Here is a 57671-nt window from a genome sequence, read left to right on the forward strand (position 1 = left end):
AAATCATCAAAAAAAAACATCTAAAAAATAAAAATCAAGATAATATAGATGAAAACTAAAAAAATGAAAAAAAATTATAATCCACATAAAATTGAAAAAAAAATACAAACAAAATGGATAAAAAAAAAAAAATTTCAAGTGTTTGAAAATAATAAAAAAAAAAAATATTACTGTGTACCAATGTTACCTTACCCATCTGGAAATTTACATATGGGACATGTAAGGAATTATACTATTAGTGATGTAATATCTAGATACCATAGTATGTTGGGAAAAAATGTTTTACAACCAATAGGATGGGATTCTTTTGGATTACCAGCAGAAGAGGCAGCAATAAAAAATAAAAAAAATCCAAAAGAATGGACACGAAAAAACATTAAATATATGAAAAAACAACTCAAATCTTTAGGTTTTAGTTATGATTGGAATAGAGAAATTTCTACATGTGATCCAAATTATTATAAATGGGAACAATGGTTTTTTATTAAATTATATAAAAAAAAATTGGTATATAAAAAAACTTCTTTAGTCAAATGGTGTACATACGATAAAACAGTATTAGCTAATGAACAAGTTATTAAAGGAAAATGTTGGAGATGTGATACAAAGGTTATATTAAAAAAAATTCCTCAATGGTTTTTAAAAATTAGAAATTATGCAGAAGAATTATATCAAGGAATAAAAACATTAAAAGGATGGCCAGAAAAAGTTAAAAATATGCAAAAAAATTGGATTGGACGATCAAAAGGAATAGAAATAAATTTAAAAATAAAAAACTCTAAAAAAAATATAAAAGTATATACAAAAAAAATACATAGTATATTAGATGCAGAGTATATTGCTGTTTCTGTAAATAATAAAATTTTAAAAAAATTGATAAAAAATGATAAAAATATAAGAAATTTTATAAAAAAACAACAAAAAAATTTAATCTCAACGGAAAATTTCAAAAATATTCAAAATATTGGAATGAATACGAATATTTTTGCCATTCATCCTTTTAATCAAAAAAAACTACCTATTTGGATTGCAAATTTTGTTTCCATAAAATATGGAAATAACATTATTATTGCTTCTCCTAAACATAGTATATCTGAATTAAATTTTTGTAAAAAAAATAATATTCTTAATTTTAAGGAAAAATACAAAAAAAATTTTATAAAAAAAAATATAAATAAAACAAAAAGTTTAGTACAAAAAATATTACAGAAAATTAAAAAAAAAAAAATCGGTATAGAAACTAAAAAATACAAAATACAAGATTGGAATATTTCTCGACAAAGATATTGGGGTACTCCAATACCAATCGCTGTAAATAAAAAAGGTCAAGAAGCTGTTATTTCTAAAAATAAATTACCTGTAATTTTTCCTGAATTACTAGATTTTCAAAATAAAAAAAAGATGAAAAAATGGAGAAAAATTACTATTAATGGTAAAAAATTTATTCGAGAAAAAGATACTTTTGATACATTCTTCGAATCTTCATGGTATTATGCGAGATATACATGTCCAAAATTTAAAGATTCTATGATTGATCCTATTTCTTCAAAATATTGGTTACCTATTGATCAATATATAGGAGGCATTGAACATGCTACTATGCACTTAATATATTTTAGATTTTTTCATAAACTATTAAGAGATTTTAAATTAGTAAAAACCAATGAACCAGCAAAAAATTTATTATGCCAAGGAATGGTTTTATCACATGCATATTATTTTAAAAAAAATAAAAAACGTATCTGGATTAATAAAAAAGACGTTCAATTAAAAAAAAATAAAAAAGGTAAAATTATTGCACAATCATCATTAACAAATCAAAAAATCATTTCTGCAGGAATGATCAAAATGTCAAAATCAAAAAACAATGGCATTGATCCAAACGAAATGATTAAAAAATATGGAGCAGACTCAGTTAGACTATTCATTATGTTTTCTGCTCCTGTAGAATCTGATTTATATTGGAACGAACAAGGTTTACGAGGCATGTATAGATTTCTCAATAAACTTTGGAATTTTTGTTATTCTTATATCTCTCAATATAAAAAAAATAATAAAAAAAATTCTCTTACAAAATATAATGCAAAAAATGAAATTTTATTAAAATTAAATAAAACAATATATCAAGTTTCACAAGACATTGAAATAAAAAAATCTTTTAATACAGCTATTGCAAAAATTATGAAATTTTTTAAATATTTTAAAAAAAATGTATGTAAAATCGATAAAAATAATTTTTTAATAATAAAAACACTCATTACGATAATTAAATTACTAAGTCCATTTACTCCCCATTATAGTTATAAAATTTTATCAAAATTAAAAAAAATTAAATATTTTAAGATAAATAAATGGCCTAAAATGAATAAGAAATTAATTTTAAATAAAACCTGTAAGATAATTATTCAAATTAACGGAAAATTCTGTTGTGTTTTGATAACAAAAAAAAATTTATCTAAAAAAGAAATTTTTTCTCAAATTATAAAAAAAAAAGAAATTACTAAAAAAATTCATAACAAAAAAATTATAAAAAAATTTTTTATTCCCAAAAAAATTTTAAACTTAATTACTGAAGTCTAATAAATAAAAAATGAATTATTTTAATCTAAAAAAGATAGTTATGGATCTTAAAAAAAAAACTAGATCATGTTACATGATATATGGAACAGAAAATATTCTCATAGAAAAATTTCAAGAAATAATATTACAACAATTACAAATAAAAGGAACAAAAAACTATAAAAAAATTGATATTAATAACAAAAAATTGTGGAATAATTTTTTTTATGAAATTCGTAAAAAAGATTTTTTCTTTCAAAAAAAAATTATTATTTTACAAATAAATTTAAATAATATTGAAAAAAAAATTCTCAAAAAAATACAAGAAAATAAAAAATATTTTAAAAAACATACTATAATAATAATTTTCAATAAATTAAACTATAAAAAAATTTTAAACATTAAATTTAAAAAAAACTTTACCAGTGATCAAATCTTAATTTCTTGTTTTCCATTAAAAAAAAAACATTACTTTGATTGGATAAAAAATTATTCTTTAGACAATAAAATAAATTATGAAGCACAAAAATATTTATATAAAAAATTTAAAACAGATCTTTTATATTTAAACAAAAATTTAGATCTTTTATTATTAACTTTTCCTAATAAAAAAATTACAATAAAAAAAATAAAAAAAACAATTTTTCAAAAAAATAAAAAAAATATTTTTCAATGGATCAATTATTTACTACTAGGAAAAAAAAAAAAATCTATTTTATCTTTATATTCTTTATATAAAAAAAACGTTTCTCCTTTATCTTTGATTCGTTATTTAGAAACACAAATCAATATTTTAATTTTATTAAAAAAAGAAAAAAAAAATAATAAAAAAAATTTTTTATATAAACAAAAAGTTTGGCAATTCAATCACAAAAATTATATTCAAGCAAGTGAAAAAAACAGTTATAAAAATTTTTTAAAAATAATTAAATATTTAATTTGGGTTGAAATATCTATAAAAAAAATAAAAAAAGAAAATATTTGGATAGTTTTAAAAAAAATCGCAATAATGTTCAACTAAAATAAAAAATTTTTTAACTAAACACTCAAAGATTTTTATACAACATAAAATTAAAATATGAAAATAAATAAAAAAATAATAAATTTAAAAGGTTTAAGATGTCCAGATACGATGCTTTTTTTAAGAAAAAAATTACGATCAATAAAAATCGGAGAATTAATTTTAATAATCTCCGATGATATAACAATGAAAAGAGAAATTCATCTTTTATGTAATTTTTCTAACTATATTTTAATAAATTCAAATACCATGAAAATTCCATATTTATATTATTTAAAAAAAATATTAAAATTAAAGTAAAAATCTTAAAACTCGTCTTAATGGTTCAGCTGCTCCCCATAATAATTGATCTCCAATTGAAAAAGCAGATAAATATTTATCTCCTATACTTGACTTTCTTAATCTACCTATAGGAATCTTTAAAGTTCCAGATACAGATAAAGGAGTTAATCTATGAAGACTTTCATATTTTTCATTTGGAACAACAGAAACCCATTCGTTATCATGAGATATGACTTCCTCGATTGATTTTAAATCAATATTTTTTTTTAACTTAATTAAAAATGATTGACTATGACATCTTAAAGATCCAACTCTTACACATGTTCCATCAATTTTAATTTCTTGAGATTTTTTTCTAGAAAGAATTTTATTAGTTTCTTTCTCCATTTTCCACTCTTCTCGACTTTGTCCATTTTGCATTTTTGAATCAATCCATGGAATTAAATTTAAAATAAGAGGGGCAAGCGAACTTCTTTGTGGAAAATTTTTATTTTTAGTTATTTTTGTTATTTTTTTTTCAATTTTTAATATTGAAGTAGATAAATTTAAATTTTTAGATAAATATTTATTTAAAAAAGAAATTTGTTTCAATAAATCCATTATATAACCTGAACCACCTCCAGAAGCAGCTTGATACGTCGAAAAAGAAATCCATTCAATCAAATCATTTCTGAAAAGACCTCCTAAAGCTAACATCATTAAACTAACAGTACAATTACCTCCAATAAACGTTTTAACTCCATTTTCAAGTGATTTTTTAATATTTTTATAATTTATTGGATCTAAAACAATTAAAGAACTTTTTTTCATTCTTAAATCTGATGCTGCATCTATCCAATATCCCATCCATCCTGAAGATCGTAATAAAGAATAAATTTTATTAGTATAAAAACTTCCTTGACATGTAATAATAATATCTAATTCCCTTAATTCATCTAAATTATATGCATCTTTTAAAAAACCTTTTGAAATTTCTTTATTTAGAGAAGGGTTTTTTACACCAACTTGAGAAGTAGAAAAGAAAATAAAATTAAATTTGTCAAAATCATTTTCTTCTAACATTCGTTTTAATAAAACAGATCCAACCATTCCTCTCCAACCAATAAAACCAACAGTTTTTTTCATAATATTAAATATGATTTTATATTTTTAAAATATTTTAAAAAAAATAATAATCATCCTCTTTTAAAAGATATTAATGCTAAAAATTAAAAATTAATATATATACAAATTAAAAATTTATATAAAAAAAAATTTTATATTCTATAAATTCTTAAGCAAATAAAATTATAATTGATAACATTAATAATATATAATTAAAAATATCAATAATTTCATTTATTAAATTTTTTTTAAAAAATAGGAAAATTCATGAAAAAAATAATTTCTACTACAACGTTACTCATTTTAATTATGGATCCATTAGGAAACCTTCCTATATTTATCGCTATTCTAAAGAATATTAATTCGAAAAGAAGACGTTTAATATTAATTAGAGAAATGCTTGTAGCACTTTTTATTATGGTAATTTTTTTATTTTCTGGAGAAAATATTCTTAAATTGCTAAATTTAAAAACAGAAACAGTTTCTATTGCAGGTGGAATTATCTTATTCTTTATTGCTATAAAAATGATTTTTCCTGATAAAAAAAAAAACAATAACCCCAAATTACCACAAGAAGAACCATTTCTTGTCCCATTAGCAATACCTTTAGTAGCAGGACCTTCTGTTTTAGCAACTTTAATGTTATTATCTCATCAAAATCCTCAAACAATCAACTCATTATTTTTATCATTATTAATTTCTTGGATCGTTACTTTAATTATATTATTAATGTCTGAAATATTTTTAAATTTCTTTGGAGAAAAATTTATTAATGTTTTGGAAAAATTAATGGGATTAATTTTAATTATGATGTCAACACAAATGTGTTTAGATGGTATGAAAATATGGTTAAAAAACTAATTTTATTATTTATAAATATATAAAAAATTTTTTTCTAAAAAAAACCATCTAATCTTAAAAAAAATTTTTTAAAATAAAAATAGAAAATGTTATTATTTAAAATAATTAACTGAATTTAAATAAATCACAATGATATAATCATATAAAAATATTACACGAGATTAACATGTTAATAAATGAAATGAAAAAAATTAATATTAAAAAAAAAAAAATATTAATGAGATTAGACTTAAATGTACCTATAAAAAAAAATAAAATAACATCGTATGCACGTATTAATTCTTCTTTACCTACAATTAAATTTGCTTTAAAACAAAACGCAAAAATTATTATTTTATCTCATTTAGGACGTCCTCAAGAAGGAAAATATGAAAAAAAATATTCACTTCTTCCAATAGTAAAATATTTAAAAAAAAAATTACAAAATACAGTTATTCATTTTTCTAATAAAATAAAAAATAATATACAAATAAAATATGGAGAAATATTAGTTTTAGAAAATGTGCGTTTCAATAAAGGAGAAAAAAAAAACTGTAAAAAATTATCAAAGCAATATGCTAATCTTTGTGATATCTTTGTAATGGATGCTTTTGGAACATCTCATAGAATAGAAGCATCAACATATGGTGTTGGAATGTTCGCAAAAATATCATGCGCTGGACCATTGTTAATCTCTGAAATTAAATCTCTGAAAAAAGCAATTAAAAATCCAAAAAAACCTGTAGTAACTATTTTAGGTGGATCAAAAATATCTACTAAATTTAATATTTTGAAAAATCTCGCAAAAATATCAGATTTTGTCATAGTTGGAGGGGGTATTGCTAATACATTTTTAGCAATTAATTACTATGTTGGAAATTCAATTTTTGAAAAAAACTTTATACACTCTGCAAAAATATTAAAAGAAAAATATAATATTTTTATACCTATAGATTGCAAAGTAAAAAATAAAAAAAATGAATGTATTACAAAACCTTCACATAAAATTTTAAATAATGAAGAAATAATGGATATAGGGGAAAAAAGTATAAAAAAAATTCAAAAAATAATTAAAAATGCTAAAACTATAATTTGGAATGGACCAATAGGTGTATTTGAATTACAAGATTTCCGTTTAGGAACAGAAAAAATTTCGCATGCTATAGCAAATAATAAAGAAGCTTTCTCAATAGCTGGTGGAGGAGATACATTAGCTGTAATAGAAATGTTTAACATAAAAAAAAAAATTTCATATATCTCTACTGGAGGAGGTGCGTTTCTAGAATTTATTGAAAAAAAAACACTTCCTGCAATACAAATGTTACAATTAAAATATTTGCAAAAAAAGAGTATTTAAAACATTTAGGGAATCAATTATGAAAAAGATTTTAAAAAATTTTAAATCAGGAATTTTAAATGGTAAAGAAACAAGAAAAATATTTGAATTAGCTAAAAAAAATAATTTTGCCATTCCTTCTATAAACTGTATTAATACAGATTCTATCAATATGATTTTAGAAGCAGCTCAAAAAATTAAATCTCCTGTAATTATACAATTTTCATATGGAGGATCTTTATTTTTCTCTGGAAAAATTAATAAAAATAATAATTTTAGAAAAGCAATAGATGGAGCGATATCTGGAGCTCAACATATACATTTAATGTCAAAATATTATAAAATACCAATTATAATACATACAGATCATTGTGATAAAAAAAATTTACCGTGGATCAATGGACTAATTAAATATGGAAAAAAATATTTTATTCAAAAAGGTAAACCATTATTTTCTTCACATATGTTAGATTTATCTCATGAAACTTTAAAAAAAAATATTAAAATTTGTTCAAAATATTTTAAAAAAATGAAAAAAATAAATATGCTTCTTGAAATAGAATTAGGATGTACAGGAGGAGAAGAAGATGGAATTGATAATACAACTTTAAATAAAAAATATTTATACACTAAACCACAAGAAGTAAATTATGCTTATAAAAAACTCTCTTTAATTAGTAAAAATTTTTCTATTGCTGCATCTTTTGGAAATGTACATGGAGTCTATAAAGTGGGAAACGTTGATTTAAAACCAAAAATTTTAAAATTTTCTCAAAAATATGTAATGGATAAAAATAATATCTCTCAAAAAAATCCATTAAATTTTGTCTTTCATGGAGGTTCAGGATCTTCGTTAAAAGATATTATAAAATCAATTAAATATGGTGTAGTTAAAATAAATTTTGATACTGATATACAATGGTATACTTGGAAAGGAGTTTTAAATTTTTATAAAAAAAATAAAAATTATTTAAAACAACAACTAGGGAATCCAGAAGGGAAAAATAAACCTAATAAGAAATATTACGATCCTCGAACTTGGATTCAAGAATATAAAAATTATGTATCTTTAAAATTAAAAAAAATTTTTCAAAATTTAAATACAACAAATTTATTGTAAAAAATTTTTTTCTAAAAAAAATTTAATACATTAATTGTATTAATATTTATATAAAAAATAGAATGCATTATGTTAAATCAAAAATTTTTCAAATAAAAATATCTGTTTGAAAAAAATAATTTATATAAAAATTATTATTAAGAATAATTTTAAATATATAATATAAAATATAAAAATTTAAAATTTTTCTTATATAAAATAAAACATCTCTTTTTTGTTCATTATTTTACGCAAAAAATATTTTTTTTTAAAAAATAAAATTTACGGATTTTTTAAAAATGTTTAAATACTCATTAATCACAATTACAATTATAATATTATTAAGCCATTTAAGTGATTTACAACCAACATTTGTTCTCGCTCTACTAGGAACCTTAGGAATGGCTATTGGATTAACTCTTCAAAGTACAATATCTAATTTTACTGCAGGAATTTTAATAAAAATTTTTAGACAACTAGAAAAAGGTGAATATATTGGAATAGGAAAAATTTCAGGAACTATATTAAACGTAGATATATTTTACACAATTTTAAGTACAATAGATGGGAAAATAGTTGTTATACCTAATATAAAAATAATTTCTAAGAGTATTATTAATTATACGAGATCTCCAATTCGTAGAAATGAATTTTTTATTAGTTTATCTCATAATATTAATATTGATGAAGTGAAAACAATCTTAAGAAAAATTTTATATGAAGAAGATCGTGTATTAAAAAATAAAGACATAACAATTGAATTAAATGAATTTTCAGATTATTCATTAAAGTTTGTAATTAGATGTTGGAGTAAAACAAAAGATTTACAAATGGTTTATTGGGATTTAATGCATAAATTTAAAAAAAAATTAGATGAGAAAAAAATAGCAATGCCATTTGCAAAACATTCTTTTGCATTAGAAAATAAAAAAAATATCTCGTCTTAAATTATTTAATTAAAAAATTTATTTTAACATTGAATAAGAATTTTATTTAATTATTTTAATGTTACATTTATTAAATGTATTTAAATAAATCATGATAAAAATTTACACATCAAATAATTTTAATTATTTAATAAAAAAAATATGTAAAAAAATATATGAAAAAAAAACAAATAATATATTTGTAAAAGAAATTTTAGTAATAGAAAATTCTAGAAATTCTGAATTTCTGAAACAAAAAATTTCTAAAATCTTAGGAATTTCTAGTAATATAAATTTTTTTACACAGAAACAATTTATATTTTATATATTAAAACAATTTACATACAAAAAAAAAATTATAAATTTTAATCAATCTATGATTTTTTGGAAACTAATTAATTTATCCAAAAATAATAAAAAAAAATTATACCAAATAAAAAAAAATGAATTAGAAGAATTTGAATATTTTAAAAATTTATCAAAAATTTTTGAAGAATACTTATTTCATCGATCAAATTGGATTATTAAATGGGAATATAAAAAAAAAGACAAAAAAAAATATAATAAAATATATTATATTCAAAAAAAAATATGGAAAAAAATTACAAAAAATAATAAAAAAAAAAATATATATCATTATATAAATTTATATAAAGAATACTTTAAAAAAAATTTAAAAAAAAAATATATATATAAAAAATTTCCATCTAAAATTTTTATAATCAATCCATTTAATTTTCCAAATTTTTTTTTAAAAATATTAAAAAAAATTAGCAAAAAAATTAAAATTTATATATTTCTTTGTACTCCATTCGATATTAGAGAAAAAACAACAAAAAAAAATTGGGAAAAATATTCTATCTTATCGCTTTGGACAAAAAATCATTTAAATAAAATAAAATTTTTACAATCTTTAACTAATAAAAAAAAATTTTTTTATATAAAACACAAAAATAATAGTTTACTCAATAAAATTAAAAACAACTTTTTATTACTACGAGATTTAATAAATATAGATAAAAAAAAAATAATAAAAAAAATAGATAAATCAATTACAATACATGAATGCAATAATTACTTGAGAGAAATTGAAATATTACATGAAAATATATCTAAACTATTAATGCAAAATAAAAATATACAACCAAAAGATATCATTATTAAATCAGAAAAAATAAAAAATTATATCCCATATATAAAATCAGTTTTTAAAACTAAAGTTAAAGAAAATAATATACCATATAATATTCATACACCATTATTTGAAAAAAATTCTATTCTATATATTTTTAATAAAATTTTACTATTACCAAAAAATAAATTTAAAAATGAAAATATTCTAGATTTTTTATATTTTAAATGTATTGCAAAAAAATTTTCTATTTCACAAAAAGAAATAAAAAGAATAAAAGAATGGATAAAAAACACAAATATTAGGTGGGGTATTAATGCAAATCATAAAAAAAAAATAGGAATTTACCCTACATCTCAAAATACCTGGGAATATGGAATAAAAAAAATTATTTTAGGCTACGGAATTAAAGAAAATATAAAAAAATGGAAAAAAATACAACCATATAATATATATGAAAAAGATCAAATTGAACTATTTGAGAAACTAGTATTATTTATTAAAACTTGTATAAAATGGCAAAAAAAATTACAAAAAAAAAATAAAAATACAAAATGGATAAAAATATATAAAAAAATCATAAAAGATTTTTTTTATTTAAATAAAAAAAATAAAAAAAAAATAAAAATAATAACAAAAAACTGGATACAAATAATTCAAGAAATTCAAAACATTTCGTATAAAAAAAAAATTTCTATAAACATTTTACAATATACATTAAACGATAAACTAAAAAAAATATATTATAATAAAAAAATAAATAATAACTGTATAAATTTCACAGATTTTAATTTTCTACGAACAAAAAATTTCAAAATTACATATTGCTTAGGAATGAATGAAAATATATTTCCTCAAAAAATAATAAAAAATCATGAAAATCTAATATATAAATATAAAAAACCTTATGATTTCAAAAAACATCAAGACATTTTTTTTATATTTTTTGAATTATTATCTTTTACTGAAAAAAAAATTTATATTAGTTATATAAATAATTCTCCTAGTCAAATAGAAAAAAATGAAATATCCAACGTCATTCAAAAATTAAAAAAATATTTAGAAAATAATTTTTTTTTTAAAGAAAAAATATTTAAAAAAAATTTTTTTGTTCATCCTGCAACAAATTTTGAAAAAAAAAAAATATTTAATCAAATAAATTATAGTCAACATCAATCACTTTGGTTGTTAAAAAAAAAAAATTTTTTAAAAAAAAATTTTGTTAAAAAAATTCCTTTATCATCTAAAATAAAAAAAATAAACATTAAAAAACTAATTTCATTTTGGAAAAACCCAATTAATTATTTTTTTAACAAAATATTAAAAATCTATTATAGAAATAATAAATTTGTAGATTACAATCAAGAACCTTTTATGATTGATATCAAAACTAACTATTTATTACAAAAAAAAATTTTAAAGTATATGATTTTAAAAAAAAATTATAAAAAATTGTTTAATAAAATAAAATCTATAGGAGTACTTCCTCATAAAAATTTTGGAAAAATACATTTTGATAATCAAATCTTAAAAGTAAAAAAAGTCTATTTAAAAATCCAAAAAAAAAAAACTAAATTTCTAAAAAAGAAATTTTCATTAAAAATAAAAAAATTTCATATTTATGGAAAATTAAAAAATATTTCAAAAAATGAACTTATACGTTGGAAAGTTTCTCCTTTAAATTATTATGATACCATTACATTATGGCTAGAACATCTTATACACTGCATACTTGGAGGAAAAAAAAGTACCTATTTAGGAATTAATAAAAATATTTCCTTTAAAAAAATATCTCGTACACAAGCTAAAAAAAATCTTTTAAAATATATTTTAGGATATATTCAAGGATTACAAAAACCTATTATATTAACAAAAACTGGATTAAATTGGTTTCATTTGATATTTGATCATAAAGAAAAAAAAATTTCAAAAAAATTTGAAAAAATTCAATCTAGTGAAAAAAAAATATTTTCTATTTGGCATGGAAACAAATATTCTTTAGGAGAAAAAAAAAATTTATACTTAAAAAAAATTATTCCCTTATTAAATAATAAAATTATTCAAAAGATAAAAAGAATTACTAAATATTGGATGCTTCCAATATACAAAAATCTAATATAGAGATATTCAAACAAAATATTTTTATAAAATATAAAAATGAACAAAAAAAATAAAATACTTGATATTTTTTCAATAAAATTAAATGGAATTAAAATGATTGAAGCATCTGCTGGAACCGGAAAAACTTTTACAACAATATTATTATATTTACGTATTTTACTAGGAATTAATCAAGATGAAAAAGAAAAATATTCAATGAAAAACATCTTAATTATTACTTATACTAAAAATGCTGTAAAAGAAATTAAAAAAAGATTAGAAAAAAACATTTACAATTTATACTTAGCTTGCTTATCAAAAAAAACAAATGATAAAAATCATATAAAAATTTTAAAAAAAATAAAAAACTTTAATCAAGCTATTCAAATATTAAAAAAAGCATATATTAATATTCATGACGCATCAATTTATACTATACATGGATTCTGTAAACATATTTTAAAAAAAAAAAATTATAATTTTCAATATTTAATTAAAAACAAAAAGAAAGTATATGATGAAAATTTTTTATATAAAAAAGCAACATATATTTTTTGGAGAAATTTTTTTTACCCATATAATAAAGAAATTTCTCAAATAATTTTTCAATCTTGGAAAAATCCTGAAGAATTATTCACAACAATTCAACATTGGATAAATATTAAATCAAAATTTTTTTTATATACAAAAAATAAAAAAGATAAAATTACTGACAGACATAAAAAAAATATAACAACCATTCAAAAATTTAAAAAAAAATGGAAAGTCATAAATTTTAATCTAAAAAAAATATTTTATAAAAATAAATTAAATAAAAGAATTTATCATAAAAAAAATTTTTATCGATGGACAAAAAAAATAAAAATATGGTCTAAAGAAAAAACAAAAAACTATATTATTCCACAAGAATTAACACATTTTTCTAAAAAAAAAATAGAAAAAAATATTTCTACAAAAAAAAAATACATTTTTCTAAAAATCATTGATAAATTTTTAAAAAAAAAATTTTGTCTAAAAGAAGTAATTTTAATGCATGCAATTAAAAAAATTTCTGAAATTTGCAAAAAAATTAAAAAAAAAAATTTTTCTTATGATAATTTAATTGAATCTTTGCTAAAACTATTAAAAAATGAAAAAAATCTCTCCGCATACATTAAAAAAAAATTTCCAATCGCTGTTATCGATGAATTTCAAGATACAAATATGCAACAATATAAAATATTTCAAAAAATATATCAGAAAAAAAATTTTACATTAATTCTAATAGGTGATCCAAAACAATCTATTTATAATTTTCGTGGAGCTGATATATTTTTTTATTTAAAAGTCAAATCAAAAATAAAAAAAATATATACTCTAAATACGAATTGGAGATCCTCAAAAAAACTTATCGAATGTATAAATTTCTTATTTACTAGAATAAAAAATAGTTTTTTATTTAAACAAATCAATTTTACTTCTTTAATTACTCCAAAAAAATCTGAAAAAAAAAAATATTTTATTAAAAAAATAGAACAACCATCAATAAAATTATGGTTACAATCAAAAACCATAAAAACATCTGAAGAGTATAATAATTGGATAGCAAAAAAATGCTCTCAAGATATATATTTTTTATTAAAAAAAATAAAAAAATCACAAGCTATTCTAGAAAATCAAGAAAACAAAAAAAAATTAAAAATACAAGATATTTGTATCTTAGTAAAGAATTATGACGAATACAAAATAATGAAAAAAGAATTATTAAAATTTAGTATTTCTTCATACTATACTTCATATAATAAATCAATTTTTCAAACAAACGAAATACAAGAAATGTATTTTATATTAAAATCTATTGCATATCCTTCAAATGATAATTATTTTAATAAAGCGATTTCTACTGAAATAATATCAAAAAATTCTTATTTAATTCATAAAATTAAAAAAAAATATTCTTTATGGTCAAAGTTGAAAGAAAAATTTTTAAAATACAAACATACATGGAAAGATGAAGGAATATTAAATCTAATAAAAAAAATTATTTCTCAAAGTTATTTATATGAAAATTATTTCTTTCGAGATAAATGTCAAAATAAAATATCTAACATAATTCATTTAGGAAAAATTTTAGAAAAAAAATCATCTTTAAGAAGAGAAATCTCTTCTATATTATCTTGGATAAAAAAAAAAATTTATCGCATAGAAAATAAAAAAAAATATCAACAAAAATTATATAACAATAAAAATGTTATCAATATAACAACTATATACAAATCTAAAGGATTAGAATATCCAATTGTATGGGTTCCTTTCATTTCTAATTTTAATATTTCAAAAAAATATATTTTTCATGATAGAAAAAGATACAATACATTTATTAATTTATGTCAATCTAAAAAAAAGATAAAACTAGAAAAAGAAGAAAAATTATCTGAAGAAATAAGATTATTGTATGTCGCTCTTACTAGAGCAATTTTTCAATGCAATTTAGGAATTAGTCCGATATGTATAAATAAGAAAAATAAAAAAACAAGTTTTCATAACAGTGGTTTAGGATATATTTTACAAAAAGGAGAAAAAATGAATGCAAAAAAATTATATCAAGAAATTAATAAAATTACAAAAAATCAATCAATTAAATTAATTTTTAAAAAAGAAAAAATTCCAAATAAAAAAATTCAAAAAAAAATAAAAAAAAGAAAAAAAAATTATATATTTTTAAAATTTGATAGAATTTTTGAAAAAAATATTAATACTAGTTATACAAAAATATTAAAATTATCTTCTATAAAAAAAAAATTCTCTGATAAATTCAATAAATTAATGTGTAATCAAAAAACATACGAAAAAAAAATAAATTTAAAAAACTTTCCAAAAGGGAAAAAAATTGGGAAAATGTTACATAAAATATTAGAAAAAATTTCTTTTCATAAAAAAATAAATAAAAAATTTATTCAACAAGAAATAAAAAAAAATAAACTAAAAAAAAATTGGACTATCATTCTTAAAAAGTGGATTCAAGATATTCTTATACACCCTTTATCTATTAGAATAAATTTATTAATTTTAAAAAACAAATGCATTAAAGAAATGGAATTTTATCTACCTCTAAAAAAAGAAATTAACTTTGTTTCTATAAATTCAATACTTGAAGAAAAAAAAAAATCAATTAATCAAATCAATACAGGATTTCTAAAAGGATTTATTGATTTAATATTTAAATTTAAAAATAAATATTATTTCGTTGATTATAAATCAAATTTTCTTGGAAAGAAAAAAAGTGATTATAAAGAAAAAAAATTGAAAAAATATTTTTTTAAAAAAAAATACAATATACAATTTTATCTATATTCTATAGCATTACATAGATTTCTGCAAAAAAAAATTCATAATTATAATTTTAAAAAAAATTTTGGAGGAGGATACTATTTATTTTTACGAGGAATGGATGGAAAAAACATTAATCAAGGAGTATTTTTTTTGGTTCCTCAATATAAATTAATGAAAAAAATTGAACACACTTTTCTAAAACAATCTAAATATTGATAAAAAAATGATAAAATTATTAAAAAAACTTATAAAAAAAAAAAAAATTCGTATAATAGATTATATTTTTGCAAAAGAAATTTCTCAAAATTCAAATACACTAATATTAGTTATTTCTGTTTATATGAGTATTATAAATAGAATAGGAAATACATGTATTTCATTAAAAAATATTTTACAAAAAAAGTTTTTTTCTAAAAAAATTCTTAAAAAAATTCATTTTAAAAAAAATATAGAAAAAGAATTATTAAAATATAAAAATATTGCTAGTAATAAAAATACAAATGTGCCTTTAATAATAGAAAATAATCATTTACATTTACATAAAATATGGCATATAGAAAATAAAATATATAAATTTTTCACTAAACCATATCAAACAAAAAAATATTCAAATATTATATGGAATAAAATAATCAATGATAAAGTTTTTATAAACTTAAATATAGAAAAAAAAATAGTAATTTTATTATGTTTCTTGAAGAAATTTTTATTTATTATAGGAAGTCCTGGAACAGGAAAAACAACTTTAGCTGCAAAAATAATTTACTTTTATATTCATATTTTAAAGAAAAAAAATATTATCTTATCTGCACCTACAGGAAAAGCGAGTTATCACTTACTAGAATCTATTAAAAAAAATTTATTTTTTTTATTTAAAAAAAATAAATATAAAAAATATGTTCCGAATACTTCATTTACTATTCATAGATTATTCAAAATGTATCACACCCAAAATATTTTTTTGAATCAAAAAAAAAAAAATATCGACTTATTAATCATAGATGAATCATCTATGATAGATATTTTCATGTTAGAAAAAATCATTGATAATATTTCTAGAAAAACACAAATAATATTTCTAGGAGATAATTACCAATTACCCTCAATTAATCCCGGATCAATAATTCATGATTTTTTATTTTTTTATCAAAAAGAAAATCTTAAAAAATTATATAACAAATTAATTTATGAGTGTAACAATCAAAATTTAAAAAAAAAAAATACACTAAAAAACAACATTTTTATATTAAAAAAAAAATATCGATTTAAAACAAATTCAGATATTGATCAATGTGCAAAAATTATAAAAACTGGAAATATAAAGAATATTAAAAATATATTTAAAAATAGATTCAAAAAAATTCATTTTTTTAAGATAAAAAATACATATCATTCATATAAAAATATGATCAAAAAAATATTTTCATTTTTTAAAAAATTTTTTACAATGATTAAAAATAAAGATCCTATTAAAAAAATATTAAAATATTTTAATGATAAAAGAATTTTATGCATTCAGAAAAAAGGTTTTTTAGGCATTCGAGGAATTAATGAATTTTTTGAAAAATTAATTAAAAAAAAATACTCAAAAAATTTTTTTAAAATTAACGAAAAAAAATGGTATATAGGAAAACCAATAATCATTTTAAAAAACATTAAAAATATGAAATTATTTAATGGAATTACAGGAATAACTTTATTAGATGAAAATCAAGAAAAAAAAATTTTTTTTTTAATGCCTGACCATTCAATTAAAATAATTCCAATAAATTTAATCAAACACTACAAAACAACTTGGGCGATTACGGTTCATAAATCTCAAGGATCAGAATTTTCAAAAATACATTTAATTCTTCCATTATCAAATGTAAAAATTATGACAAGAGAAATAATTTACACTGCAATAACGCGTGCAAAAAAAAAAGTATACATATACTCTAAAAAAAAAATATTTATAAAATCTATTAAAAAAAATATTTGTAGAAAAAGCGGACTTTACCAAAAATTTAAAAAGTTAAATATTAAAATTAATTAAAATTTTTTTTATTGCGGGAGTTGGATTTGAACCAACGACCTTCGGGTTATGAGCCCGACGAGCTACCAAACTGCTCCACCCCGCGATATGTTTATTATAATATAACTTCTATCATAAAGATGCAACATTTTTTTTAAAAAATATAATTTTAAAAAGAATATATGTTAAAATACTTTTCAAAAAATTCTTAAAAATTTTTTAAAAATATAATTTTAAATATTAACTCTAAAATATATCATCATTATATGAGAAAAAAATGAAAATTGATTTACGGAAAAATGCTAGAACTTGCGTTGTTCAAGCGTTATATGCATGGAAAATATCGAAAAATGATTTTAATGAAATAAAAATTTTTTTTATTAAAAAAAATGAAAAAAAAATTGATATTAATTATTTTGAAGATATTTTTATAGGTATTGTAATAAATAAAAAAAAAATAGACTCTTTAATTCAACCATATATTTTAAAAAACATCAATCGAATAGGAAAAATTGAAAAATCTATATTACGTATGTCTTTCTATGAACTATTAAAAAGAAAAGATATACCTTATAAAGTTGTTATCAATGAAGCAATCGAACTTTCAAAAATTTTTTGTTCACATAATAGTCATAAGATAATTAATGGAGTTTTAGATAAAGCAGCTTATAAAATACGTTTACAACGATAATATATTTTTTAATGAAATTAATTTAACTCAATCTGTTTATATAAATAAAAAATTTTTTTTATTATTTTTTAAAAAAAATAATTTCATTATTATTCTAAAAAAAACTTAAACAAAATATAATATTTATTTTAAATATGTAATTTCTCAAAGTATTTTAAATAATAATATATAAAATTTAATAGGAAACTGAAATGAATAAAGATATCAAAAAAAAATGGAACACAGAATATGCAAAAAAAATTGCAAAAATAGAAGGCATAAAAATGAATAAAAATCATTGGAAAATAATTAATTTTACAAGAAATTTTTATATTCAATTTAAAATAATACCTTCTATTAGAATTTTACTTACTGCAATAAATCAAAACTGGAAACACAAAATAGATAGTCTCACTTTAATAAATTTATTTTCTACAAACCCTATTCTTAAAATTAGTAAAATTTCAGGAATACCATACCCAAAAAAATGTATTTAAAAAATAAATCGATTAAAGATAATAAAAAAATCTAAACATAAAACATAAAAAATAGAAATTTTAAAAATCTTAAATGACCACTCGGTTTTTTTTAAATATTCTAAATAACCTTGATTAATGCTATATAACCAAAAAAAACCTAATGAAAAAAATATTACATAATAAAAATAACTAAAAAGATTTATTAAACCGAAAAAAATAGTTAACATCATTAATAAATTAACATAAAAATACATATTCTCAATAGTTTCTTTTAATTCACTTACTGCAGGAAAAACTGGAATTTTAGCTTTTTTATAATCTTTTAAATGTAATAAAGAAATAGAATAAGAATGAGGTATTTGCCAAACATAAAATATGCAAAATAAAACTAAACCTCTAATACTATAATAATTGTTATTAGCTAAATATCCTATTAAAATAGGACAAGCTCCGGATATAGACCCAAATATAATCGAATACTTAGATCTTCTTTTTAATATTAAAGTATATACAATAACATAAACAAACGAAGCAAAAAGAGCTGCTAAATATACTATCAAATCACAATGCGATAATAAAAAAAACGTCCCACATGCAAATAAAAAAAAAGCATATATATAAGCATGAATTACTGATATATTACCTTTTACTAAAGCTCTATTTTTTGTTCTTGACATCTTTGCATCGATTTCTTTATCAAGAATATTATTTAAAACGCAACTACCAGAAATTATAAAAAATAAACCTATTGTTAAGAAAAAAAATTTTATCAACTCAAAATACTCGTCAAAAGAAAAAAAATATCCTACTGTTGTTGATAATAAATTAGCAAAAATTATATTTGGTTTAATTAACTCTATATAAGAATCAAAAATTATTTTAATATTTCTAAGAAAATATAACATAGTGATTTAAATTCCGCATAATCCAAATAGACCCACTGACAATGATTGTAATAACCAAAAAAGTAAAAATTATAGAAAAAACATTCCAATAATTTTTATTAAAATCGTTCAAATGTAAAAAAAATAAAATATGTATAAAAACCTGTAAAAAACAACAAAAAATAACAAAAAAATATAAGAAATTTTTAGAAAAAGTCTTCTTTATAACAAAATAAAATGGCAAAAAAGATAATAATAACGAGATTAAAAAAACAATTATATAAAAAAATAAAGAAGTTTTCATAAATATAATTATTCTGTTATTTAAATTCATGAAATTACTCCAAATAAATAAATAAAAGTGAATACAAAAATCCATATAATATCAAGAAAATGCCAAAATATACTTAAACATATTACTCTTGTAGTAATCACTTTATTTATTCCAAAAACAACAATCTGAGAATAAATTAATATAATCCATATTAATCCAAAAATCACATGGAATCCATGTAACCATAAAATGGTATAAAAAGATGACAAAAAACCACTTCTATTAGGAAGATAGTTTTTTTTAAATAAATTTAAAAATTCATATCCTTCTAAAAAAATAAAAATTAAACCGAATATAAAAACTAAAGATAAAAAAGTACAAACCATTAAAACATTTTTTTTTTTTAAAAAATCAACAACTATACTAAAAAATAACGAACTTAATAATAAAATACAAGTTTCTAAAAAAACAAACTTTAAGTTAAAAAATTCTTTTCCAGAAGGTCCATCAGAAATATTATGAACAAGTATAAAATATACTGCAAAAAGAGTAGCAAATATAATACAATCACTCATAATATAAATCCAAAAACCAAAAATACTTTTTTTATCTATCTTAAAATTTTCAGAAGATATTTTTTTTTGTAGAAAAAATATTTTTTTAAAAAAATTATACATCATAATATGAACTCTGTTTAATGAAAATTTTTATAACGCAGATTCTCTATTTTTTTTATCTCTTTTTTACTAATAAAAATTTTTTCATCTTTTTGAAAACTTTTATAACAAATAAGAAAAATTATACATAAAAAAGAAAAATAAAATAACCATAAAATACGCCAAACAGCAGAAAATCCTAAAAATAACAAAAAAATACTAATAAAAAAACCATAAGAGGTATTTTGAGGAATATATAAATCTTTATAAGAAATATCATTTTTACATAAATCAAATTTTTTCTCTTGATTTTTTTTTATTGTCCAAAAAAAATCTCGACTATCAACTTGAAAAATAAAAGGAAAATTATAACTTGGAACAGGTGATGGAGTATTCCATTCTAAAGTTCTACCATCCCATGGATCTCCAGTAGAATCTAAATTTAACTCTCTATTTTTAATAGAGATAAAAAATTGAACAATTTGAGATATAACTCCTAAAAAAATTAAAAAAACACCAAAAAAAGCTATTGATAACATAAAGTGAAAACTATAATCTATATTTTGACTTAATCTTCTTGTCATTCCCATAAAACCTAAAAAATATAAAGGAATAAAAGCAAAAAAAAATCCAAAAATCCAAAAGAAAAAAGAAATTTTTCCCCATTTTTCATCTAATTTAAAACCAAATGCTTTCGGAAACCAATATGTAATACCTGCAAAACAACCAAAAACAACACCTCCAATAATAACGTTATGAAAATGAGCAACTAAAAATAAACTATTATGTAAAACAAAATCTGCAGGTGGAAGAGATAAAAGTACTCCAGACATGCCTCCGATAGAAAATGTAATCAAAAACCCAATTGTCCATAACATACATGAATGAAAATAAATTCTCCCTTGATACATTGTAAACAACCAATTAAATATTTTTACACCAGTAGGAATAGCAATAATCATAGTTGCGATACCAAAAAATGCATTTACATTTGCTCCTGCTCCCATGGTAAAAAAATGATGTAACCAAACTATGAAAGATAAAATCGTTATTGATAAAGTAGCCCAAACTAACGAAACATATCCAAATAAAGATTTTTTAGAAAAAGTCGATACTATTTCTGAAAAAATTCCAAACGCAGGTAAAATTAATATATATACTTCAGGATGACCCCAAATCCAAATCAAATTTGTATACATCATCATGTTTCCACCCATATCATGGGTAAAAAAATGAAAATTAAAATATCTATCTAAAGTTAATAAAAATAAAGTTACTGTTAGCACAGGAAAAGCTGTAATAATTAATATATTTGAACACAATACTGTCCATGTAAAAACAGGCATTTTAAACATACTCATTCCAGGTGCACGCATGTTCAAAATAGTAACTAAAAAATTAATAGCAGTTAAAGTTGTTCCTATTCCTGCAATTTGTAAACACCAAATCCAATAATCTACCCCTACTCCTGGGCTAAATTCTATTTCAGATAAAGGAGGATAAGCTAACCAACCTGTTCTAGCAAATTCTCCAATTCCTAAAGATAAATTAATTAAAACAACTGCACTAACTGTAATCCAAAAACTTAAATTATTTAAAAAAGGAAAAGCTAAATCACGCGCACCAATTTGTAAAGGAACAACAAAATTCATTAAACCAATTACTAAAGGCATAGCAACAAAAAAAATCATAATCACGCCATGCGCAGTAAATATTTGATCATAATGATGAGCAGGTAAAAAACTATGAGGATGTTTTAACGAAGCAAAATACTGTTGAGTACGCATCATAACAGCATCTACAAAACCTCTAAATAACATTATAAAAGATAAAATTACATACATAATAGCAATTTTTTTATGATCTACTGAAGTAAACCATTCATTCCATAAATACTTCCATTTTTTATAATATGTAATGGTTAATCCAATTGAAATAGCAGACAAAAAAATTAAAATATATGTAAAAACAATTATCGGTTCATGAAAAGGAATGTCATTCCATGATAATTTACCAAACATAAATGCTCCTCAACATATTAAAAAAAATAAAAATAAAAAAAATTAATTATGCATAAAAAAATTTTTAATTAATTGACCATCTGTAAAGTAAAGATACTTTACATGATTATTTTTATAAAGATCATTTAAATCTTTAGAATTTAAAATTTTTTTCCCAACTTTTTTTACTTTATTCACCCACGCATAATAAAAATTTTGATTATCTGATACAATAGCATTAAATTTCATATCAGAAAAACCTTCTCCACTATAATTCGCAGAAAATCCTTTATAAAATCCTGAAATATTCGCAATTAAATGTAATTTCGTAGTCATTCCTGGCATAGAATATATTTGACTACCTAAAGATGGTATAAAAAAAGAATTCATAACAGAAGTAGAAGTAATATTAAAATTTATCGGAATATTTTTGGGTAAAAAAACTTCATTTAAAACGATTATTTTTTCTTTTGGATATATAAATATCCATTTCCAATTTGCAGAAATTACATTAATTTTCATTAAATCTTTTTTTTGAGATAAAGGTTTTGACGGATCTAAAGAATGAGTTTTTTTCCAAGATAAAATACCAAGAAAAAAAATAATTAAAATTGGAATACCCCATGTTAAACCTTCAATTTTATACGAATGATCCCAAGTAGGATTATATTCTTTATTTTTAAAAACGTGATAATATCTATAAGAAAAAAAAATAGTCATCACTATTACAGGAACTACAATAATCAACATAATTGCAAATGAAAGAAAAATTAAATTTCTTTCTTCCAACGCAATCGCACCTCCAGGAGAAAAAAGACCACCATGAAACCCACTAAAAGATAACATTAAAAAAAATAATAAAAAAAATTTTTTCATTCTATTAAAATTCATAATAAACCTCAAAAATTTTAAAAAAATTTTTATAATTAAATAAGAAATTTAAAAAAAAAAAATAAAAATATATTTTTAAAATCTTTTAAAGATAAAAACTTGTAAAAACTTTTTTACAAAAATTTATTGTATTGAAAGAATAAAAAATTTATATAATAAAATATAACTAAAAAAAAAATTTAAAATAAATAAACTTTAATGAAAAAAAAATGATTTTAAAAATAATTCAAAATAAAATAAAAAATAAAATAAATACCAAATATATTAAAATTACAAATACAAGTTTTATGCATAAATCTTTTAATAAAAACTCTCATTTTCAAATAATTATCGTAAGTAAAGATTTTGCAAAAATAAACATATTAAGAAGACATCAAATAATTTATAATATTTTATCTCAAGAAATAAAAAAAATCATACATGGAATAGAAATTTTTGCTTATTCTATTAAAGAATGGAAAATAAAAAAAAAAAAAATATTTCGTCCAATAAAATGCGTAAATTTAAAAAACAAGTAAAAAATCTTGAATATTAAATAAAAAATATTTAAAAAAAAATTTTATGATCTAATGTCATTTATTTTTTTCTTTACAGAAGTTAAAAATTTACTTTTTAATCAATAAATAGAGAAGACATGAACACTACATTAATAAAAAAAAAAATAGAAATAAAAAATACTATTCCTTCAAAAAAAATTGAAAAAAAAATTCGGAAAAAACTATCTATTTTAAAAAAAACAGTTTTTATTAATGGATTTCGCCAAGGAAAAACTCCAAATAAAATCATTGAAACAAACTTTAGAAATGATGTATTAAATAATGTTTTAAAAAAAATTCTAAAAAAAAGATTTAAAAAAATAATAAAACAAAAAAAAATAAAAAAATATTCTAATGTAAAATACTTTTTTGAAAAATATGAAAAAGGAAATGATTTTAATTATACATTAAAATTTGATGTTATTTCTAATAAATTAATAAAAAAATTAAAACTAATAAAAATCTATAAACCAAAAATAAAAATTAAAAAATCCGATGTGAAAACAACTATTTTAAATTTACAAAGAAATATAGTACCTTGGACAACAAGTAATAAACTTATTAAAAAAAATGATAAAATAAACATTAAATATAAAATACTTTCAATCAATAAAAAAATTATTTTACAAAAAAAAAATTTTTCTATGTTTATCAATAAAAATTTTTTATGTAAAAAAATCTATAAAAATATCTTAAAAAAAGCAAAAAATGAAAAATTTAAAATAAAATATAAATTTTGCAAATATCATCCAGAAAAAAAAATTTCTGGAAAAACAGTGATATTAAATATAACAATAAATAAAATTAAAGAAAAAAAAATTAAAGACATAAATTTTAAAATTATAAAAAATTTTGGAATTCAAGAACAAAATTTAAAAGCACTAAAAAAAAATATTTATAAAATATTAAAAAAAGAAAGAAAAAAAATTTCTCAAGAATATTTAAAAAAGCAATTTATAAAAAAATGGATTAAATTATATACTAAAAAAATTCCTAAAAAACAAATCAAAGAAGAAATACAAAAAATATATAAAGAAAATTTATTAGATTACAAAAATGATAAAAATATATTCAAAAAAAAATACCAAGAAGATCTTAAAAAAAAATGTCACAATAAATTAACTATCCAAATTTTATTTAACAAAATTATCTCAACAGAATCATTATCTATTAGTCAAAAATTAATTAAAAAAATTTTTCAAGAAACAAAAAAAAATCTTCCAAAAAATGGTTTTTCCAAAAAGAAAAAAATATACAAAAAAAATATTCTCAATAACATAAAAAATTATTTATTGATTGAAAAAACTTTTAATTTCATTTTTAAAAATGTATCTTTAAAAGAAAAAAAAATAAAATTTAAAAAAATTTTAAAACAAATAAAAAATAATTATCAAATCTAAATTTAGAATAAGTTACACTTTATAACACGAGGAAACACATGATATATAGTAATTTTATAAAAAATAATCAAAATGTCATACCAATTGTAATTGAAAAAAATTATTTAGGAGAAAGATCTTTTGATATTTATTCTAGATTATTAAGAGAAAGAATAATATTTTTAACTGGAACAATAAATGATGACTTATCGAATCTAATTATTTCTCAACTTCTCTTTCTAGAATCAGAAAATAAGAAAAAAGATATTTTTTTATACATTAATTCTCCAGGTGGAATAGTTTCTTCTGGATTATCGATATATGATACTATAAAATTTATTACACCTGAAGTAAACACTGTTTGTGTTGGACAAGCTTCTTCTATGGCTGCATTAATATTATCTTGCGGAACAAAGGGAAAAAGATTTAGCTTACCAAACTCACGAATTATGATACATCAACCATTAGGAGGATACCAAGGCCAAGCATCAGATATTAAAATCCATGCTTTAGAAATTTATAAAATCAAAAAAAAAATCAATAAAATATTAGCATATCATACTAAACAAAAGATTCAAAAAATTGAAAAAGATACAGAAAGAGATTATTTTTTATCTGCAAAAGAAGCATTAAAATATGGACTAATAGATGAAATTTTACAAACAAAAAAATAATGCTTTTATGATTTAAATTATTGAAATGTAAACAATTTTTTTACTTATAATCAAGAGGTAATTATGACAGAAAAAAATAGTCATAATAATTTGTATTGTTCGTTTTGTAAAAAAAACCAAAATGAAGTAAAAAAGATTATTGCAGGATCCAAAGCATATATTTGTGATCAATGTATATATCTATGTAATAATATTATTTTTGAAGACAAGAAAAAAAAAAATATATATTTAAAACTACTAACACCAAAACAAATAAAAAAAAAATTAGATGATTATGTTATAGGACAAAACAAAGTAAAAAAAATATTATCTGTAGCTGTATACAACCATTATAAAAAATTAAAATATCAATCAAACATTGAAAAAGAAAAAATTGAAATTGGGAAAAGTAATATACTTTTAATAGGACCAACAGGAAGTGGAAAAACTTTGTTAGCAGAAACATTAGCAAAAATACTTAATGTACCATTCGCTATAGCCGATGCTACATCATTAACAGAAGCAGGATATGTTGGAGAAGATGTTGAAAACATTGTACAAAAATTACTTCAAAAATGTAATTTTGATATTCAAAAAGCGCAATCTGGAATTATTTATATAGATGAAATAGATAAAATTTCAAAAAAATCTAGTAATCCTTCAATAACAAGAGACGTTTCTGGTGAAGGAGTACAACAATCGCTTTTAAAAATTATAGAAGGAACAATAGCTTCCATCCCTCAACAAGGAGGAAGAAAACATCCGCAACAAGAATTTATACAAATTGATACATCAAAAATTTTATTTATATGTGGAGGAACATTTTTAGGAATAAATAACATTCTTGAACAAAAAATAAATAAAAAATCAAAAATAGGATTTTATAAAAAAACTAAAAAAAATCAAAAAAATATAAAAAAAAATAAAATCAAACCAGAAGATTTAATAAAATTTGGTTTAATTCCTGAATTTGTAGGAAGATTTCCTATCATAGCAGAATTAAAAGATTTAAATAAAAAAGATCTTATAAAAATTCTACAAAAACCAAAAAATGCTTTAATAAAACAATATAAAGAGTTATTTAAAATTGAAGGTATTCAACTAAAATTTTGTAAAAAATCTATAAAAAAAATCGCAGAAAAATCTATTCTAAGAAAATCAGGAGCTCGAGGATTAAGAGCTATTCTAGAAAAAATTTTACTTAAAACAATGTATAAAGTTCCATCAATAAAAAATATTGAAAAAATAATAATAAATAAAAATACAATAACAAAAAACATAGATCCAAAAATTTTATTTAAAGAAGATCAAAAAAAATAAGAAATAATCAAATTATTAAAATGAGAAAAATGTATGAAATCAAAAATTTGTAAAATAATTAAAATGCATATTCTTCCATTAAGAGATATTGTTATATATCCTTATATGGTAATTCCATTATTTGTTGGGCGAAAAAATTCTATTAAATGTATTGAAAAAGCTTTAAAAAAAGATAAAAAAATAATGCTTATTACACAAAAAAAAAACTCTATTAATGATCCAAAAAAAGAAGATTTATTCAAAATCGGAATAATCGCATCTATTTTACAGATATTAAAACTACCTGATGGAACAGTTAAAATACTTGTAGAAGGAAAAAAAAGAGCAAAAATCATCAATTTTTATTTGGAAAAAAAAATATATTTAGGAGAAATAAAAATAATTTCTTCTAAAAAGATACAAAAAAAAGAAAATTTAATTCTAAAAAGAACTTTGTTAAATCAATTTGAAAAATATTCACAATTGAATAAAAAAATATCATTAGATATCATGACATCATTACAAAAAATTAAAAGTATTGAACAATTAACAGATACAATTGCAATACATATTGTATCTAATTTAATTGATAAACAAAAAATATTAGAAACGATTGATATCAAAAAAAGATTAGATCATTTAATGACTATGTTAGAATCTGAAATTAAAATTTTTAAAATTGAAAAAAAAATACGAAACAGAATTAAAAAACAAATGGAAAAAAATCAAAAAGAATATTATTTAAATGAACAAATGAAAGCTATTCAAATAGAACTAGGAAAAGAAGATCCTGATATTTATGAATATTCTGAGTTAAAAAAAAAAATATTATCTTCTGATATGCCAAAAAACATTGAAAAAATAGTCATAAAAGAATTAAAAAGATTAAAACTTATGCCATATATGTCTTCTGAAACAACAGTTGTAAGAAATTATATTGATTGGATGATAAAAATCCCATGGAATAAACGTACACAAATAAAAAAAAATTTAACTCATGCATTATTAAAATTAAATACTGATCATTATGGTATTAAAAAAGTGAAAGATCGCATATTAGAACATTTAGCGGTACAAAATAGAAAAAATAAAATAAAAGGTCCCATTTTATGTTTAATAGGCCCTCCAGGAGTTGGAAAAACATCTCTAGGAAAATCAATAGCAGATGCAACAGGAAGAAAATATATTAGAATGTCATTAGGAGGAATAAAAGACGAAGCAGAAATTCGAGGACATCGAAGAACATATATTGGATCAATGCCAGGAAAAATTATACAAAATATATCTAAAACAAAAGTTAAAAATCCATTATTTTTATTAGATGAAATTGATAAAATGTCTTATGAATCAAGATCTGATGCATCTTCGGCTTTATTAGAAGTATTAGATCCAGAACAAAATTTTTCATTTAATGATCATTATCTAGAAGTAGATTATGATTTATCTGAAGTGATGTTTGTTGCTACAGCAAACTCTTTTAATATTCCTATTCCTTTGCTTGAAAGAATGGAAATTATCCAATTATATGGATATACAGAAGATGAAAAAATACATATATATGAATCTTATTTAAAACCCAAAAAAATTAAAGAAAATGGATTAAAAGAAACAGAAATATCAATTACAAAACCAGCACTTATAGATATAATACGTTATTATACAAAAGAAGCGGGAGTTCGAAATTTAGAAAAAAAAATCTCAAAAATATATAGAAAAGCTGTAAAAGAAATATTACTAAATAAAAAAATTAAAAAAATACATATAAATAGAAAAAATTTAGAAAAATATTTGGGTATTAAGAAAATAAATCCAAAAAAAATAAATAAAAAAAATCAAATAGGACAAGTTACAGGTTTAGCATGGACATCTTGTGGAGGTGAAACGCTTGAAATACAAACTGCATGTGTTTTCGGAAAAGGAAAATTATCTTTCACAGGATGTTTAGGAAAAGTAATGAAAGAATCAATTCAAACTGCTTTAACAGTAATAAGAACACAAGCAAAAAAATTAAATATCCCTTTAAATTTTTATGAAAAAAATGATATACACGTACATATTCCAGAAGGATCGACTCCAAAAGATGGACCAAGCGCTGGAATTTCTATATGCACATCTCTTACATCATCTTTAACAAAAAATCCAGTAAAATCAAACTTTGCTATGACTGGAGAAATTACTTTAAATGGAAATATTTTATCTATTGGAGGTTTAAAAGAAAAAATTTTAGCTGCACATAGAGAAGGAATTAAAAATATTATTATACCTAAAGAAAATCAAAAAAATCTTAAAGAAATACCAAGAAAAATACTTTCAAATATAAAAATATATTTAGTTAAAAATATTCAAGAAGTTTTAAAATTATCTTTAACAAAGAATCCATATAAATAATTTTGCACTAAAAATTTATTTATAAATAAAAATAACTTTTTAACAATATAATTAATAGGAATAAAAAATGAATTCAAATATTTTCCAAAAATTACAAAAAAATTTTTTCATAAAAATTCTATTTATACTTATAAGTATCATTTGCATAGCCAATATCCCTGCTGTAAAAAAATATCTTAGTAAAGAATATAAAAATTTTTTCTCTGCAAGCAATGTTGAAAAAATTATTAAAAACGAAGTAAATAAAACACCAGACCACAAAAAACCAAATCAAAAAACACCAGAACATAAAACACCAGACCATCACCAACCAGAACATAAAACACCAGACCATCACCAACCAGAACATAAAACACCAGACCATCACCAACCAGAACATAAAACACCAGACCATCACCAACCAGAACATAAAACACCAGACCATCACCAACCAGAACATAAAACACCAGACCATCACCAACCAGAACATAAAACACCAGACCATCACCAACCAAAACATAAAACACCAGACCATCACCACCCAGAACATAAAACACCAGACCATCACCACCACACATCAAATAAAAATAAAAAACAAAAAAAATCACATAAAAAACACTCTGAACATAAAAAATTGTTAACTTATTCTTCTAATTTTTTATATGGAAATAAAAAATGTCATTTTATTTATAATGTTTTAATTAAAAATAAAAAAAAAAAAACATTAATTAAGATAAATAACACATCACAAATTATTCCAAAAAATTTTTTCATAAAAAAAAAAAAAAATAAATTAATAAAAAAAAATTTAGATTCTAGTAATAATTTTTCTTTAAAAAATTTTTTTTTTAATAAAATATTCTTATTAAAACTTTTATGCAAAAACGAAACACACAAAATTATTAAAACTTATTCAAAAAAATTTTTATGTCGAATATCCAAAATTAGTATAAAAAAAATATTTTCACAACAACATGTAATAAAAAGAGACATACAAAATTTTTATATAAAAAATAAAAAATTGTTTGATAAAAATAAAATATTTAAAATTAAATTTATAAAAATATTTCTTACAAAAAAAAAAAAATTTACAGAAGAACCATTTAATCAAAATTATTTCAAAAAAAAAAAAATATCAAAAAGATAAAAAAAACAATACTTTCAATTACAATATAAAAAAAAAAATGATTGTTTTACAAACGAGGTATCTAAATAAAAAAAAAAAAAATAAAAAAATTTGTAAAAAAAATTTTTTATCTATAAATCAAAAAAACTATTCTTGTTTAACAAAACAAGAATGTAATGTAAAAAATCAAAAAACACAAAAGTTCTTAATCAATGATATTCCTCAAATATTAAATAAAAAGAATATAAAAAAATTTTTAGTAAAGCAAAAAAAAAATATAGTAAATAAAAAAAAAAAAATTAATTATCTTATTTTAGATAATAAAAATAAATATATGATACAAATAAAAAAATTGACGCAATCAATACCTCAACCATTAAAAATGGTTGAAAAAAAAATAATTTATTTGATGAAAATAAATCAATCCAAAATAATTTCATTAAAAAAATTAAAAAAAATAAAACCAAAAATACAAAAAAAATCATCTAATATGCTTAATCAAAAAAATATTAGATTTAAACAAAAAAAATATATTTTGCATCAAAATAAAAATTTTTATTTAAAAAGATACACCGTAAAAAAAATAATTAAAATAAAACCAATTTATATGAGAATCACAAATTATAAAAATAAATGGATTATTTTAAAAATATATAAAAAATTTTATACACAACTATCTAATAAAAAAAAATATATTTTATATACAACATGTACTTTATATCTAAAAAAAATATTTTTAAAACTAAAATTAGAGAATGAAAATTTCTTTTAAAAATTATGAATAAAAAGTAAAGAAACAAATAGTGCGACATACTTAAAATTTTTTTAAATATATATCGAATTAATTAAACACATGTAATTAATATTTAAAATTAGGATTTTCTTGTGAGATTATTTAAGCAACTAGGTTGGTATTTTATAAAAGAATGGAAAAGATATTTAGGATCTGTACTAATATTAATTATAATTTCATTCATGCAAATTATTCCTCCTAAAATAGTAGGAATTTTAGTTGACTCAATCATAAAAAAAAATGCTTCTTTTCAGGAATCCATTAAATGGATTTATATAATGATATTTATAGCATTCTCAATATACGTTTTAAGATATATATGGAGAATATTACTTTTTGGAGCATCATATAAATTAGCAATTAAATTAAGAGCTTTATTTTATAAAGCAATTATTAAACAAAACTCAGATTTCTACTTACAAAATAGAACTGGAGATCTAATTACACGTGTTAGTAACGATATTGAAAGAATTGTTTTTGCAGCAGGAGAAGGTGTATTAACATTAGTTGACTCAACAGTAATGGGACTTTCTGTTTTAATAGTAATGTGTACACAAATCAGCTATAAATTAACATTATTTACATTAATTCCTATGCCAATTATGACAATTTTTATTAAAAAATATGGAAAAGAGCTACATAGAAAATTTTTTGAATATCAAAAATCTTTTTCTATCGTTAATAATAAAACTCAAGAAATTCTTACAAGTATCAGAATGGTTAGAGCATTTGGATTAGAAAAAATACAACTAGATGAATTTTTAAAATTAATAAAAAAATCTAGTAAAAAAAATATTGAAGTAGCAAAAGTAGATGCAAAATTTGATCCAGTAATATATTTGTCTATTGCTCTATCCAATCTTCTAGCTGTTTCTAGTGGAAGCTGGTTAGTTTGGAATAAAGTAATTACATTAGGTCAATTAACAAGTTTTATTATGTATCTTGGTTTAATGATTTGGCCTATGTTAGCATTAGCATGGATGTTTAATATTGTTGAAAGAGGAAGTTCAGCATGGAACAGAATACAAAAAATAATAAATTTTCCTATTTCTGTTACCAGTGGAAATAAAAATATTCCAAAAAAACCAAAAAATATAACAATAAAAATTAAAAAATTTTTTTATAAAAAAAATAAAAAACCATCATTAAAAAATATATTTATATCTATCAAAAATGGAAACACATTAGGAGTATGTGGACCTACAGGATCTGGAAAAAGTACTTTATTTCAACTTATACAAAGAAATTTTGACACTTCTTCTGGAAAAATTTTATATGGAAATACACCATTATATAAATATAAACTAAAACAATGGAAAAAAAAAATTGCAGTAGTAAATCAAGAAACATTTTTATTTTCTGATACCATTTTAAATAATATTACTTTTGGAAAAAATAATATAACTTACAAAAAAGTACAAAAATATCTTGATATAGTAAATATGAATAAAGAAATTTTAAAATTAAAAAATCAATATAATACTTTAATAGGAGAAAATGGAATCTTACTCTCAGGAGGCCAAAAACAGAGAATAGCTATTGCTCGTGCTTTAATTTTAGAACCTGAAATTCTTATTTTAGATGATGCTTTATCTGCCGTTGATGGAAGTACTGAAAAGAAAATCTTAAAAAATCTTTTTCAATGGAAAAAAAAACACACTACGATTATTATGAGTTCCCATAAACTTTCCACACTAAGAAAATCAAATGAAATTATTATTATGAAAAAAGGAAAAATAGTTGATCGAGGAACGCATATGCATTTAATTAAAAATAAAAATTGGTATAGCGCTTCATTATTCTAAAAAAATAGAAAATTATAAAAAATAAGAAAATAGAAAAAAATAAAAAATGTAATAAAAGGATATAATACATGCATAATTTTATAAAATTTTGGCCTACTCTAAAAAGATTAGTAAAATATGGAAAACCTTTTAAAAAAAAACTTTTTTTAGGGATCTTTTTACTTTTATCCGCAGCATTATCTGAAGTTTTAGGACCGATTTTAATTAGTAACTTTATAAAAAATATTTTAGAAAAACATCAATGTTCAAAATTAATTATTTTATCTAATATGATTGGATTTATTATATTACAAGTTTCATCTGTAATTCTATATTATTCTCAAAATATTATATTTAATAAAGTATCTATAAAAGTCATTCAAAATTTAAGATACGACGTTATGAAATCAACATTGATGTTACCTATAAAAATTTATGATCGACAACCAATCGGTCATATTATTTCAAAAATAACTAATGATACGGAATCTATTCGAGAACTTTATGATACAACATTAGGATCTGTTGTAAATAGTTCTGTGCTAGTATTTATAGTAATAATAGCTATGTTTATTCTCTCATGGAAAATGGCATGTATTGCAATTACTCTAATTCCAATTGTTTTATTGATAATTTTTGCATATCAACATTATAGTATCCCTATATTAAAAAAAATTAGACATTATTTATCTAAAATATACCATGAATTTAATGAAATAGTTAACGGGATCACAATAATTCAACAATTTCAACAAGAAAAAAAATTTTTAAAAAAAATTGTTGATACCAGTCATATGCACTATAAATATAAAATGAAAGCACTAAAATTAGAAGGATTTCTATTAAGACCTTTATTAAATTTTTTATCATCAATGATATTATCTGGAATTATGCTGTTATGTATTATGTCTGATGTAAACACATTTAAAGTTGGAGTTTTATATGCTTTTATTAGTTATTTATCACGTTTAAATGAACCTTTAATTTCAGTAGCAAGTCAGCAACCACTTTTACAAAAAGCTGTTGTTGCTGGAGAAAGAATCTTTCAATTAATGGACACACCAAAACAAGAATATGGGTTAATTAAAAAAAATATTCGTAATGGAAATATTATTATTAAAAATTTATTTTTTAAATACAAAAAAAAAGATAAATATATATTAAAAAATATCAATATAGAAGTTAAAAAAAATAAATTTATTGCATTTGTTGGAAAAACTGGAAGTGGAAAAAGTACATTAGCTAGTCTATTAATGGGATATTATAAACCAAATAGTGGAGAAATACTTTTAGATCAAGAAAAAATACAAAAAATTAGTCATCTTTCATTAAGAAATTCTATTTCATTAATTCAACAAGAACCAATTATATTACCAGTAAGTATATTAAAAAATATTACATTAGGAAAAAAAATAAAATATGAAAAAATTATTAAAATAATAAAATTAGTACATTTAAATGAACTAATTTTATCTTTACCCAAAGGAATTCACACAAATCTTAGTGAACAAGGAAAAAATTTGTCAGTTGGTCAAAAACAATTAATTTCTATCGCAAGAGCATTAATAAGAAAACCAAAAATACTAATTTTAGATGAAGCAACAGCAAATATAGATTCTTTAACAGAAAAATTAATTCAAAAATCGTTATTTAAAATTAGAAAAAAAACAACTTTAATTATGATTGCACATAGATTATCTACAGTAACACAAGCAGATAAAATAATAGTTCTAAATAAAGGTGAAATAGTTGAACAAGGAAACCATAAAAAACTAATGGACATGAAGAAAAAATATTATGAAATGTACAACTCTCAATTACTGAAAGAAAAAAATATTTTTTTTTAAAATAACTATTTATTTTTAAGTGCTTTATTCATAAAAATCTATATGCATGCATGACTTAAGATAGCTGCTTCTTTCCAGACCTGACTAAGTATTTAAATCAAATAAACATCATATAGCTTTACTTATAAAGCACTTAAAAAAAATTCTATTTTGAATATACATTATTTTTTAAAAAAAAACAAGATTTCTTTTTATATTCAAAAAAGTATTTACCTATCATTAATGAAAATTAATTTTAATTATGATAGCATATAAAATATAAATTATTTTTAAATAAAAAAAAATATGACTTATCAGGTTTTTGCAAGAAAATGGAGACCAGAAAACTTTACAGAAGTTATCGGTCAAAAATATATAATAAAAGCGTTATCTAATAGTATAAAATTAAAAAAAATACATCAAGCATGGATTTTATGTGGAACAAGAGGAATAGGAAAAACAACAATTGCACGGATTTTAGCGAAATGTTTAAATTGTCAAAAAAAAATTTCTATCAATCCATGTAAAAAATGTAGTTCTTGTACGGAAATAAAAAAAAATTATAGTCCAGATTTAATTGAGATAGATGCAGCTTCAAAAACTAAAGTCGAAGATATTAAAGAATTACTAGAAAACTCAAAATATTCTCCTATAAAAGAAAGATTTAAAATATTCTTAATTGATGAAGTTCATATGTTATCTAGATATAGTTTTAATGCCCTACTTAAAACATTAGAAGAACCTCCAAAACATGTTAAATTTATATTAGCAACAACAAATATAGAAAAAATACCTAAAACCATTGTTTCAAGATGTATACTATTACATTTAAAAAAAATAAAATCAAAAAAAATTAAAAATCAATTAAAAAAAATACTAAACTCTGAAAAAATATTTTTTGAAAAAAATACATTAAAACTTATCGCTTCTTCAGCAGACGGTAGTATGAGAGATGCATTAAGTTTATTAGAACAAGCAATCGCAATAGGAAATGGTAAAATTATCGAAAAAAAAGTTCAAAAAATGTTAGGAAAATATAAATACGAAAATTTTATAAATTTAATATCAGCAATCTTAAAGAAAGATATAAAAAAAATATTTTTTTTACAAGAAAAAATTTTATCTTTAGATATTGAACCGGACCAAATATTAATAGAATTATTAAAATTATTATATTATATATATATATTAAAATTATGCTCAGTCCATTGGAAATCAGAAAAATATAATAAAAATCATATAAAAATTTTAAAAAAAATTTCTAAAAGAAAAAATATTAAAGAAATTCAAAAATGTTACTCAATTCTTTTAAATGGAAGAAAAGATCTATCATATGCACCTTCAAAAAAAATTGGTATGGAACTTACTTTATTGCAAACAATAGAAATATAAAAAATACTCTATTAAAAATAAAATTTTATAAAAAAAAAAAAAATAACAAAGAGAAAACTATGTTTAATAAAAATAATTTAGGAAATTTAATGAAACAAGCACAAAAAATGCAAGAAAATATGAAAAATATAAAAAAAGAAATAAATTCTATAACTGTAATAGGAGAATCTGGAGCAGGATTGATTAAAATTACATTGACAGGAAAACATCATTGTAAAAAAATAGAAATTGATTCGACTTTATTTAAAGAAGAAGAGAAAGAAATTATTGAAGATTTAATAGTAGCTGCATTTAATAATGCTCTTGTTAAAATTTCTGAAGAAAGAAAAAAAAGACTGGCTAAAATTTCTCAAGGAATTCCTCTTCCAAAAGATATCAATTTAAACATATAAAAAATTTTTTCACAATGAATTTTCAAAAAATTTATCATTAAAAGCGAGATCAAATGCGTATTATTTTAATAGGAGCACCAAATTCTGGAAAAGGGACACAAGCAACATTTATTTCAGAAAAATATAAAATACCAAAAATATCAATAGGAGATTTATTGCGAAAAATTATTAACAAAAAAAATAATACAAAATATAAAAAAATCCAAAAAAAAATTAATAAAGGAGAGTTAATCAATGATAAAATAATAATTAAATTATTAAACAAAAGATTAATGCAAAAAGATTGCATGAAAGGTTATATTTTAGATGGATATCCTCGTACGTTGAATCAAGCAAAAATTATTCAAAAAAATAATTTTAAAATAAATCTTGTTTTAGAATTATTAGTTTCAGAAAAAAATATACTAAAACGAGCATTAGGAAGGAAAATTCATGAACCATCCGGAAGAGTATATCATGATGTCTATAATCCTCCATTACATAAAAACAAAGACGATATTACAGGTGATTTATTAATTACAAGAAAAGATGATACCAAAAAAATTATTCAAAAAAGATTAAATGAATTTAATTTATTTCAAAAAAAAATCTCTCAATATTATGAAAAACAAAAAAAATATAAAAAAATAAAATATATCAAAATAAACGGAGACAAAAATAAAATTTCTATTCAAAATACAATCAAAAAAATTTTTAATAAATTATTTTTTAAAAAATGCGCTTTACAGGATTCGAACCTGTGACCCACGGCTTAGAAGGCCGTTGCTCTATCCAACTGAGCTAAAAGCGCTTATAAATTTTTTTATATAAAAATAATTACTCTTCATTATTATAAATTATTTTTTTTTAAAATACTAGTAAATTATTTTTAATATCATTAAAAATATTACTATCTAAAAAAATTTCTATGATTATAAAAAATACAAAAAAAAAAAAAAAAAAAAAAAAAAAAAATTAAAAAATATTTTAAAAAAATAAAATAAAAACGAGAAATATATGATCGCAAAAATTATTAATGGAATAAAAATCGCAAAAAAAATACAAAAAAAATTAAAAAAAAAAATATTATTACGGAAAAAAAATAAACTTATTATTCCAGGATTAGCTGTCGTTTTAATTGGAAATGATCCTTCTTCTAAAATTTATGTAAAAAATAAAAAAATTGCATGTAATAAAATCGGAATCATATCAAAAATATATCATTTAAATGATCAAATAACAGAAAAAAAAATAATAAAAAAAATAAAAAAATTAAATCAAAATAAAAAAATTCATGGCATTCTTGTTCAATTACCTCTTCCAAAAAAAATAAATACATTAAATATTTTAAAAAAAATATCTTATAAAAAAGACGTAGATGGATTTCATCCATTAAATACTGGACTTTTATGTCAAAGAAAACCAAATTTAAGAGCATGTACTCCATTAGGGATAATAACACTTTTAAGAAAATATAAAATTCGACTAAAAGGCATGCATGCATTGGTAATAGGTGCATCTAATATTGTTGGTAGACCGATGATGCTAGAATTTCTATTAGAAGGATGTACAACAACAATTACACATAGATTTACAAAAAATATATATAAATATATTAAAAATGCAGATTTAATTGTTATTGCTATTGGAAAAGCGAAATTTTTAAAAGGAGAGTGGATTAAAAAAGGAGCAATCATTATTGATGTAGGAATTAATAAATTAAAAAATGGTAAAATAGTAGGAGATGTTGATTTTGATTCAATTTATAAAAAAGCGTCATATATAACTCCAGTTCCAGGAGGCGTAGGACCGATGACAGTAATTAGTTTACTAAAAAATACTATTTTTGCTTGTGAAAAATATTACGATAAAAATTCATAAAAATAATAAAAAATTATTCAACAATTTTCCAAAAAGTCTTATCTTTTTGATCTTCTACATAAACTCCTAATTTTATCAATTTTTCTCTTAAAAAATCAGATTTTTCCCATAAATTTAACTTTCTTGCTTGTTCTCGTAATTTTACTAACTTTTTAATTTTTTTTAATTTTGAATTTTCTTTATTTAAATTATTTTCATCTTGACGAAAATCTTTGAACAAAAAAAAACCTAAAATTTTACCTAAATAAAATAATTTTTCAGAAAAAAACTGTGCTTTTTGAAAATTTTCAGATTTATATAAATAAATTATTTTTTTAGATAATCGTAATAAAATAAATAAAGCTTCTCGAGTATTAAAATTATTATCCATATATTGTTTAAATAAATTAATATATTTACATGAATTATTTTTAAAATTAATTTTATTTTTATTTATATGAATTAAATTGATACAAAAATAAAATTTCTTTATTACTTTTTCAGAATTTCTTAAATTCTCAATATTATAATAAATTGGATGACGATAATTTGTAGAGAGAAAATAATGACGTATTGCATCTGATAAAAATTTATTTTTTAAATCTTTTATTAAAAAAATGTTTCCATATGATTTAGACATTTTTCTATTATTTAGAATTATCATTCCAGTATGCATCCAATAATTTACATACTTTTTTTGATTAAAACAAATAGATTGAGCATTTTCATTTTCATGATGTGGAAAAATTAAATCACTACCACCACCATGTATATCTAAACTCGAACCAAAATACTTATAACAAATTGTAGAACATTCTATATGCCATCCAGGTCTTCCGTTTCCCCATGGTGAATCCCAAAAAAATTCTGTATTTTTACTTTTTTTCCATAAAATAAAATCATTTTTTTCAGAATATATTGTATTATTATAATCTTTTTTTATATATTTTTTTCTAGATAATTCTCCATAATTTTTGAATTTATTAATAGGAAAAACAACATCTCCATTAAAATTTATATAAGCATATTTTTTTTTTAACAAAATACTAATAAAAGAAATAATTTCTGAGATATGATTTGTAACAAGAGGTTCAAAATCTGGCTTTAAAATGTTAAGATGATCAAAATCAATTGTCATTGAATTAATCATTTTTTTAGTTAAAATTTTATAATCAATCTTTTTTAATTTCGATTTTAAAATAATTTTATCATCAATATCTGTAATATTTCTGACATATTTAACTTTATAACCTAATTTTTTAAAATATCTATTAACAACATCGAAAAATATAAATGTTCGTGCATGACCAATATGACAATAATCATATACAGTAACACCACAAACGTATAGAGAAATTTTTTTTTTTTCAATTGGTTTGAAAATTTCTTTTTTTCGAGTTAAAGTATTAAATATTTTTAACATTTATTTTCTCGATCGATATTTTCTCTTTAAATAAAATTTTTTTATAAAAAATAAAATTATGTACAAAAAAATAGAAAAAATATTAAATTTTCCTACTTTATTCATGTTTAAAATTATATGTTTTAACAAAAAAAATATTATAAAAAAAATAAATTTTATATTAAATAAAAAAAAAATTATTATTCAAAAAAAAAAAATTAAAATGAGTGCGAAAAAAAAATATTTATCTTATGAAATTATTATTTATGCAAAAGATTTTCATGAAATAAAATATGTTTATGAAAATATTGGTTATATGAAATTTGTAAAAATAATTTTTTAAAAGAAAAAATTTTCTGTTCAGTACTTTAAAGATGTTATGTACTGAACAGTTTTAATATTTCGTAAATTATTTATTAATTTAAAATATTAATTAAAATTATATACTGGTAACGTTAGTTGCAGATGGACCTTTTTCTCCTTCCGTAATCTCAAATTCTACACTTTGCCCTTCTGCTAAAGTTTTAAATCCATTACTTTGAATCGCTGAAAAATGCACAAAAACATCTTTACTTCCATCTTCAGGAGTAATAAATCCAAAACCTTTTGATTCATTAAACCATTTAACATTACCTTTAATCTTAGACATCTTTTATTACCTTTACATGAAAATAAATATAATTCTTATATTAAATGCTAAATTTTAAAATTTTTTATCAAACATATATACAAAAAATTATCTGAACAATAAATTAAAAAAAATAAAAATTTTTAAATATTAAATTACAAATAAAATTTATAGAAACGTTTAAAAATAAAATACAAAATCATCACATTTATTATTCTTGAAATAATTTTATTTAAAAAAAAAATTATAAAAAATTATTTAATTTATTAAATAGAATGTATAAAAATAAATAAAATAAAACTATTTAATCAATTTAATAGTCTGGAGATGTCCTACTCTCACACAGGGAAACCCTGCACTACCATTGGCGTTATAACGTTTCACTTCTGAGTTCGGAATGGATTCAGGTGGTTCCATTACACTATTTTTACCAGACTATTAAAAAAATTTTTATAGAATATTATTCTAATATAATATTAAAATACTAATATATAAAAATTTTTATAAAAAATCGGAAAACAAGCCTTTATTAAAATAAAATTATTTTCTTAAAACACCTCTGGCGTTGTAAGGTTAAGCCTCTCGGGAAATTAGTACTAGTTAGCTTAACACATTACTGTGCTTACACATCTAGCCTATCTACGTCGTAGTCTACAACGACCCTTCAGTAAACTTTCTTTTAAAGAAAGTTTCAGGGAAGATTAATCTTGGGGCAAGTTTCGTGTTTAGATGCTTTCAACACTTATCTTTTCCGTATATAGCTACCGGGCAATGCCATTGGCATGACAACCCGAACACCAGTGATACGTCCACTTCGGTCCTCTCGTACTAGAAATAGACCCCCCTCAATCTTCCAACGCCCACGGCAGATAGGGACCGAACTGTCTCACGACGTTCTAAACCCAGCTCGCGTACCACTTTAAATGGCGAACAGCCATACCCTTGGGACCTACTTCAGCCCCAGGATGTGATGAGCCGACATCGAGGTGCCAAACACCGCCGTCGATATGAACTCTTGGGCGGTATTAGCCTGTTATCCCCGGAGTACCTTTTATCTGTTGAGCGATGGCCATTCCATTCAGAACCACCGGATCACTAAGACCTGCTTTCGCATCTGATCGCGTCATCACGCTCTCAGTTAAACTGGCTTATGCCTTTGCACGAAAATTACGATTTCCAACCGTAACTAGCCAATCTTTGTACTCCTCCGTTACTCTTTAGGAGGAGACCGCCCCAGTCAAACTACCCACCAGACATTGTCTCTGTACCGGTTTACGGTACTAGGTTAGAATATTAATATTTAAAGGGTGGTATTTCAAGTGTGGCTCCACTGATGCTGGCGCATCAGATTCAATGCCTCCCACCTATCCTACACATTAAATATCAATATTCAATGTCAAGCTATAGTAAAGGTTCACGGGGTCTTTCCGTCTTGCCGCGGGTACACTGCATCTTCACAGCGAGTTCAATTTCACTGAGTCTCGGGTGGAGACAGCCTGGCCATCATTACGCCATTCGTGCAGGTCGGAACTTACCCGACAAGGAATTTCGCTACCTTAGGACCGTTATAGTTACGGCCGCCGTTTACCGGGGCTTCATTTCAAAGCTTTGAACTTTCATTCTAACCTTTCCACTTAACCTTCCGGCACCGGGCAGGCGTCACACCGTATACTTCCATTTTCATGTTTGCACAGTGCTGTGTTTTTAATAAACAGTTGCAGCTAGCTGGTATCTTCGACTAACTTCAGCTTTAGAAGTAAATCCTATTACTTACGTGTTAGCGTGCCTTCTCCCGAAGTTACGGCACCATTTTGCCTAGTTCCTTCACCTGGGTTCTCTCAAGCGCTTTAGTATACTCTACCTAACTACCTGTGTCGGTTTGTGGTACGATTTGAATTTATCTGATGCTTAGAGAATTTTCTTGGAAACATGGTATCAATTACTTTGTTACCGTAATAACTCGTCATCACGCCTTAACTTAACAAATATTCGGATTTTCCTAAATATTCACGTCTACACGTTTAAACCAAGACAACCATCGCTTGGATAATCTAACCTTTTTCGTCCTCCCTTCGCAATAAATTCAAGCACAGGAATATTAACCTGTTGTCCATCGACTACGCTTTTCAGCCTCGCCTTAGGGGTCGGCTTACCCTGCCTCGATTAACGTTGGACAGGAAACCTTAGTTTTTCAGCGAGCAGGTTTTTCACCTGCTTTATCGTTACTCATGTCAGCATTCGCACTTCTGATTCCTCCAATACATTTTACAATGTATCTTCAACAGTTTACAGAACGCTCCTCTACCCAGTAAAAATTTTACTGCCGCAGCTTCGGTATATAGTTTAGCCCCGTTAAATCTTCCGCGCAAGCCGACTTGACCAGTGAGCTATTACGCTTTCTTTAAATGATGGCTGCTTCTAAGCCAACATCCTGGCTGTTTTTGCCTTCTCACATCGTTTCCCACTTAACTATAATTTTGGGACCTTAGCTGGCGATCTGGGTTGTTTCCCTTTCCACAACGAACGTTAGCACCCGCTGTGTGTCTCCCGTGATAGCATTCTATAGTATTCGGAGTTTGCATCGGCCTAGTAAGTCGGTATGACCCCCATAACAGAAACAGTGCTCTACCCCTATAGATGAATTCACGAGGCGCTACCTAAATAGCTTTCGAGGAGAACCAGCTATCTCCCGGTTTGATTGGCCTTTCACCCCTAACCATAGGTCATCCGCTGATTTTTCAACATCAGTCGGTTCGGTCCTCCAATTAGTTTTACCTAATTTTCAACCTGCCCGTGGCTAGATCACCGGGTTTCGGGTCTGTACCCTGCAACTAATTCGCCCATTTTAGACTCGGTTTCCCTACGGCTCCCCTTAAAAATTTCGGTTAACCTTGCTACAGAGTACAAGTCGCTGACCCATTATACAAAAGGTACGCAGTCACTCTAAAAAATTGAGCTCCTACTGCTTGTACGTACACGGTTTCAGGATCTATTTCACTCCCCTAACAGGGGTTCTTTTAACCTTTCCCTCACGGTACTAGTTCACTATCGGTCAGTCAGGAGTATTTAGCCTTAGAGGATGGTCCCCCTATCTTCAAACAAGATTTCACGTGTCTCGTTCTACTTTTTGAGCTTATAATATATTTTTTTTCATATACGGGGCTTTCACCTTGTATCGCTAATTTTTCCAAAATTATTCTATTAAAAAATATAATATAATTATTACTCAGGGCTTTTCCCTTTTCGCTCGCCACTACTTAGGGAATCTCAATTGATTTCTTTTCCTCAAGGTACTTAGATGTTTCAGTTCCCCTGGTTTGCTTTATTTATTTATATATTCAATAAATAATATCACATAAAAATGTGATGGGTTTCCCCATTCGGATATCGTCGGCTAATAACGTTTCTTATCAACTTACCGGCGCTTTTCGCAGATTAGCACGTCCTTCATCGCCTCTGACTGCCAAGGCATTCACCATGTACGCTTATTTTACTTAACCTTACAACCCACAGGTGTCTTTTGGTTTTTTAATATAAATTTATTTTATACTTGTTTCCGAATTTTTAAAGAACTAAAAAATAAAAACTTAAATACTTTTATTAAAAACTTATTATATCATAATATTTTATAAATAAAAATATATTTTATACAATAAATTGTCCCCTAGGGGAATTGAACCCCTGTTGCCGCCGTGAAAGGGCAGTGTCCTAGACCGCTAGACGAAGGGGACTAGAAAAAAAATTTAATAAAAAATTAAAAACTTTTTTAAATAAAATTTTTTATACTTACTATTCTACATATTCAAAAAAAAAGAGTCAAGTATTTTTAAAAACTTCAAATATAAGACATAAAAATATACTAAAAAACTGAATAAAATAGATTATTTCATCACGTCACTGTTTTTCTTTCAAAAAATAAAATACATCATTTACATTTGGAAAAATTTTTTTCCATAAAAAAAATGAGTGAGCTGCTTGATTTACTAACATACCAAACCCATTAAAAACTTTTTGAGCTCCATGCTTTTTACAAAAATTTATAAAAGAAGTATTTTTTTCTCCATAAAACATATCATAATAAATCGTTTTCTTTGAAACTAAACTAGAAGGTATTACAGGAGAAATATTCAATACACTAGTAGACGTAGCGTTAACTACTAAATTATAATTTTTTCTATGTAAAGAATTTAAAGATACAGACTGTATATTACCAAATTTCTTAAATTTCTCTGACAAATATTCTGCTTTAGAAAAAGTTCTATTAGTAATATAAACATTGCATTTAAAATTCAATAATGGATGTAAAACTCCACGAGCCGCTCCTCCAGCTCCTAATAACAATATATTAAAATTCTTTTTTATTAATTTCTTAAAAATTAAATCTGACAAAAATCCTATTCCATCAGTATTGTCTCCTAAAAGTCCTTTTTTTTTAGTCTTTTTAATTGTATTAATAGCACCAGCTATACGCGCTCTTTCTGTAATAGAATCACATATTGAAAAAACTTTTTCTTTAAAGGGAAGAGTAATATTTGCTCCTTTCCCTCCATTTTTAAAAAAAAAAAGTATATCAGATAAAAAATTTTCCTTTTCAAGACATACACGTATATAATTTTCATGAAAATTATATTTTTTTAAAAAAAAATTATGTATTTTAGGAGATTGACTATGATCAATAGGATTTCCAAAAACAGCATATAAACTATTTTTAAACTCTTTATTCATAAAAATTCTCTCCAATAAAATTTTAATTATTAACTATAAATCTTTTATTTAGAAAATATAAAAAATATACTATTTTTATATTAAAAAAATATTTAAAAAATTTCTATAAAATTCATTTAAAATAATCTGTACAAAAAATTTTCATTTACAAGATTTTAATAAAAAAATTTATTTATATTGAAATATATTACAATATATGAAATATCAAAAAAATTTTCATAAATTTAAAATTTTTAACATTAAATATTAATTTAATAATGTTCACACTGAAAAATGATATTGTGTTTAAATTTTTTAATCTATAAAAAATACTTCTTCAATAGAACTTAAATTATAAGATTAAAGTTTTATGAAAAATTTCTTTAAAAAATTTCATATTTTATAAATTAATTTTTTTTAAAATATTATGAAAAAAAATTATTTATTTAAAGAAATATAAAATACTTATAATATATACAACTACTTTCTTAAATATATTTATTGTATTAAACAAAATAAAAAAATGAAAAAATTAAAAATACTTAAATATCCTAATAAAAAATTAAGAAAAATAGCAAAACCAGTAAAAAAATTTGATAAAAAATTAAAAACACTAGTTAAAAAAATGTTCTATATTATGTATAAAAAACAAGGAATTGGATTAGCTGCAATACAAGTAAATATTCCTTTACAAATTATTGTTATAGATAAAATACATAATTTAAAAAATCCACTAATATTAATTAATCCAAAAATAAAAAAAAAATTTGGAAAAATTCTAAAAATTGAAGAAGGTTGTTTATCTATCCCAAAGTATAGGTATATAACTTATGTCAGAAAAAAATATATTCTTGTGAAAGCTTATGATATTTATGGAAAAAAATTTATTTTACATGCGCAAGATATTTTATCATTATGTATTCAACATGAAATAGATCATTTGAAAGGAAAATTATTTATTGATTATTTATCTCTTTTAAAACAAAATAGAATCCATAAAAAATTAACAAAAAAAATCCATTAATCTAAATGAGTATAAAAAAAATTTTTTTTGCAGGAACAAATAAATTTTCTGCAATACATTTAAACCAATTAATTTTAAAAAAATTTAATGTTATATACGTATTAACAAAACCAGATAAAAAATGCGGAAGAGGAAAAAAAAAAAAACATTCTGCAGTAAAAAAAATTGCTCTAGAATATAAAATTCCAATTTTCCAACCAAAATCATTGAATTCAATAATAAGTAAAAAATTTTTTATAAAAAAAAAAGCGGATATTATGATAGTTGTTTCTTATGGAGTCATTATTCCTACAGAAATAATTAACACTTTTCCATATGGTTGTATCAATCTACATACCTCCTTATTACCTAAATTTCGTGGTCCATCTCCAATACAGTCAGCGATTCTTTCTGGAGAAAAAAAAACTGGAATTACCATTATTCAAATAAATAAAAAAATTGATTCCGGAGATATTTTATATAAAAAATCTTTAATAATTAAAAAAAATGATACTTGTAAAAGTTTAAGTCAAAAACTATCTATAATAGGAAAAAAATCTTTAGTTAAATTTTTAAAAATTATTTCATCTCAAAAAATAAAAAAAATTAAACAAATAGAAAAAAAAGCAACATATACGAAAATAATTAAAAAGAAAGACGGATTAATTGATTGGAATACATATGCAATAAATATTGAAAGAAAAATTCGAGCTTTTAATCCATGGCCTAGTTCATATTTTTTTATAAACAAAAATATGATTAAAGTATGGAAAGCAAAAATAATTAATTCTCATATTCAAGATACACCTGGAAAAATTCTTGAAGCTAACAAAAATGGCATATTAATTTCTACAAAAAAAAAAATAATTAAATTAATAGAACTACAATTTCCAGGAAAAAAAAGAAATCATGTTAAAGATATCATAAATTCTCATAAAAACCTTTTTCTAGTAGGTAGTAGACTAAATTAAAAATTTATGTCTAGTAAATAAAAAACAAACGGCATAAAATACCGTTTGTTTTTTTTTATATAAAACATTTTAAATTTTATTTTTTTGAAAAATTATTTTTATGTATTTTCTCTCTATCAACTAATAAAACATACGCCATAGGAGATTTATCTCCATTTCTAAAACCACATTTTATAATTTTCAGATAACCGCCATTTCTATTAAAAAAAAAGGGTCCTAAATCTTTAAAAAGTTTATGCACAAGATAATTATTTCTAATTTTAGAAAATATTAATCTTCTATTAGGTATATTATCTATTTTAGAAACAGTAATGATTGGCTCAATAATTCTTCGTAATTCTTTTGATTTTGCTAAAGTAGTCTTTACTCTTTCATATAATAACAACGAACAACTTAAATTATTTAACATAGCTTTCAAATGACTACTATTTCTATTTAATTTACGACCAATTTTTTTATGTCGCATAATATATAGTATTCCTCCTCTTCAAAAAAAAAAAAAAAAAAAAAAAAAAAAATCTTATTTTTCTGTAATACTCTTCGGAGGCCAATTCTCTAATTTAGTTCCTAAAGACAAACCACGCGATGCTAGAATATCTTTAATTTCAGTTAATGATTTTTTTCCAAGATTTGGAGTTTTTAATAAGTCTACTTCCGTTTTTTGAACTAAATCTCCAATATAATGTATTGATTCTGCTTTTAAACAATTTGCAGACCTGACAGTTAATTCTAAATCATCTACAGGTTTCAATAAAATAACGTCAAACTCCGGTTTAATCACTTGCTCTATAGGTTCGCAAATATCTTTTAAATCTACAAAAGCTTCTAATTGATCTGATAAAATTGTTGCTGCTTTTCTGATAGAATCTTCTGGATCAATTGTTCCATTTGTTTCTAGTTCTATAATTAATTTATCTAAATCTGTTCTTTGTTTAACACGTGCAGATTCGACGAGATAAGAAATACGTTCTATTGGACTATAACATGCATCAACAAATAATTTACCAATATTATTTTCTTTTTTTTGATTTTGCATACGAGATGATGCAGTAGAATATCCTCTCCCTCTTTGAACTTTTATTTTCATATTTATAGAAGCATTTTCATCTGTCAAATGACAAATTAAATGGTCTAATTTAATAATTTCAACACTAGAATCACATTTAATATCCGAAGCTGTAACTTTGCAAATTCCTTTTTTTTGTATAATTAAATTTGCAGAATTTTTTCCATGAATATTAACCGCTAAATCTTTCAAATTTAATAATATCTCAAGAATATCTTCACGCACTCCTACTTTATTAGTATATTCATGTAAAATTCCATCTATTTCAACTTCTGTCACAGCGCATCCAGGTAAAGATGATAAAAGAACTCTACGAAGAGCATTTCCTAAAGTATGTCCGAATCCACGTTCTAAAGGTTCTAAAGTGACCTTAGCATGAGTAACACTAAATTGCTTAATATCAACTAAACGTGGTTTCAAAAAATTTATTAATGAATCAGACATCACATGCAACCTTTTAAAATAATTATTTCGAATAAAGTTCTACAATTAAATGTTCTTTAATTTCAGAAGATAACTCTGTACGATCAGGAACTCTTTGAAAAATTCCTGTCATTTTTTTTGTATCAACATCTATCCAAGAAACTTTTTCACGTTGCTCAGATAATTCTAAAGAAGCTTTAATTCTTAAATATTTTTGAAACTTATTTCGTATTTTAATTATATCATTAGGAAATACTTGATATGAAGGAATGTTTACAATTTTATCATTAACTTGAATATATTTATGACTAACTAGTTGTCTTGCTTCAGCTCTAGTTGTACTAAATCCCATTCTATAAATTATATTATCTAATCTATTTTCTAATAATTGTAATAATTTTTCTCCAGTATTCCCTTTAGATTTCGCTGCTAATCTATAATATTTTCTAAATTGTTTTTCTAATACTCCATATAAACGACGAACTTTTTGTTTCTCACGCAATTGTAATCCATAATCTGATAATCTTTGCTTTTTTAAACCATGTTGACCAGGTAAATGATCAATTTTGCATTTTGATCCAATATTTCTTAATCCTGATTTTAAATATAAATCTGTTCCTTCTCTACGACTTAATTTTAACTTCGGACCCAAATATTTAGCCATACATCTTCCCTCTTATCAAACTTAAACTCTTCTTTTTTTCGGAGGTCTACACCCATTATGTGGAATAGGAGTCACATCCGTAATATTAGTAATACGAAATCCTGCTGTATTTAATGCACGTATTGTGGATTCTCTACCAGGTCCAGGGCCTTTAACCATTACTTCAAGATTTTTTAAACCATAATCTTTAATTTTTTCTACACATTTCTCTGCTGCAACCTGCGCTGCAAAAGGAGTTGATTTTCTAGAACCTCGAAATCCAGATCCACCAGAAGTTGCCCATCCCAAAGCATTTCCCTGTTTATCAGTAATTGTTACAATTGTATTATTAAAAGAAGCATAAATATGCGCAACTCCATCTGTTATTTTTTTTTTAATTCTTTTTTTAATACGATTTTTTTTTTTCGGCATATTTTTTCCTAAATTATTTTTTGATTAATTTACGTGGTCCCTTCCTAGTTCGTGCGTTAGTTTTTGTACGCTGACCGCGTACTGGAAGTTTTTTACGATGACGCATTCCTCTATAACACCCAAGATCTATTAAACGTTTAATACTTAAAATTTTAGTTCGACGTAAATCACCTTCAACAATAAATTTCAAAACTTCAGACCTTAACATAGAAATTTGATTTTCCGTTAATTCTCTAATTTTTATTGATTCAGAAATATTTAAATTCCTACATATAATTTTAGCACGAGATTTTCCAATACCATAAATGTATGTTAAAGAAATCAAAGTGCGTTTTTGATCAGGAATATTAATTCCTGCAATACGTGCCAATTTAAACTCCTTATTTATAAATATAAAATAAAATTTTATTAAAATTACCCTTGTTTCTGTTTATGTTTCGGACTATTTTTACATATAACACGCATAACATTTCTTCTACGTATAATTTTACAATTCCTGCATAACTTTTTTATAGAAGTTCGAACTTTCATATTTTTTCACTTTTATTTAAAAAAAAATTATTTTTATAAATTTAAATTTGCTCTTTTAAATGAAGATTTATATTGTTTTGACAACAACAAAGTTTGTATGTGCAATATCAAATCTATAATTACTACAACAACAATTAATAACGATGTCCCTCCAAAATAAAACGGTGTATGCATAACTTGACGCATAAATTCTGGAATTAAACATATCAATACAATATAAATTGAATTTACAAATGTTAATTTAAACATAATTTTTTGAATGTACTCAGAAGTATTCTTCCCAGGTCTAATTCCTTGAATAAATGCTCCTGATTTTTTTAAATTCTCAGAAGTTTCTCGCGCATTGAAAGCTAAATTAGTATAAAAAAAACAGAAAAAAATTATAGATATCGCATAAAAAATAATATATATCGATTTTCCAGGTTGAAAATTATCAAAAAGAATATTAAAAAAATTTAAAGAATTTTTATGATAATCTCTTAACCAAGAAATAATTGTCAATGGAAATAAAATAATACTAGAAGCAAAAATTGCTGGAATTACTCCAGACATATTAATTTTTAAAGGTAAATGTGAGACTTGCGTCAAATGCATTTTATATCTTTGTTGTTGATTTGAATAATAAATCGGTATTTTCCGTTGACTTTTTTCTATAAAAACTACAAAAAAAATAATCAAAAAAATAAATAATAATGATAAAATAAACAACATAAAATGAAAATGTCCTAATTTTAGTTCAGATATAGTATGGGAAATTACAACTGGCAAATGAGAAACAATACCTGCAAAAATCATGACAGAAATTCCATTTCCTATTCCATTTTCTGTAATCAAATCACCTAACCAAATTAAAAAAATTGTACCAGTAACTAAACTAATAATTGCAGTTATATAAAAAACAGCATCTAATTTAAAAATTAAACGTCTTATTCCTGGAATATTTGATAAACTTAAAGAAATCCCAGAAGCTTGTATGATAGCTATTACTAACGTTAAATTTTTTGTATATTGATTAATTTTAATACGACCAACTTCACCTTCTTTTTTTAAATTTTTCCAAGAAGGATATATAAAAGTCAATAATTGTACAATAATTGAAGAAGAAATATAAGGCATAATTCCTAAAGAAAAAATTGAAGCTCTACTTAATGCTCCTCCAGAAAAAATATTTAACATCTCAACAAGAGTTCCTTCTTGATGATTTAATAATTTTGATAAAGCAAAAATATCAATTCCAGGAATAGGAATAAAAGATCCTAAACGAAAAATAATTAAAGCAAAAATTAAAAATAAAACTCTTTTTTGTATATCAGAAAAATTTACTCTGATATCTTGATAATTTAACCCTAAATTAAATTTTTCCATGTTATTATTTTATTCCTCAATTGTTCCCCCGCAAGATTCAATAATTTTACGTGCACCTTTTGTAACTTTAATTCCTTTTACAATTATAGGAAAATTAATAATCCCAGAAGAAATTATTTTGACATACCTTATACAAGAGTTAATAATGTTTCTCTTGATTAAATTCTTTAAATTTACTATTTCATTTTTCTTAAAAGATAATAATTCAGATAATCTCACTTCTGTACTATATTTTTTTTTACAAGACACAAACCCAAATTTTGGAATTCTTCGATAAAATGGTGTTTGACCACCTTCAAACCCTCTACGAATTCCACCTCCAGTTCTAGATTTCTGACCTTTATGCCCTCTTCCAGAAGTTTTTCCAAAACCAGAACCAATACCCCTTCCCAAACGTTTTTTTTTTTTATTTCTACAATCTAAAAAAACAGTATTTAAATACATAAAGATCCTCGTCTATCTTCTTACTTCTAAAAGATAAAAAACTTTTTTTATCATTCCTAAAATAGATTTATTTTGCTTTCTTTTCACAATATGATTAATACGACGTAAACCTAAACCTTTTAAAATTAATTTATGTTTAGGTAATATTCCAATACTACTTTTAATTTGTTTAATAATAAAAAATTTTCCCATTTTTATTTACTCCAATATTTCTTTCATAGATTTATTTCTTTTTTGTGAAATATATTTAGGAGATTTCATGTTACATAAACCATTTATTGTTGCACGAACTACGTTAATTGGGTTTGTTGATCCATAAGTTTTTGCTAAAACATTTTGTATACCCGAAACTTCAAAAACTGCTCTCATCGCTCCTCCTGCAATTATCCCAGTTCCTTTAGAAGCAGGTTTCATAAATATTTTCGAACTCGTAAAAGATTGTTTAACTGAGTACTGTAAAGTATTATTTACAATTTGAAAACTAACCATATTACGACGAGCTTTTTCCATAGCTTTTTGAATAGCAAAAGGAACTTCTCTAGCCTTTCCATATCCAAATCCAACTTTTCCATTTTTGTTTCCTACAACCGCTAACGCAGTAAAAGAAAAAATCCTTCCGCCTTTAACAGTTTTTGAAACACGATTGACAGTAATCAACTTCTCTTTTAATTCGCCAATATTCTTTTTTTCAATATTATTAATCATATAATAGTTTTACCTTAAAACTGAAGTCCACATTTACGAGCAGAATTCGCTAATGATTGAATTCTACCATGATATTTAAATCCAGAACGATCAAAAGAAACCCTTTTAATTCCTTTTTTTAAAGCTCTTTGAGCTATAATTTTTCCAATCAATTTAGAAGATTCTTGATTTCCAGTATAATTCAGTTTTCTTTGGATATTTTTTTCTAAAGTAGATGCATAAGCTAAAACAGAAAAATTATCTTTAGAAATAATTTGAGCATATATATGACGCGAAGTTCGATGTATAACTAAACGTGTCACACGTAATCTTTTTAATTTCATGCGAATTTTCAAAGATCGTTTTTTTCTCATAAAAATTCTATTCTTGACAACTTTCATTACTTTTTTTTCGCCTCTTTTATTCTTACAAATTCATTTGCATATCTTATACCTTTTCCTTTATACGCATCAGGTTTACGAAAATTTCTTAAATTTTCTGCTACTTGTCCTACTAACCTTTTATCTATTCCTTTAATGACAATTTCCGTTTGAGATTTTAATTCAGCTGATATACCTATAGGTAAATCATATATAACGCTATGAGAATAACCTAAAGACATCACAATTTTTTCTTGTTTACTTCCTTCTAATGAAAATCGATATCCTACACCTACTAAATTTAACTGTTTAAAAAATCCAATAGTCACTCCAATAATCATGGAATTAATTAATGAACGAGAAGTTCCAGCATGCATCCATCCTATTCCAGAAGATATTCGTGATTTAAAACTTAGAACATTATTTTTATAGTTTATTTGAACAGAATCATGTAATATAAGTTTTAATCTACCTTTAATACCTTTTATAACAACTTCTTGTTTATTAATTTTGATAATAACATTCTTGGGAACTATAATTGAACGCTTAGCAATTCTAGACATACTTTCTCCTATTAAGAGACATAACAAATAATTTCACCACCTACACCTTGTTTCTTTGCTTCTTTATCAGATAAAATTCCTTTTGAAGTAGAAATTATAACAATTCCTAAACCCGACATAACGCTCGGTATATCATCTTTATTTTTATATACTCTTAATCCAGGTTTGCTAACACGTATAATATTTTCTATTACAGGATTACCTTGAAAATATTTTAAAAAAATTTCTAAATAAGGTTTATCAGATTTGTTAGACAAAATTTCTTTAATATATCCTTCTCTTTGTAATAATATAGCAATTTCTTGTTTAAAATAAGAAAAAGGAATTTTTACAGAAATTTTTTTAGCAAATTGACCATTTTTAATCCGTACAAACATATCTGCTACAGGATCATGTATACTCATAACATTCTTTCCTAATATTTTTAAAAAATTTTACCAACTTGATTTTCTTAAACCTGGAATTTCTCCTCTCATTGCAGCTTCTCTTAACTTTATTCTACTTAAACCAAATTTTCTTAAAAATCCATGTGGTCTACCAGTTAATAAACAACGATTTCTTTTTCGAGAAGAGCTAGAATCTCTAGGTAATTTTTGTAATTTAAAAACAGCATTTAAACGTTCTTTTTCTGATATTTTTAAATTAAGAACTAAAGACTTTAAATGCATTCTTTTTTTATAAAACTTTTTTACTAAATATGCACGCTTTAATTCTCTTTCTTTCATTGACTGCTTTGCCATAAAAAAATTAATCCTTATAAACTTATTTCCGAAAAGGAAAATTAAATTTCGATAATAAAAATAAAGCCTCTTCATTAGAATTAGCTGTAGTTACAATAGTGATATTAAATCCTCTAATATTATCAATTTTTTCATAATCTATTTCAGGAAAAATTATTTGTTCTTTAATTCCAAAATTATAATTTCCAAAACCATCAAAAGAATTTCTTGAAAATCCTCTAAAATCTCTAATTCTTGGAATAACAATATTTATTAATTTATTGAAAAAATGCCATTTCCTTAAACCACGTAAAGTAACTTTACATCCAATAGAATACCCTTTTCTAATTTTAAAACCTGCAATAGATTTTTTTGCTCGTGTAATACATGCTTTTTGTCCAGAAATTAAAGTTAAATCAGAAATTGCGCAATCTAATTTCTTTTTATTAACAATAGAATCTCCTACACCAATATTTAAAGAAATTTTATCTATTTTTGGAACTTGCATAATAGAAGTGTAATTAAATTTTTTTAAAAATTCTGGAACAATTTTTTCCCTATAAAAACTTAACATATCTTTCATTATTAAATTCCACTCACTCTATACAAATATTATTTGATTTAAAAAAACGAATTTTTTTTCCATTTTTAAATTTAAATCCAATTCTATCAGGCTTATTTGTTTCTGGATTTAAAATCGCTATATTAGAAACATGTAAATAAGATTCTTTTTGTAAAATACCACCTTTTTGATTTCTCGAAGGAACAGGTTTTTGATGTTTTTTAACCATATTAATACCTTCAACAATTACCTTATCTTTTGATAAAAATTTTTTTATAATTCCTATTTTACCTTTCTCTTTTCCTGCTATAACAATTACTTTATCATTAAAACGTATTTTAGCAGCCATTATCTTATCCCGTTAAAAAATAATTTTTATAATACTTCTGGAGCTAAAGATATAATTTTCATAAATTTTTCTACACGTAATTCACGCGTTACAGGGCCAAAAATACGCGTACCAATAGGCTGTTCATTATTATTTAAAATAACGCAAGAATTACTATCAAATCTAATTAAAGATCCATCAGATCTTCTAATTCCTTTTTTAGTTCTGACAATAACAGCCTTTAAAACTTCTCCTTTTTTTACTTTCCCTCTTGGTATAGCATCTTTGACAGCAATCTTAATAATATCTCCAATATTTGCATATCTTTTTTTAGATCCACCCAATACCTTAATACACATTACAGAACGCGCTCCTGAATTATCTGCAGCCTGTAAAACAGTTTGCTCTTGAATCATATATTAAAATACCTTATATTTAATTTTAATAAAAAAAATTAATATGCTAGAAAACATGAAAAAAAATTTATCATGTTCTCTAAAATATTATTTTAAAAAACATTTTTCTTAACAATCTCTACTAAAGTCCAAGATTTAGTTTTGGAAATTGGGCGACATTCTTTAATAATTACTTGATCTCCAATAGAACATTGATTTTTTTCATCATGAACATGTAATTTCGTTCTTTTTTTAATAAATTTTTTATATATCGGATGTTTAATAAATCTTTCAACAACAACTATAATAGATTTTTGCATACGATTACTTTTTACATATCCTTGTAAAAATTTACTTTTTTCTGACATATTTTTTTTCCTGTTCAGACAATATCGTTTTTAAAATCGCAATTTTTTTTCTATTTTCTTTTAATAAATGCGTATTTTGTAATTTTTTATTAGATAATTGCATTTTTAAATTAAATTTTTCTCTTAAAAGACTTATTAATTCTAAATTTAAATCCTCATATTTTTTTTTTCTTAATTCATTTACTTTCATAAGTTTTCCATTTTTAATATAAAAGTCGTCTTAACAGGTAATTTAGCTGATGCTAACTTTAAAGATTTACGAGCAAGTTCTTCCGAAACTCCACTTAACTCATATATTATTTTCCCTGGTTTTATTAAAGATACCCAATACTCTACATTCCCTTTTCCTTTCCCCATTCTCACTTCTATCGGTTTTTGTGTAATCGGTTTATCTGGAAAAACACGTATTCTTAATTTTCCTATTCTTTTTAAAAATCCTACAATGCATTTTCTTCCTGCTTCAAGTTGAGAAACAGTAATACGACCACGTGTAATAGCTTGTAAACCAAATGGAGAAAAAAGTAAATCACTATTTAAACACATTCCTCTATTACGTCCTTTATGCATTTTTTGATACTTACTCTTACGAGGAATCAATTTTATCATAAATCAATTTCCTTATTTAACGAATTCTCTTATTTTTTTTAAAATTTTCTCGAATTTTAATATTTTTCTCAATTTCTGGCATTCCACCTAAAATTTCTCCCTTAAATATCCAAACTTTGACTCCAACAACTCCATAAGTTGTATGAGCTTCTAACGAACTATAATCAATATCTGCTCTTAAAGTATGTAATGGAACACGTCCCTCTCTTTGCCATTCCGTTCTAGCGATTTCAGAACCCCCTAATCTTCCGCTGATTTCAACTTTAATCCCTTCAGCTCCATGTCTCATAGAATTTTGTATAGCTCTTTTCATTACTCTACGAAACATAACTCTTCTCTCTAATTGAGATACTATATTATCTGCAACTAATTTTGCATCTAACTCAGGTTTTCTAACTTCTGAAATAGTTATTTGAGATGGAACTTGAGAAATATGAGAAACCATTTTTCTTAATTTCTCAATATCTTCTCCTCTCTTCCCAATTACAA

General features: G+C 22.3%; 59 protein-coding genes, 3 tRNA genes and 2 rRNA genes (2 of these 64 only partly in view). 29 read left to right on the top strand and 35 right to left on the bottom strand.

All coding sequences use genetic code 11. From position 1 onward, the window contains the following. The 4 genes in view from M3Y47_RS01035 to M3Y47_RS01050 are tightly spaced (at most 57 nt apart) and all read left to right on the top strand, a layout consistent with a single transcriptional unit that may run on beyond the window. A protein-coding gene (locus M3Y47_RS01035) for a CBS domain-containing protein (protein ID WP_252839628.1) crosses the window boundary here: on the top strand, positions 1 to 59 show its end. The gene continues 559 nt to the left of window position 1, outside the view; 59 of the gene's 618 nt are visible here — the last part of the coding sequence; the start codon falls outside the window, past its left edge; the stop codon is at positions 57 to 59. Next, positions 49 to 2580 carry a leucine--tRNA ligase gene (leuS, locus tag M3Y47_RS01040; RefSeq protein ID WP_354667625.1) on the top strand — a complete coding sequence of 844 codons (2532 nt, stop codon included), beginning with the start codon at positions 49 to 51 and terminating at the stop codon, positions 2578 to 2580. The genes M3Y47_RS01035 and leuS overlap by 11 nt, the downstream gene beginning before the upstream one ends. A 40-nt stretch (positions 2581 to 2620) precedes the next feature. After that, a complete protein-coding gene (holA, locus tag M3Y47_RS01045; RefSeq protein ID WP_252839246.1) occupies positions 2621 to 3580 on the top strand; it encodes a DNA polymerase III subunit delta in 960 nt (319 codons plus the stop codon). Between the two features lie 57 nt (positions 3581 to 3637). Then, complete coding sequence (locus M3Y47_RS01050; RefSeq protein WP_252839247.1) at positions 3638 to 3880, top strand: sulfurtransferase TusA family protein; 243 nt, start codon at positions 3638 to 3640, stop codon at positions 3878 to 3880. Here M3Y47_RS01050 and asd read toward each other — a convergent pair. Continuing rightward, positions 3872 to 4987 (bottom strand): aspartate-semialdehyde dehydrogenase, encoded by a 1116-nt coding sequence (gene asd, locus M3Y47_RS01055; RefSeq protein ID WP_252839248.1) that lies wholly within the window; start codon positions 4985 to 4987, stop codon positions 3872 to 3874. The genes M3Y47_RS01050 and asd overlap by 9 nt on opposite strands. A gap of 246 nt (positions 4988 to 5233) precedes the next feature. On the opposite strand from asd, the gene M3Y47_RS01060 reads away from it, so the two are divergent. The 7 genes from M3Y47_RS01060 (at position 5234) to recD (ending at position 17746) form a co-directional block, all read left to right on the top strand. Further along, entirely contained in the window at positions 5234 to 5827 is a 594-nt protein-coding gene (locus M3Y47_RS01060) for a YhgN family NAAT transporter (RefSeq protein ID WP_252839249.1), read from the top strand. Positions 5828 to 5993: 166 nt separating this feature from the next. After that, on the top strand, positions 5994 to 7163 hold the full coding sequence (locus M3Y47_RS01065; protein WP_252839250.1) for a phosphoglycerate kinase: 1170 nt from the start codon (positions 5994 to 5996) through the stop codon (positions 7161 to 7163). Positions 7164 to 7182: 19 nt separating this feature from the next. After that, complete coding sequence (gene fbaA / locus M3Y47_RS01070) at positions 7183 to 8262, top strand: class II fructose-bisphosphate aldolase (protein WP_252839251.1); 1080 nt, start codon at positions 7183 to 7185, stop codon at positions 8260 to 8262. 278 nt (positions 8263 to 8540) lie between these two features. Further along, positions 8541 to 9188: a mechanosensitive ion channel domain-containing protein gene (locus M3Y47_RS01075; protein WP_252839252.1), complete on the top strand. Its 648-nt coding sequence runs from the start codon at positions 8541 to 8543 to the stop codon at positions 9186 to 9188. 91 nt (positions 9189 to 9279) lie between these two features. Further along, positions 9280 to 12420 (top strand): exodeoxyribonuclease V subunit gamma, encoded by a 3141-nt coding sequence (locus M3Y47_RS01080; RefSeq protein ID WP_252839253.1) that lies wholly within the window; start codon positions 9280 to 9282, stop codon positions 12418 to 12420. Positions 12421 to 12456: 36 nt separating this feature from the next. After that, the gene (gene recB, locus M3Y47_RS01085) at positions 12457 to 15927 is read left to right on the top strand and encodes an exodeoxyribonuclease V subunit beta (protein ID WP_252839254.1); all 3471 of its coding nucleotides are present in this window, start codon (positions 12457 to 12459) and stop codon (positions 15925 to 15927) included. 7 nt (positions 15928 to 15934) lie between these two features. Then, a complete protein-coding gene (recD, locus tag M3Y47_RS01090; protein WP_252839255.1) occupies positions 15935 to 17746 on the top strand; it encodes an exodeoxyribonuclease V subunit alpha in 1812 nt (603 codons plus the stop codon). Positions 17747 to 17757: 11 nt separating this feature from the next. Here recD and M3Y47_RS01095 read toward each other — a convergent pair. Next, positions 17758 to 17831, bottom strand: a tRNA-Met gene (locus tag M3Y47_RS01095). A 171-nt stretch (positions 17832 to 18002) separates the two neighbouring features. Between M3Y47_RS01095 and nusB the strand changes: the two genes are divergently transcribed. Together nusB and M3Y47_RS01105 are read left to right on the top strand one after the other, a co-directional pair. Then, the gene (gene nusB, locus M3Y47_RS01100; protein WP_252839256.1) at positions 18003 to 18416 is read left to right on the top strand and encodes a transcription antitermination factor NusB; all 414 of its coding nucleotides are present in this window, start codon (positions 18003 to 18005) and stop codon (positions 18414 to 18416) included. A gap of 191 nt (positions 18417 to 18607) precedes the next feature. Further along, complete coding sequence (locus tag M3Y47_RS01105) at positions 18608 to 18892, top strand: TusE/DsrC/DsvC family sulfur relay protein (RefSeq protein WP_252839257.1); 285 nt, start codon at positions 18608 to 18610, stop codon at positions 18890 to 18892. On the opposite strand, the gene cyoE is transcribed toward M3Y47_RS01105, so the two are convergent. The 5 genes from cyoE to cyoA are packed head-to-tail and all read right to left on the bottom strand — an operon-like array spanning position 18889 to position 23579. Then, the gene (cyoE, locus tag M3Y47_RS01110; RefSeq protein ID WP_252839258.1) at positions 18889 to 19779 is read right to left on the bottom strand and encodes a heme o synthase; all 891 of its coding nucleotides are present in this window, start codon (positions 19777 to 19779) and stop codon (positions 18889 to 18891) included. The genes M3Y47_RS01105 and cyoE overlap by 4 nt on opposite strands. Continuing rightward, on the bottom strand, positions 19763 to 20137 hold the full coding sequence (gene cyoD, locus M3Y47_RS02250) for a cytochrome o ubiquinol oxidase subunit IV (protein WP_350030239.1): 375 nt from the start codon (positions 20135 to 20137) through the stop codon (positions 19763 to 19765). Before cyoD ends, cyoE begins: the two co-directional genes overlap by 17 nt. After that, positions 20089 to 20715 (bottom strand): cytochrome c oxidase subunit 3, encoded by a 627-nt coding sequence (locus tag M3Y47_RS01115; RefSeq protein WP_289846038.1) that lies wholly within the window; start codon positions 20713 to 20715, stop codon positions 20089 to 20091. The genes cyoD and M3Y47_RS01115 overlap by 49 nt, the downstream gene beginning before the upstream one ends. 11 nt (positions 20716 to 20726) lie before the next feature. Next, positions 20727 to 22709, bottom strand: coding sequence for a cytochrome o ubiquinol oxidase subunit I (cyoB, locus tag M3Y47_RS01120; RefSeq protein ID WP_252839260.1), 1983 nt, complete (start codon positions 22707 to 22709; stop codon positions 20727 to 20729). 42 nt (positions 22710 to 22751) lie between these two features. Further along, on the bottom strand, positions 22752 to 23579 hold the full coding sequence (cyoA, locus tag M3Y47_RS01125) for a ubiquinol oxidase subunit II (RefSeq protein WP_252839261.1): 828 nt from the start codon (positions 23577 to 23579) through the stop codon (positions 22752 to 22754). 209 nt (positions 23580 to 23788) lie between these two features. Here cyoA and M3Y47_RS01130 point away from each other — a divergent pair, with 209 nt between their 5' ends. From M3Y47_RS01130 to M3Y47_RS01190, 12 genes are all read left to right on the top strand, one after another. Further along, positions 23789 to 24097, top strand: coding sequence for a BolA family protein (locus tag M3Y47_RS01130; RefSeq protein WP_252839262.1), 309 nt, complete (start codon positions 23789 to 23791; stop codon positions 24095 to 24097). A gap of 116 nt (positions 24098 to 24213) precedes the next feature. Further along, positions 24214 to 25515: a trigger factor gene (gene tig / locus M3Y47_RS01135; protein ID WP_252839263.1), complete on the top strand. Its 1302-nt coding sequence runs from the start codon at positions 24214 to 24216 to the stop codon at positions 25513 to 25515. Between the two features lie 38 nt (positions 25516 to 25553). Then, a complete protein-coding gene (gene clpP / locus M3Y47_RS01140; protein WP_252839264.1) occupies positions 25554 to 26168 on the top strand; it encodes an ATP-dependent Clp endopeptidase proteolytic subunit ClpP in 615 nt (204 codons plus the stop codon). Between the two features lie 63 nt (positions 26169 to 26231). Further along, positions 26232 to 27467 carry an ATP-dependent Clp protease ATP-binding subunit ClpX gene (gene clpX / locus M3Y47_RS01145; RefSeq protein WP_252839265.1) on the top strand — a complete coding sequence of 412 codons (1236 nt, stop codon included), beginning with the start codon at positions 26232 to 26234 and terminating at the stop codon, positions 27465 to 27467. A gap of 33 nt (positions 27468 to 27500) precedes the next feature. Then, positions 27501 to 29834, top strand: coding sequence for an endopeptidase La (lon, locus tag M3Y47_RS01150; protein ID WP_252839266.1), 2334 nt, complete (start codon positions 27501 to 27503; stop codon positions 29832 to 29834). 67 nt (positions 29835 to 29901) lie between these two features. Continuing rightward, on the top strand, positions 29902 to 30960 hold the full coding sequence (locus tag M3Y47_RS01155; RefSeq protein WP_252839267.1) for a DUF2486 family protein: 1059 nt from the start codon (positions 29902 to 29904) through the stop codon (positions 30958 to 30960). Positions 30961 to 30997: 37 nt separating this feature from the next. Further along, on the top strand, positions 30998 to 31711 hold the full coding sequence (locus M3Y47_RS01160; RefSeq protein ID WP_252839268.1) for a hypothetical protein: 714 nt from the start codon (positions 30998 to 31000) through the stop codon (positions 31709 to 31711). A gap of 113 nt (positions 31712 to 31824) precedes the next feature. Further along, positions 31825 to 33537, top strand: coding sequence for an ABC transporter transmembrane domain-containing protein (locus M3Y47_RS01165; protein WP_252839269.1), 1713 nt, complete (start codon positions 31825 to 31827; stop codon positions 33535 to 33537). 68 nt (positions 33538 to 33605) lie between these two features. Next, positions 33606 to 35363, top strand: coding sequence for a SmdB family multidrug efflux ABC transporter permease/ATP-binding protein (locus tag M3Y47_RS01170; protein ID WP_252839270.1), 1758 nt, complete (start codon positions 33606 to 33608; stop codon positions 35361 to 35363). Between the two features lie 285 nt (positions 35364 to 35648). Continuing rightward, a complete protein-coding gene (dnaX, locus tag M3Y47_RS01180) occupies positions 35649 to 36734 on the top strand; it encodes a DNA polymerase III subunit gamma/tau (RefSeq protein WP_252839271.1) in 1086 nt (361 codons plus the stop codon). A 59-nt stretch (positions 36735 to 36793) separates the two neighbouring features. Next, positions 36794 to 37126, top strand: coding sequence for a YbaB/EbfC family nucleoid-associated protein (locus tag M3Y47_RS01185; protein ID WP_252839272.1), 333 nt, complete (start codon positions 36794 to 36796; stop codon positions 37124 to 37126). A 53-nt stretch (positions 37127 to 37179) separates the two neighbouring features. After that, positions 37180 to 37869, top strand: a complete 690-nt coding sequence (locus tag M3Y47_RS01190) for an adenylate kinase family protein (RefSeq protein WP_252839273.1) — start codon at positions 37180 to 37182, stop codon at positions 37867 to 37869. Here M3Y47_RS01190 and M3Y47_RS01195 read toward each other — a convergent pair. Next, positions 37843 to 37916, bottom strand: a tRNA-Arg gene (locus tag M3Y47_RS01195). The two genes, M3Y47_RS01190 and M3Y47_RS01195, sit on opposite strands and share 27 nt — an antisense overlap. Before the next feature lie 206 nt (positions 37917 to 38122). Between M3Y47_RS01195 and folD the strand changes: the two genes are divergently transcribed. Beyond that, a complete protein-coding gene (gene folD / locus M3Y47_RS01200; protein ID WP_252839274.1) occupies positions 38123 to 38986 on the top strand; it encodes a bifunctional methylenetetrahydrofolate dehydrogenase/methenyltetrahydrofolate cyclohydrolase FolD in 864 nt (287 codons plus the stop codon). A gap of 13 nt (positions 38987 to 38999) precedes the next feature. Here the strand turns inward: folD and cysS are convergent, their stop codons facing one another. Continuing rightward, entirely contained in the window at positions 39000 to 40388 is a 1389-nt protein-coding gene (cysS, locus tag M3Y47_RS01205; protein WP_252839275.1) for a cysteine--tRNA ligase, read from the bottom strand. A 58-nt stretch (positions 40389 to 40446) separates the two neighbouring features. On the opposite strand from cysS, the gene M3Y47_RS01210 reads away from it, so the two are divergent. Then, positions 40447 to 40710 (top strand): DUF493 family protein, encoded by a 264-nt coding sequence (locus tag M3Y47_RS01210; RefSeq protein ID WP_252839276.1) that lies wholly within the window; start codon positions 40447 to 40449, stop codon positions 40708 to 40710. Positions 40711 to 40806: 96 nt separating this feature from the next. Here the strand turns inward: M3Y47_RS01210 and cspE are convergent, their stop codons facing one another. From cspE to aroE, 5 genes are all read right to left on the bottom strand, one after another. Next, entirely contained in the window at positions 40807 to 41016 is a 210-nt protein-coding gene (cspE, locus tag M3Y47_RS01215) for a transcription antiterminator/RNA stability regulator CspE (protein WP_252839277.1), read from the bottom strand. A gap of 298 nt (positions 41017 to 41314) precedes the next feature. Continuing rightward, a 5S ribosomal RNA gene (rrf, locus tag M3Y47_RS01220) occupies positions 41315 to 41430 on the bottom strand. A 134-nt stretch (positions 41431 to 41564) separates the two neighbouring features. After that, a 23S ribosomal RNA gene (locus tag M3Y47_RS01225) occupies positions 41565 to 44495 on the bottom strand. 158 nt (positions 44496 to 44653) lie between these two features. Beyond that, a tRNA-Glu gene (locus M3Y47_RS01230) sits at positions 44654 to 44726 on the bottom strand. A gap of 163 nt (positions 44727 to 44889) precedes the next feature. Further along, a complete protein-coding gene (gene aroE / locus M3Y47_RS01235) occupies positions 44890 to 45720 on the bottom strand; it encodes a shikimate dehydrogenase (RefSeq protein WP_252839278.1) in 831 nt (276 codons plus the stop codon). Positions 45721 to 46222: 502 nt separating this feature from the next. On the opposite strand from aroE, the gene def reads away from it, so the two are divergent. Beyond that, on the top strand, positions 46223 to 46723 hold the full coding sequence (gene def / locus M3Y47_RS01240) for a peptide deformylase (protein ID WP_252839279.1): 501 nt from the start codon (positions 46223 to 46225) through the stop codon (positions 46721 to 46723). Positions 46724 to 46728: 5 nt separating this feature from the next. After that, positions 46729 to 47673 carry a methionyl-tRNA formyltransferase gene (fmt, locus tag M3Y47_RS01245; protein ID WP_252839280.1) on the top strand — a complete coding sequence of 315 codons (945 nt, stop codon included), beginning with the start codon at positions 46729 to 46731 and terminating at the stop codon, positions 47671 to 47673. A 76-nt stretch (positions 47674 to 47749) separates the two neighbouring features. Here fmt and rplQ read toward each other — a convergent pair whose 3' ends face one another. From rplQ to rpsC, 21 genes are all read right to left on the bottom strand, one after another. Beyond that, the gene (gene rplQ, locus M3Y47_RS01250) at positions 47750 to 48139 is read right to left on the bottom strand and encodes a 50S ribosomal protein L17 (protein WP_252839281.1); all 390 of its coding nucleotides are present in this window, start codon (positions 48137 to 48139) and stop codon (positions 47750 to 47752) included. 54 nt (positions 48140 to 48193) lie between these two features. After that, a complete protein-coding gene (locus tag M3Y47_RS01255) occupies positions 48194 to 49183 on the bottom strand; it encodes a DNA-directed RNA polymerase subunit alpha (RefSeq protein WP_252839282.1) in 990 nt (329 codons plus the stop codon). A 22-nt stretch (positions 49184 to 49205) separates the two neighbouring features. Continuing rightward, the gene (gene rpsD / locus M3Y47_RS01260; protein ID WP_252839283.1) at positions 49206 to 49826 is read right to left on the bottom strand and encodes a 30S ribosomal protein S4; all 621 of its coding nucleotides are present in this window, start codon (positions 49824 to 49826) and stop codon (positions 49206 to 49208) included. Positions 49827 to 49847: 21 nt separating this feature from the next. Further along, a complete protein-coding gene (rpsK, locus tag M3Y47_RS01265) occupies positions 49848 to 50237 on the bottom strand; it encodes a 30S ribosomal protein S11 (RefSeq protein ID WP_252839284.1) in 390 nt (129 codons plus the stop codon). Between the two features lie 13 nt (positions 50238 to 50250). Continuing rightward, entirely contained in the window at positions 50251 to 50607 is a 357-nt protein-coding gene (gene rpsM / locus M3Y47_RS01270) for a 30S ribosomal protein S13 (RefSeq protein ID WP_252839285.1), read from the bottom strand. 44 nt (positions 50608 to 50651) lie between these two features. Next, positions 50652 to 50768: a 50S ribosomal protein L36 gene (rpmJ, locus tag M3Y47_RS01275; protein WP_252839286.1), complete on the bottom strand. Its 117-nt coding sequence runs from the start codon at positions 50766 to 50768 to the stop codon at positions 50652 to 50654. A 33-nt stretch (positions 50769 to 50801) separates the two neighbouring features. Continuing rightward, entirely contained in the window at positions 50802 to 52133 is a 1332-nt protein-coding gene (gene secY, locus M3Y47_RS01280) for a preprotein translocase subunit SecY (protein ID WP_252839287.1), read from the bottom strand. 9 nt (positions 52134 to 52142) lie between these two features. Further along, positions 52143 to 52577 carry a 50S ribosomal protein L15 gene (rplO, locus tag M3Y47_RS01285; RefSeq protein WP_252839288.1) on the bottom strand — a complete coding sequence of 145 codons (435 nt, stop codon included), beginning with the start codon at positions 52575 to 52577 and terminating at the stop codon, positions 52143 to 52145. A gap of 12 nt (positions 52578 to 52589) precedes the next feature. Next, positions 52590 to 52769 carry a 50S ribosomal protein L30 gene (rpmD, locus tag M3Y47_RS01290; protein ID WP_252839289.1) on the bottom strand — a complete coding sequence of 60 codons (180 nt, stop codon included), beginning with the start codon at positions 52767 to 52769 and terminating at the stop codon, positions 52590 to 52592. A gap of 6 nt (positions 52770 to 52775) precedes the next feature. Further along, positions 52776 to 53282: a 30S ribosomal protein S5 gene (gene rpsE, locus M3Y47_RS01295; RefSeq protein ID WP_434475811.1), complete on the bottom strand. Its 507-nt coding sequence runs from the start codon at positions 53280 to 53282 to the stop codon at positions 52776 to 52778. A gap of 14 nt (positions 53283 to 53296) precedes the next feature. Further along, on the bottom strand, positions 53297 to 53662 hold the full coding sequence (gene rplR / locus M3Y47_RS01300) for a 50S ribosomal protein L18 (protein WP_252839290.1): 366 nt from the start codon (positions 53660 to 53662) through the stop codon (positions 53297 to 53299). Beyond that, positions 53662 to 54204: a 50S ribosomal protein L6 gene (rplF, locus tag M3Y47_RS01305; protein ID WP_252839291.1), complete on the bottom strand. Its 543-nt coding sequence runs from the start codon at positions 54202 to 54204 to the stop codon at positions 53662 to 53664. The genes rplR and rplF overlap by 1 nt, the downstream gene beginning before the upstream one ends. Positions 54205 to 54215: 11 nt before the next feature. Then, on the bottom strand, positions 54216 to 54608 hold the full coding sequence (gene rpsH / locus M3Y47_RS01310) for a 30S ribosomal protein S8 (protein WP_252839292.1): 393 nt from the start codon (positions 54606 to 54608) through the stop codon (positions 54216 to 54218). 30 nt (positions 54609 to 54638) lie between these two features. Then, positions 54639 to 54944, bottom strand: coding sequence for a 30S ribosomal protein S14 (rpsN, locus tag M3Y47_RS01315; protein WP_252839293.1), 306 nt, complete (start codon positions 54942 to 54944; stop codon positions 54639 to 54641). A 22-nt stretch (positions 54945 to 54966) separates the two neighbouring features. Then, positions 54967 to 55506 carry a 50S ribosomal protein L5 gene (gene rplE, locus M3Y47_RS01320; protein WP_252839294.1) on the bottom strand — a complete coding sequence of 180 codons (540 nt, stop codon included), beginning with the start codon at positions 55504 to 55506 and terminating at the stop codon, positions 54967 to 54969. Positions 55507 to 55519: 13 nt separating this feature from the next. Beyond that, entirely contained in the window at positions 55520 to 55834 is a 315-nt protein-coding gene (gene rplX / locus M3Y47_RS01325) for a 50S ribosomal protein L24 (RefSeq protein ID WP_252839295.1), read from the bottom strand. 26 nt (positions 55835 to 55860) lie between these two features. Next, the gene (rplN, locus tag M3Y47_RS01330; protein WP_252839296.1) at positions 55861 to 56229 is read right to left on the bottom strand and encodes a 50S ribosomal protein L14; all 369 of its coding nucleotides are present in this window, start codon (positions 56227 to 56229) and stop codon (positions 55861 to 55863) included. Between the two features lie 92 nt (positions 56230 to 56321). Then, entirely contained in the window at positions 56322 to 56576 is a 255-nt protein-coding gene (gene rpsQ / locus M3Y47_RS01335; RefSeq protein ID WP_252839297.1) for a 30S ribosomal protein S17, read from the bottom strand. Then, complete coding sequence (gene rpmC, locus M3Y47_RS01340) at positions 56560 to 56766, bottom strand: 50S ribosomal protein L29 (RefSeq protein ID WP_252839298.1); 207 nt, start codon at positions 56764 to 56766, stop codon at positions 56560 to 56562. The genes rpsQ and rpmC overlap by 17 nt, the downstream gene beginning before the upstream one ends. After that, positions 56763 to 57182: a 50S ribosomal protein L16 gene (gene rplP / locus M3Y47_RS01345; RefSeq protein ID WP_252839299.1), complete on the bottom strand. Its 420-nt coding sequence runs from the start codon at positions 57180 to 57182 to the stop codon at positions 56763 to 56765. Before rplP ends, rpmC begins: the two co-directional genes overlap by 4 nt. A gap of 16 nt (positions 57183 to 57198) precedes the next feature. Next, positions 57199 to 57671, bottom strand: the 3' portion of a protein-coding gene (gene rpsC / locus M3Y47_RS01350) for a 30S ribosomal protein S3 (RefSeq protein ID WP_252839300.1). The gene runs 223 nt beyond the window's last position; 473 of the gene's 696 nt are visible here — the last part of the coding sequence; its start codon lies beyond the right edge, outside the window; its stop codon occupies positions 57199 to 57201.

The sequence above is a fragment of the Buchnera aphidicola (Sipha maydis) genome, from assembly GCF_024029855.1.
GTDB classification, from domain to species: domain Bacteria; phylum Pseudomonadota; class Gammaproteobacteria; order Enterobacterales; family Enterobacteriaceae; genus Buchnera_J; species Buchnera_J aphidicola_BI.

Coding starts and splice junctions, on each gene's coding strand:
- rpsD (WP_252839283.1), bottom strand. CDS start 49,826: ATGGCTAAATATTTGGGTCCGAAGTTAAAATTAAGTCGTAGAGAAGGA.
- folD (WP_252839274.1), top strand. CDS start 38,123: ATGATCGCAAAAATTATTAATGGAATAAAAATCGCAAAAAAAATACAA.
- fbaA (WP_252839251.1), top strand. CDS start 7,183: ATGAAAAAGATTTTAAAAAATTTTAAATCAGGAATTTTAAATGGTAAA.
- rplR (WP_252839290.1), bottom strand. CDS start 53,662: ATGAAAGTTGTCAAGAATAGAATTTTTATGAGAAAAAAACGATCTTTG.
- nusB (WP_252839256.1), top strand. CDS start 18,003: ATGAAAATTGATTTACGGAAAAATGCTAGAACTTGCGTTGTTCAAGCG.
- rpsH (WP_252839292.1), bottom strand. CDS start 54,608: ATGAGTATACATGATCCTGTAGCAGATATGTTTGTACGGATTAAAAAT.
- cyoD (WP_350030239.1), bottom strand. CDS start 20,137: ATGGATTTTTGTATTCACTTTTATTTATTTATTTGGAGTAATTTCATG.
- M3Y47_RS01190 (WP_252839273.1), top strand. CDS start 37,180: ATGCGTATTATTTTAATAGGAGCACCAAATTCTGGAAAAGGGACACAA.
- clpP (WP_252839264.1), top strand. CDS start 25,554: ATGATATATAGTAATTTTATAAAAAATAATCAAAATGTCATACCAATT.
- rplO (WP_252839288.1), bottom strand. CDS start 52,577: ATGTATTTAAATACTGTTTTTTTAGATTGTAGAAATAAAAAAAAAAAA.
- rpsE (WP_434475811.1), bottom strand. CDS start 53,282: ATGATTAATAATATTGAAAAAAAGAATATTGGCGAATTAAAAGAGAAG.
- recD (WP_252839255.1), top strand. CDS start 15,935: ATGATAAAATTATTAAAAAAACTTATAAAAAAAAAAAAAATTCGTATA.
- cysS (WP_252839275.1), bottom strand. CDS start 40,388: ATGTTAAAAATATTTAATACTTTAACTCGAAAAAAAGAAATTTTCAAA.
- M3Y47_RS01050 (WP_252839247.1), top strand. CDS start 3,638: ATGAAAATAAATAAAAAAATAATAAATTTAAAAGGTTTAAGATGTCCA.
- leuS (WP_354667625.1), top strand. CDS start 49: ATGAAAACTAAAAAAATGAAAAAAAATTATAATCCACATAAAATTGAA.
- lon (WP_252839266.1), top strand. CDS start 27,501: ATGAAATCAAAAATTTGTAAAATAATTAAAATGCATATTCTTCCATTA.
- M3Y47_RS01130 (WP_252839262.1), top strand. CDS start 23,789: ATGATTTTAAAAATAATTCAAAATAAAATAAAAAATAAAATAAATACC.
- rplE (WP_252839294.1), bottom strand. CDS start 55,506: ATGAAAGATATGTTAAGTTTTTATAGGGAAAAAATTGTTCCAGAATTT.
- def (WP_252839279.1), top strand. CDS start 46,223: ATGAAAAAATTAAAAATACTTAAATATCCTAATAAAAAATTAAGAAAA.
- rpmD (WP_252839289.1), bottom strand. CDS start 52,769: ATGGGAAAATTTTTTATTATTAAACAAATTAAAAGTAGTATTGGAATA.
- M3Y47_RS01060 (WP_252839249.1), top strand. CDS start 5,234: ATGAAAAAAATAATTTCTACTACAACGTTACTCATTTTAATTATGGAT.
- recB (WP_252839254.1), top strand. CDS start 12,457: ATGAACAAAAAAAATAAAATACTTGATATTTTTTCAATAAAATTAAAT.
- rplX (WP_252839295.1), bottom strand. CDS start 55,834: ATGGCTGCTAAAATACGTTTTAATGATAAAGTAATTGTTATAGCAGGA.
- cyoE (WP_252839258.1), bottom strand. CDS start 19,779: ATGTTATATTTTCTTAGAAATATTAAAATAATTTTTGATTCTTATATA.
- dnaX (WP_252839271.1), top strand. CDS start 35,649: ATGACTTATCAGGTTTTTGCAAGAAAATGGAGACCAGAAAACTTTACA.
- cyoA (WP_252839261.1), bottom strand. CDS start 23,579: ATGAATTTTAATAGAATGAAAAAATTTTTTTTATTATTTTTTTTAATG.
- rplP (WP_252839299.1), bottom strand. CDS start 57,182: ATGATAAAATTGATTCCTCGTAAGAGTAAGTATCAAAAAATGCATAAA.
- rpsK (WP_252839284.1), bottom strand. CDS start 50,237: ATGCCGAAAAAAAAAAATCGTATTAAAAAAAGAATTAAAAAAAAAATA.
- aroE (WP_252839278.1), bottom strand. CDS start 45,720: ATGAATAAAGAGTTTAAAAATAGTTTATATGCTGTTTTTGGAAATCCT.
- holA (WP_252839246.1), top strand. CDS start 2,621: ATGGATCTTAAAAAAAAAACTAGATCATGTTACATGATATATGGAACA.
- rpmC (WP_252839298.1), bottom strand. CDS start 56,766: ATGAAAGTAAATGAATTAAGAAAAAAAAAATATGAGGATTTAAATTTA.
- M3Y47_RS01210 (WP_252839276.1), top strand. CDS start 40,447: ATGTACAAAAAAATAGAAAAAATATTAAATTTTCCTACTTTATTCATG.
- rpmJ (WP_252839286.1), bottom strand. CDS start 50,768: ATGAAAGTTCGAACTTCTATAAAAAAGTTATGCAGGAATTGTAAAATT.
- M3Y47_RS01160 (WP_252839268.1), top strand. CDS start 30,998: ATGATTGTTTTACAAACGAGGTATCTAAATAAAAAAAAAAAAAATAAA.
- M3Y47_RS01065 (WP_252839250.1), top strand. CDS start 5,994: ATGTTAATAAATGAAATGAAAAAAATTAATATTAAAAAAAAAAAAATA.
- rpsN (WP_252839293.1), bottom strand. CDS start 54,944: ATGGCAAAGCAGTCAATGAAAGAAAGAGAATTAAAGCGTGCATATTTA.
- rplN (WP_252839296.1), bottom strand. CDS start 56,229: ATGATTCAAGAGCAAACTGTTTTACAGGCTGCAGATAATTCAGGAGCG.
- rplF (WP_252839291.1), bottom strand. CDS start 54,204: ATGTCTAGAATTGCTAAGCGTTCAATTATAGTTCCCAAGAATGTTATT.
- M3Y47_RS01170 (WP_252839270.1), top strand. CDS start 33,606: ATGCATAATTTTATAAAATTTTGGCCTACTCTAAAAAGATTAGTAAAA.
- asd (WP_252839248.1), bottom strand. CDS start 4,987: ATGAAAAAAACTGTTGGTTTTATTGGTTGGAGAGGAATGGTTGGATCT.
- M3Y47_RS01075 (WP_252839252.1), top strand. CDS start 8,541: ATGTTTAAATACTCATTAATCACAATTACAATTATAATATTATTAAGC.
- rpsQ (WP_252839297.1), bottom strand. CDS start 56,576: ATGTCAGAAAAAAGTAAATTTTTACAAGGATATGTAAAAAGTAATCGT.
- M3Y47_RS01185 (WP_252839272.1), top strand. CDS start 36,794: ATGTTTAATAAAAATAATTTAGGAAATTTAATGAAACAAGCACAAAAA.
- secY (WP_252839287.1), bottom strand. CDS start 52,133: ATGGAAAAATTTAATTTAGGGTTAAATTATCAAGATATCAGAGTAAAT.
- cyoB (WP_252839260.1), bottom strand. CDS start 22,709: ATGTTTGGTAAATTATCATGGAATGACATTCCTTTTCATGAACCGATA.
- cspE (WP_252839277.1), bottom strand. CDS start 41,016: ATGTCTAAGATTAAAGGTAATGTTAAATGGTTTAATGAATCAAAAGGT.
- M3Y47_RS01105 (WP_252839257.1), top strand. CDS start 18,608: ATGAATAAAGATATCAAAAAAAAATGGAACACAGAATATGCAAAAAAA.
- fmt (WP_252839280.1), top strand. CDS start 46,729: ATGAGTATAAAAAAAATTTTTTTTGCAGGAACAAATAAATTTTCTGCA.
- M3Y47_RS01255 (WP_252839282.1), bottom strand. CDS start 49,183: ATGTCTGATTCATTAATAAATTTTTTGAAACCACGTTTAGTTGATATT.
- tig (WP_252839263.1), top strand. CDS start 24,214: ATGAACACTACATTAATAAAAAAAAAAATAGAAATAAAAAATACTATT.
- clpX (WP_252839265.1), top strand. CDS start 26,232: ATGACAGAAAAAAATAGTCATAATAATTTGTATTGTTCGTTTTGTAAA.
- rplQ (WP_252839281.1), bottom strand. CDS start 48,139: ATGCGACATAAAAAAATTGGTCGTAAATTAAATAGAAATAGTAGTCAT.
- M3Y47_RS01080 (WP_252839253.1), top strand. CDS start 9,280: ATGATAAAAATTTACACATCAAATAATTTTAATTATTTAATAAAAAAA.
- M3Y47_RS01155 (WP_252839267.1), top strand. CDS start 29,902: ATGAATTCAAATATTTTCCAAAAATTACAAAAAAATTTTTTCATAAAA.